Source organism: Paenibacillus sp. IHBB 3054, from assembly GCF_051594305.1.
Lineage (GTDB): Bacteria > Bacillota > Bacilli > Paenibacillales > Paenibacillaceae > Paenibacillus_AQ.
The window spans coordinates 57,672-105,873 of record NZ_JBOFBG010000023.1 but is presented as its reverse complement, the minus strand read 5'-3'; the positions used below and the strand labels follow the sequence as shown (position 1 = coordinate 105,873).

Genomic DNA, 48,202 nt, shown 5'->3' with positions numbered 1-48,202 from the left:
TTTTGAGTGTATGACTCATCATAGCTTTCTTCAAAAAAATAGACGGAAGGATTGTCTCCATCATCAAGATTGAACAACCAATACATATATCCTTGGTGCCCCATAAAAACAAATTGATTATCACCGATTCTTTTATTAAAATTACATTCTTCTAATAGCTCCAATGCTCCTTCTTTAAATCCTTTAAATCTCTCCATATTCCTAATACTATAATCCGAACCACTGAACATCACATAACCTCTGCCAGCGCATTCCATAAACTTCAAATATGCTTCAGGCAATTTTTTGTTATCTGCTAATTGTGTTATTAGCATCATGTCATTTTCATCACAAGGTTTAAGTTCGTTACTATAATGACCCTTTAGGAACATTAAAAATGAATCAATATTGTCTTCTCCCAAGTATTTCTTTTTAATATTATTCATCAAATACAACTCCTCTTATCTGTTAATTCTTCATTTAAACTCTAACAATTTTAATATTTTTGAATTCTTCTTGAAATTAATTTTATAAACACCATTGTCTCTAAATACACGATCGGTATTATTTACAACATTGCCTGTCCTCTTATTAATAATCTTAAACTCTACTAAGGAAGGATGGTAATTTATTTCTGTACAATATCCATCGAGATATCTATTCGTTAAGTTGCGATCGATTTCAAAAACTGTGAGAAAACAAAGATAATAAAAACAGGTCAACCATGGTGGTATCTGACCATAGTCCCCTGTTCTAAGTACGCTCTTACGTTATTAACCTTATACTTTCCAAACATGTGGTATTGTTTGATAATGAGTTCCTTCTATACCTACCCACTACAATCACTACTTAAAAAATAAAATAATAGGATTAAAAATGATTTCAATATTATTCCTCATCATCTTCTAGGTCTTCACCACTCATAATATACTCTATATCTTCATCAGTGAACTCGTTACCTTCTGATACTGGATGTCCATTAGGATCTAACATCCCCATTACCGCTTTATCTCGGTCTGATACAATTATAGTATAATCTTCAAACAAAAATGGATTTGGTGGTAAATCTACAGTAACTCTCCAAGCAGGTCGAATATCATCATTCTCTCTATTTTCTAAATCTACTTTAAACGTATAGGCTTCGTCAAAAAATAAACTTTCTATTTGCTCATTAACCGTCCCATCCAATTCATGTTCTTGATGGTACTTTTTTGCGATTTCAATTGCTTCTTCTGGGGTCGAAACGACATCAATCGCGATTTCTTCTATTTTACGATGATGTCTAGGAAGATCTTCTTTCTTCAATTTTATATATTCGTTAAATTCTTCATCTGTTAAACTCTTAAACTCTTCATCTGTCATTTTTTTATATTTATCTAACAACATACTATCATCACTTCCATTCCTCGAAGCTCGTTATTTTTAATTTTTTCGATAGGCATATTCATTTTACGTCGATATGCCTCTCCAATAACTACAAGTGGTTCCGCAAACCAATACTCGAACTCTAAAAAATCTTCGTTTTCCAATATATCACCTATTGCAGTTTCAAGGAATAAAATGGAAGGACCTCTATAGTTCCTTCTTTCTTGGAGTACGCGTTACTTTGTTCCCCCAAACTCTTCTAGTAATTCCTTTACACATTGAAATACACAGAAGCCTCTTGTCTCCAAGAAATTTTATCTGACCACATATAAAAAAAGCTACCCTCCCAATAAGTCAATTAAGAATTCCTCAAAAGTTTTGGGAGTTGTTGCACAAGTCCTTTAATGTACCATCATGACCATGGACTTTGCGTATTAAGATATTCTCTATCTTTGCCCCTGCATCTCTATGGTTAAGTTCGTCAGTAGTGATTAAGTAATTCATTCGATAACTATATGACCTAATGCTATCTGATTTTATACATGCTAAAAGGCTCATTCCTTCTCGCCAGTCAAGTTGGAATAAGCCTTCTAAGTAACTATGTTTGTTCGTCTAATTTACGTAAAACTCCAAGCAGATCACTAGATCATCTTTATTACTTGTTCCTTAACACTTTTGTCAAACTTAGCCCCTTCCACATTCGCTCCCTTCCAAACTACGTTATCAAGTTTGGTACCCGTAAAATCAACTCCTGTAAAAATCCCATTACAAAGGGTAGCTCCTGTTAAGTCTGCACTTGCAAAGTTAGCATTTCTAGCATCTACTTCAGATAAATTTGCACTAATAAAATTAGTTCCTTCAAAATTACCCTCTGTGAGATTAGCGCTGCTTAAATTTGCACTAGAGAAACTTGCTTGTTTAGCATTGATCCCAGATAAATTTGCATTACGAACGATAGCATTGATTAAAGTTGATCCAATTAGTTCACCATGGGAAAAATCGACTTCGTCAAGACAAGTTTCTAAGCACATACTTATATTCATTTTTGCATATTTCATATTTGCTCTTTGGAAGTTTGCTCCACTAAGCACACAATCAGCCATGTCAATCCCCTCTAAATTGCAGCTTCTAAAATCAGCCGTTTCAAAATCACAATCTAAAAACGACGCTCTAATTAAAGAGGATGCTCTTAACATGACCCTTTTTGCAATGATACCATCTGCCATAACTTCTGACAGGTCTAAAAATGTGAGGTCCATGTCACTCATGTTCAATCCATCAATAACCTCACCACTGCATTTGTATTTATTTAACATTTCTATAACTTTTGTTCTATCATCTTTATTCTCGTCCATTTTTCCCACCACCTCCTAGCAAAATTTTATCTTTTAAGGTAATCCTCCCAAGCAGCATTAGGTCGGAACGACACACCCATGCGATCCTCATCAAAACTTGGAATAGCCATCACTTGGGCTGATTCCAAATATTTCATTACATTCAACCAGCTATCAAGTAATGTGCTATTATCAGTTTCTAATTTCCCATTCAAAATATCGATACAAATACCACCCCAGTTAAGTTTTGATACAACTCCCGGGCTATTTAGCAATAATTCTCCATCAAACATTTCCAAAATATGACCACTAAAGTATGTTCTAGCCCCTATCCCTAAGGGGCCATTTGGAAGATATCTAACCGGCACAGGATAAGAACATATATCCATCCACATATTTAGACGTTCACGCTCGGTATTCCAAGGATATGATGACGGCCAAAAAATATGTGTTACTCCGTAACATGGTTTTACAATTTCTGCGATCCGATCAGATAACTCAAAAAAAGCTGGCCACATTTTTGGAGGCATAGATTTATGAAAATCAAACTTCAAAAATGAGCGTGTGCTCCAGTTAACTTCAAAGCTCCCCGTATATTTTACTGTATTATCACGATGAAGATGAATTTCAGATACCCTACGCTCTAAAGTTACTTTTTCAAGAATCTCATTACGATTATATTCAACCCTTACCATCTCACTATTGCCCCAATGAGTAGGAGCAAATTTTTCATTTGACTCAAACACATCCAAAATATCACTTAATATCTCTTCTTTGTTTAAAGATACCATGGGATACATTGTAATTGAAAATAAATCAGGCTTCATTGCATATCCTCCTGCTGCAAGAATAAGATTATATGATAATGTTTTTATAGCTTTTTCCATCTACCACCGCCAGGTAATAACGGATTAGGTTCCCATTTATGAGTCACTTTCCCTATCTTTGGATCAGTATAGTAGACATCACTTTTGTTTCCTAAAGGTCCACTTGGTCTTGGCTTAGGAGGAATAGCATTTAAGTCAGGTTTGTCACTTGATATAGTTACATAATGGCTACCGTTTTTGTCTTGAAGCATTTCTCTTTCAGCTCTAATTTGGCTGTCATTATGAACAATTTGATCTTCTCCACCTGCTTTGTGTTTGTGGTCATGAACTAAATCAATTTCGCCCCTATCATTACGCCCTATACTGTCTGGGCGTGTAACATGACCTTCACTAGATGTATACGTAACAACTTCGTCGGCATTATTATCAGCTAATTTACGATCAAGTTGCTCTTCCAAAGCCTTTCTACCTTTTATTTCTTCTTCTCTTCCACGCACCCTGTTCTTTCTTAGACTTTCATTGAGAGTATCCCAATCTTTTCGATCTAAAGGTTTTTCACCTTTATTTTTCACTTTCTCAAGGTAACGTTCATATCTAGCTTTATCCGCAGCCTTCTGATCTCCACGTGCTTTTGCTTCATCTATTCTTTGTCTATGATACTTCTCTTGTTCTGGAGTCAAACCGTTTTTGTTTAATTTTACATTATCACCTTTCCCCGTCCCCCCAGGCATCTTCTTCGCTAATTCCTCTTTGCCTGCCTCCATCTCACTCCAGAAATTCTTCTGCTGGCTATTTTGTGGAAGAGATTTATTTGATTTGCTGAATGAAAAATCAGAGGGGCCATCCAGTGCTTTTTGTGGACCGGACAGACCGTTCCTCATCCGGGTCATTGTATCGGATACCTGATCCATTACTTGATCTGCTGTTTTCTTCACTTCTTGTTTGACCTGCTGCTTCCATCCCGTCCACATTTCATCCAGCGCGGACACGTTCTTTTGCAACACTTTTTTCAAATTGGACGAATTCGTCAGGATGGTATTCATGCCGCTCTTCAGCTTCCCGGCTAGATCAAACGTACTTACATTGCTTGCCAGCTTCTTCGCTTGCGTCAGCACTTTCCCTAGACCGGCATTCAGCGCCTCCCCCGCATTATCCGCTATTTTTCCGATTGCCCTTGCGACATCCGCTCCTTTGTCCGCTATTTTGCCTACAGCTTTCGTCGCCTTCCCCACCACATTTGCCGCTTTCATGAATTTCTTACTATTCACAAACAGTTTAGTTCCTGTTACTGCCCAACCTGCACCAGGCACTGTCGCTGCTAATGAAAGGCTTGCATTCACATAATCCCCGCGCAGCGCATAGATCCCCGCATTCGCCAAATCCGCGATCTCCCCAACGCCCGGGATCAGGCCCGCCACATCCAGCACCGTCTGGCTTACATCCAGCACCTTACTCCAGAAGCCTTTTTTCTTCTTCGGTTGCTCTTCAGGAGCGGGCTCTTCCGGCACGGCCACTTCGCTCACGAACGGGGCTTCGTATTGCGGCTCCAGGTCTTCGACCTGCACGGGCAGCTTTATGATGCCATTCATCGTTAGGCTGCTTCCCCGCAGGTCCGACATCCCGTCCAGCACCAGACTGCTGTCTCCGCATTGCAGGAACAGAATTTCCTTCGCTTCGATCTCTATACTCTTCTCGCTGTCTAGTACCAAATCCTGCACGGTGTTCATCTGGATACCGCTGTTACTCGTGATCGAGATGCCTCCGTCGTCCAGCGTGATGAACAGGCTACCTTCTGTCGCGATCAGCGACATCTCCGCATCAGTCATCCGCATCTCTTTCCCGAAGTTCGTTCCCCAGCTCTTGGTCGCCGGATCCGCGGTCTTCGGTGACGGACTGCTGCCCCGCCTCACCGATCCCATCGCGAACGCGTCTTGTTCACGCCCGCTTCCGAAATACACCTGCACCGAATCTCCCGCTTGCGGCATGCAGTAGAAACCTCCACCGTCACTCGCATAGACCGCGGAGTACGGCATCCAGCTCGCTTCATTCTCCGCTTGGGTCGCATCCACGTTCAGATGTACTTTTACGGTATCCTTCGTGACCGCCAAGATCTTGCCTTCCAGCGAAGCTCCTGCCAGTTCATCGTTGCGGATTTCATTCTCCCGGATCCCGCTGTGGGGACTGAGGGTATACGTATGTATGAGCATTCCCTGTATAAGCCTGCTCTCTGCTGCTGCTACCCGCAGCTCCTGTCCTTGAAATTGTACGGTATCTCCGAGTCCGAACCAGCGCCGCGTCTCTACCCGGTAAGAGGTGAAGTCTGCTTCTTTTACGTCTGCGGCTCCCACCGACCAGGACATCTTCAGCGCGTGCAAATCTCTTGTTACTGTATAATTCTGATCCTTGAGTTCATGATATCCGCCATCCGGGACACCAAAATACAGCTTCGGCGCATCCGCCGTCACCTCCGGGATCACCACCGCTCCGAACCGGGAAGCGATTCGCCGCAGGAACTGCCAATCCGTCTCGCGGTACTGTACCGTCAGCCCTCCCAGCTTCGTGCCGCTGCTCACGTAGTCGATAAGGTCGGACTTCGGATAGGCCGATAAGACCTGGCGGATCACGTCCTCACATTCCATCTCGCTATGCTGAAACGAACGAATTCGCGGTTCGATGTCCAGCAGATACGAATAGGAGACGGCCTCCAGTTCCAGGATGTATACCCCCTGAACATCCCGGACGCCAACCTCCTGGATGATCCCCTGAAACAGCTTGCGTATTTCTTGGCCCCGTTCACCGGTCTCGATCAGGGAGATATTCTCCCCGTTTGCGGTCATATCGATTTCCCGGTCCTGTTGTTCTTCGGGAAGAACAGCGGTCAGGAACAAGCGTGCATGTCCGCCTGCCTTCCGCTCCATATGTATGCTCTGGATGCTGTGCACGGGATAGGGCGAATGGCACTTGAGGTTCCATGTGCCTGTTGCGGCTTCCACAATGCCCATTGTCTCACTCCTCTCCTTTACATTACCGGATGGCCCCGCCGAACCCGCTCGTCGTCCCCTCCAGGCTCGATCCCCCAAGCTCCTGACCGTCATCCTCGATCACAATTCGTCCCCCATAAACACACTGGTTCACACATGTGCTGAGCAGCGCGGGATGTCCATCCACAAGCACATCTGTTTTTCCGTCCATCCACGAAGTCGAAATCCCCGGAACACACGGCGCCTTCTTCCGCCCTTCAATATCGAGTTTCCCGATCTGGACAGCCGGGTTCAATAAGCTGGTACAATTCCCGAATGGCATAATGTGGATCATCGGGTTCTTGTCCTCCACATTCAGCTGTGCTTTTTCTTTCAGGTGTACGCCGTGGCTATAAGGGATTTTCAAGCGATTCAGCTGAGTTCCGCATGTACAGCTTAAGATTGCCCCGGCAACCACGTAGCTCGGCTCTGCCCCTCCTCCGTCCTGTTCCACAACATCCGGTCTCGTTATTCCTTTGATTTCTGCCATAGAGATTCCCCTCCTAAATTCAACTGCCTATGTCAGTTGAAGTGCTATAATTAACGACTTCCATTTATCTCATAACATCGACTCCGCTGTTGTCACCTCTACCCGCTGCATACATAACCCGGTAAAGTCTCTGCGCAAAATGGCTTCCGCAAGTGCGAGGTTGATCAGGAACACATTCTCGTGCAGCCGATTATCCACGGCCTGGACAATCGGCCAGCCGCAGGTCTGCAAGCAGTCCGCATCCACCTTCAGCCGGGTGAGGCGGCCGCTGCTGTCGAACTGGCTGTCTTCGTGCAGACAGGCAAGCTGCGGTGGAACCAGGAACCAATAGGGGTACAGCTGCTCTCGTTCGGCATCCATTAGTCCGGCCAGACGGAAGATCAGACGCGGGGCAAAGGTCTGAAGGAGCTGCTTCAGAGGATCAGACCACAGCGGATAAGGCCGCTCAATGAGGTCCACCGCCACCGGCTGGTGACTGGGCTTCAGCTCAAAATGCAGATTGGACCGCTCCAGTTCCCGTAAATCCTCCCCCTTCAGCCATTCCGGACGGATGGCTTCTTTTACACCACGCGGTTCAAGTGCCCCCCGCACACGCATATCCTGTGAGAGCTGGAACCAGTCGTTTCTCATTGTTGATGTTCCTCCTTCAGCCAATCCATAATGGCTTCTTCCGTGAACGGAAGTTCCGGCATTTCCGGACGTTCGCTGAGCAAGCTGCACGCGCCCGTATCCATCTGCGCTCCCATTAAGCAGGAGCCTGAGAAGTTCGTTCCACGTAGATCAGCTCCCCGGAAATCCGCATCGGTCAGATCGCACCATCCAAGGATCGCTCCGGTCAGCTTCGCCCCCGTGAATCTGGCCCCCTGCAGCTTGGCCAGAACAAATTCAGCCTCGCTTAAGTCTGCTCCGGCAAAGGATACTTCATGGAAGCCCGGAATCTCCCAGTTCTCTGGATCAGGAAGCCCGCAGTCCGCCTCCACCCGATGAAATAATGCCCCCACCAGACGACAATTCTTGAAGCTTGCACCGTGCAGCCATCCCTGATTCCATTCCGTATCCGTCAAATCACAGCCTTCCCAGACCGTACCCACCAGATTGCTCTCTGCGAAGCTGCTACCGCCAAAAGTGCTCTCGCGAAAGGCAGAATAACGAAAATCCATTTCACTGTAATCTCCGCCTGCCAGATCCAGCCGCTCCAGCGCGCCGTATCCGTAAGCACCTTCGATCCGCTCAGCCAGCCATTTCCGAATCTCGGTCTCATCCGTAGGGTCGTTGTCCTTGCGGTAGACAGACTCGCTGATATCGAGATACTCGCCCACACGCACTTCAACTATTCCGCATTGCTCCAGCTTACGAAATCCCTCGGTAAGCATCGCCTCCGGCATCGCCCAGCGGAGCAGTGCAATAACATATTGATGCCCATGCTGCGATTCACGCAGCAGCAGCTTCTCCAGTTCGGGACGGCTGATACCTCCGGCATACGGGGAACCCGGGCGTTGTCTTTCCTCCTCCAGCAGCAGCTGGAGCTCATCCAGGTAGCCGAATGCCCAAGAAGCATCATACTCACCCGCCACAGAAGCGGGATCAAACAGCCACGTCTCATCCGAAACCTCCACCAGATAGACTCCGTGTCCTTCCTGCAGCCGGGTCCGAAGCATCGAATAGGTGAAATGTCCGATAGCACCCTTCTCTCCTATGCTCTGCAGCTCCGCCACCTCCCGGCACAGCTTGTCAAAGTGGCGGATGAACGCCTCCTGTAGCGGCTTGCGGTTGGCCTGATACAGCTGCTCCCAATGCAGCAGTACCCGGTTACGGACCGGCCCCACAATTTCTTCCATAAACATCTCCATCACGGCAGTCTGAGCCAACAGTTTCCCCTCCTGTTATCGCTTGCTCCAGTTTTAGTTTTTCTTCCCAAAGGAACTAAACCGTTGTTCATAGGATGTTATCTGCATATCTTTGCTTAGTTCGTACGTACTTCAGTTCCGCTTAAAGCGGTCGTGCCGTCCATCTTCAGACTGCTGCCCTTGCAGGTCAGGCTGAGCTGATCTTTGGCGGAAATGACAATGCTTTTATCCGCGTTAATCATAATATCTTCCTTAGCATTGAGCTTAATCAGCTGGCTGCTGATAATCTCGATCCCGCCGCCCTCACTAAGCCGGATGAAGATCTTTCCGTCCTTTCCGGTCACAATCACCTCATCCGGGGTCATCTTCAGCTCCTTGCCGGCCGGTGTGCGGAAGAACTTATGGTCAGGGTTGCTCAGCTTGTTGCTCTCGCCTTCTTCGGCATTCTGCCGCACCGAGCTGGTTGCTACACCTTCCTCCTCCTTGTTCCCCGGAAAATACACCCGGACATGATCGCCCTTCTCCGGCATGACGTACCAGCCGCTGTTGCCTTCTGCCGTGTACACAGATGAATATGGAAAGTCATGCGCTTCTCCCGCCTGCTGCTCCGGATCGATATAGAGGTGAATTTTGAGCTTGTCCTTATTGATCCCGATCACTTGGCCTTGCAGCGAAACTCCGATGATTTTGTCATTATAAAAAGTGTTCTGGCGAAGTCCATGACGCGAGCTTAAAATATAGCGGTGACGAAGCAGGCCCTTCTTCATTTCAGTGTAAGCTTCGTATACATACAGCAGCTTGCCTTTGAATTCGATCGCATTGCCCAGATCCAGTACCCGGCCCGTCTCGACCTCATAATATATGAAATCATCCTCGCCTACTTTGGCTGACGTATTCTGCGTAGTGTAACGGAATTTGTCCATTCTTTTACGAACCCGGTAGTTAAAATCCTGCAGCTTGCCTTTCGAGGAGGTATCGAACACGCCAAAATAAAACTTAGGACTATCAAAGACCGATGCAGGCATTAGACCGGTACGCAGACGTGAAGCGATCCGCTTCAGAAACTGCCAGTCTGTCTCCTCATACTGGAGCGTGAACTTGCCGATAGCCGCCCCATCCGTTGCCGCGTCCATGATATCAATATTTGAATAACCCTCCGCGATCTGATCCAGAAGCTGCGGGTAAGTCATGCTGTGGTTCTGGAAGGAACGGCTTTTCTTGCGGATGTCCAGCTCATGGGTATGGGAGACCCCCTCCACTTCAAGAATGTGGACCCCGCGGTTCACCGACACACTCAAATTCAGAATGAGTCCGCTGAACAGCACCCAGCTGCCGCCTTCTTCATTCACCTGGGTGATCTCCACCACTGTATTTGATGAGCTCAACCGGACATAGCTGTCCTTCTTCTCTTCATCCACAATACCGGTGAATTTCACATAGGTGTGCTCATTCATTTGCTTCGTAATGGTTAACTCCTGCAGACTGACCAGTTCAAACGGGCTAACCCGCAGATTATCGTAAGACAAAGCTGGTTCACTCATGAGACTCGTCTCCTTCTTCCTGTGGAATGAACTGAATGGATTTCATCATGGCCAGTGCAATCGGCTTCCAGTCCTCAAGCTCCTCGTCCGTACAGTTAAAAGTACACATCAGCGCCCGATCCTCAAGTGAAGCGAACAGAATCAGATTATACAGATTGGCATTGACCGCCGGGGTCAAAAATTCACAAGTGGCAACCGGTTTGCCGTTGATGCTGAACTCATTGTCCCCATACCATTTCGTCAGCTTCTGCGTCCGGCGCAGCATCTGGATCATGGCCTTCTTGAAATCGGACAGCTCTTCCTCCGGCAGCGGGTTCATGGTGTGATTGACGGCAATGTTAATTCTGGCATTGGAAGTCGTATATATAACGCCGGGCCGATGCTCAGAAGGATATTTCCGCTTGGCCATCTCTTTACTCATGAGCTTAAAGGTCTGCGGGAGCAGCATGCGCATGGCACCGTCCAGCAGCTCAGTTTCCACAAAGGTATGCGGCTCATCTCCAATCTGCACCACCGGTGCGGTTAAATCCGGTCCAGCCTCTTCCGGAATCACTCCGTAATTATCCGCAGGCTGTCCGCCTGTCTTGCCATTAAGCATGGACACAATCTTCTCATCCCAATGCTCCATCTTCTCCCCATCCTTCCATTAATCGATTGATGCGCAGCCGCTTTAATCCACCAGCATCCGCTGCATCCCCCCGTGAGCTTGCCCCTTATGTCCCTGTCCCCCGCGTGCATTCGAGAGAATCCGGTCCAGATAGCGGTGAATCTGCAGGCTCGGATAATCCCGGTATTCCTGTCCCAGCCGGCTCGCAATATAATGCAGGATAACACTCCGGGTGATGACACCTTCATTCATACACAGCATGCCGAACATCACATCATGCGGATCCGGTGTACCGGTACGCATAAGCCGCTGAGCATAGTCCTGAAGCACAGCCGGAGGAAGGGTGCTGGCACCGGGAGCCGCATAGGGAACCTGCAGCACCTGGAGCGTATTGTATTCGGTGGCCAGATCCGCGAAGCTCTGATAATCCTTGCGCAATCTGGCCCCTTCCTTCAGCTTGAAGCGGGCGAGCTCCATCTCATGGGAACCGGTCCCGGACGCCGCATCTTCCAGTGCAAGCGAGCTCCGCCCCAGAGACAGGTCATGACCTGTCTCCAGCGCTGTGAACCGGAGCTTCAGAACAGTTTCTTGACCTGTGGCCTTATAAGCAATTTCCGCCGGCTCCGTCATCATATAGAGCCGTCCCTCATACAGTAATATGCCGGGGCTTACCGATAACCGTTCGGCGTGTACCTCCACCTCTGCCCCAGACACAATTCCATCTGCATAATCCCTGTAATACAGCTCCCAAAACTGCCGGGGGAAATCACGCAGATCCTCAAGCATACGGATCTTTAGAATCCGTCCCTTATGAAACTCAGGGTAAGTATAGGTGAACATTTGCGGCGCTCCTTTCCCAGACTTGCCTCTTTACTTCAGTCCATCAAAAAAGTCCAGTTCCGATGATTCATTCTCATAGGCGAACAGCCTTTTGTGACCCAGCAGCAATTGCTCATCACGGCGGGAGACAGGCAGTACATGGAAACCCCAATGCGAATGATCCGCGAACACGAAGAACTTCGTCTCCCCGTTCATAATGGAGTCCGTATCGTCCTGTGGAATCTTCGTACCAAAGCGGGACTGGATATCCTCATAAACTACCTGCTCGTAATTCTCCTTACGATTGACGTATACACATTTCTGCAGCAGGGTCCCGTCGCTGCCGCTCACATACAGCTCGACCTCGGCCGTCTCGAACGGCCGGGAAATACTGCCGGGCAGACCGTCACTCCGCTCCAGACTGTTAATCAATACCTTCTGCCGGAGGTTGTGGGTATACGCGCTGACCGTATAAGGAATGACCGCCGCCTCATGGGTGATTTCCGCCTGAATTGTCCCCGTCTTTCTGGCACTGAGATAGCGGATCGCTCCCCGCAGACAAGCCAGCTTCAGATCAGGAACACGGCCTTCCGCCGGTTTCTGGCGGAATTCTATACTGCGCCCCGGCACGAACTCCTTCAGCGCTTCCCGGAAAACATCAATCCGGCAGGACTGGCCCGTCAGCTTGATCATCGAATACTGGCCGAGCCTTCCCTCCCGGTAGAACTCCTCCAGGAACTTGCGGACTACGTCATAAATATCCGCCTTGATGAGCTGGGTGATCTCCTTGATGTTAAAGACCACATCCGGAAATTCAAATTCATCACGGAGTTCGCCGTTCCGCACCACGGACAGGAACCAGCGCTCCATCGTGGTAATCTGCAAATCGCTGTCCTGTCCGTCCTCAATGGCGGAGTGGAATCGGTTGCGGAGCATGCCGGTCTTGCGGAAGAATTGCTGCTTCATCTCTTCAGCAATCTCCCAGAGGAAATGAAAATTCCCGCGGACCCGCAAATATTCGTCCCGTGAACGATGTTCCCGGTGGGCGTAGGCTGTAGGAATAATCTGCTCCGCCTCCAAATACCGCCGATCGAGTTCCGCATATACACTCTGGACTCCCGCTTCATCGACCTGGCGGAACACATCCGCCCCCGGTGCTGCAATCAGGCTGTCAATATCGGTTGCGGCCCGCCGTCCGGAGTAATAATCCGCGAAGACGATCTTCATGAACTGCATAATTCTGTAAGTGATATTATTGCCGCCGAAATTGGTATCCCCATTCTCGTAGGTGGTGTGGATGTCCAGCTTGTAAGCAATCTGTCCGTCTTCCACAGTAAAGCGGCAGGAGGAAAGGTCGGTTGTGCCCCCGCCGCAATCAATTACCAGAGCTTGATACGGCACGCCCTCCATAAAGGCATTGCGTTCGATACCGTCGGCAATCGTGTTGTAGAGCACTGACATTCCTTCATCGAGGGCATGCTCGCTCTCAATTTCATATTCGGGCAGAATCTCGCTGAACATCTCAAGGAACTGGGCCTTCATCTTCACAGGAGCAGACAGATGCAGCCGTTTGAACCTGCATTTGAACTGGTGCTCCGCCGTCAGAATTACATGTTCAAGGTAGGCACGCACAATGTCCAGACGCGTCACTACAGCTGCATTGCCCTGGGCATCTACTACTTCCTCCTGTTTACTGTAATCGCTGATCCAACGCTTGATGCCGCGGAAGACACTGGCCCGGCTGCTGTAGCCCCCCCTGCGCATGCTCTTCAGCGCTTCATATCCGAATTCGTACAGGATATTGCCGGGTTCCGAGCAATCTGCGATGCTGACTGCTGTCGGGAGCACTTCAATCCAGTCCGTATTCTTAAAGGTTGTATCCGGAAAGGTCACATAATTAATCTCTTCCAGGCGGACACGTCCGTTCAGCAGGTCCTGGCTGCTGGGTTCCTGAATATAGCCTCTATGCAAATAAGCACCCGCCGTCGTATTGGAGGTGCCAAAATCGATGGCAAGCACGGCTTGCGTCTGTTCCAGCTCACGGATGTCCAGATGGGCTAGCGGAATTTTGGTATATTGAATGTTAACAGGCGGCAGCGGCTTGTCCGAATAATAAATCTTGTACAAATACTCCGAGTCACGCTTGCGGAAAAACAATAGACTGTACTGGCGGTTCCTGCTTCGCTCCCATCTCGCTCCACTGTCAGCGGTTAAGTAGAAGGTGCCCGGCACGGCTTCATCCTGCTCCAGATTGAAAATCCCGCACAGCTCCATACTTTCGTTCACCAGCAGTACATTGGAGTCCGTAAGCCCTCCCGCTGCAGTAACGATGTAGCGGTCCAGCCTGTCCACCTTAAGCCCTTCGTACAGAATCAGACGGGCGGGAACACTAATCCCGCCATCACTGCTTAGCGGCGAGGTCATATGGCGGTTGATCGCCTGCTGAATCCGTTCGAACCCGCCCTTATGCACACGGCCGATACATAGTACATCATCCGCTCCCAGAAATTTCAGGATAATCCGGATCAACTCTTCGCGGTCCGTCTGCGGACCCAGCCCTTCTACCATCCGTTCTTTGTAGCAAATGTTGCGAAGCTGAAAGGTCGTCATGTCCATAAGCTCTGCCCGCGTATATCGGGTGGTTCCCCGAATGCGTTCACGGCTCGCAGCGTCAGGATGCAACCTGTATGTATAACCGTTCATGTTCGTAACCTCCTAGGCGGCTGCTCCCGCAGCATCTGAATCTGCCCTCTCTTCTTGCTTCTTTAATACAAGGCAATGCAATCCTGAACCATCGTGTGATCCACGTCGATAATGCCGAAATGGCGTTTCCAGTAAATCTCCGTTTCGAAGCGTACCGGTAAAAAAAGCTCCAAAATCAGTTCCAGCTTCTCCCTTGTCTCCGGGCGCTCTTCCTCACCGATATAGAGCAGCAATTCGTCCTTATCCTCACAATTTGCATACAATGTGGAACGCGGGAACATCCGGACCAGCAGCTCCCGCAGAAGATGCACCGCTTCGCCGGTATCGAACAGCCGCAGAACATGCCCGGCGATGACTTCCTGCTCTTCCCGTCCAAACAGCTTCAGCCGCTGCCGGATCCGTTCTCCGAAGACTCCCTCCTGCATTTCCCGCAGTGTGAAGCGGATTTGATATTCCCGTTTGTTCATCCCCTGCATCAGGTCCAGTTCAGCCAGGAAATGAATGATCAGATCGAATAAAGTCTCACGCAGTTCGGAATCCTCAGTGTTATTAGGGTCGAACAAGTCTCTGAAAATATCGTAAAAACGATAGTACGGGTTCACCTCAACCTCCTGCTCCACAGCAGCCGCATTGAGATCGGCATGGCTCAGCTCCATATAAGGTGAATACACCTTCGCCGGAACAAAGTGAATGTCGCTCCTCTTCATTCCCGCCCGCCCCGACCGAACCAGCAGATCCCAAATATAGTTCATATCCAGGCTCCTTCACAGCGGTACTCCGGAAAGACCAGTTGAACTTCAGAGACGAGGAAGCTGAGCACATCGTCACTTAGATAGGATCCGGCAAGTGATCGATCCCTGGCCACAGCTCTGAACAGAAGGCGCATCCGGTACTTATCCGTCTGTACGCGGACCTGGTCGCTGACGAAGCTGTTCAGTTCATAAGTCAGCGGAATCTCCTGTCCCGGCGGCAGAATCTTGACATCCTCCAGTTCTACCTCCCGCGAAACTTCAAATGCCCCGGTCAAACGGGCAATGCCCCCCTTGGATCGAACCGGACTGCCGGCCTGCCGGACATATCTGCCGATATACCCTTCTTGTCTGCGGTTCGACAAAAGTGGATAATGCATCCGGCCAATTCCAGAATTCATCGGCCTCGTCACCTTCAGCATGGTCCAGGAATCCGATTTATCCAGCGGAGATACAACTGTAATCTCTTCCTCCGAGCGTTTAATATAACGGATATTTGCTTCCTCGCCATCTACAAGATATCCGTGTTCTGTGCCTGTTCTTCTTAGCGGCAGCACATGCTCGTAGTTCACCCGGTCAGCCGCCGGAACGGGAAAGCCGCCGATCTTCATCTCCATTCTCTGAATATTCCAGATCGGCACCAGATTCATATGTTTATACGGTTCCAATTCCTCCAACTGTATGGAAATCTGCTTCACCGTCTCCTGGTTGTCCCACTCCGAACCGCAGGATATCAGGATGCAGTCCATAAATTTGTAGGCATAAGGGATGTGGACTGTTTTCCACGGCAGGCTGTTTTTACGGAATATCCGGTACAGTTCTTCAATGCGTTCGGTGTACATTGAGCTCTGCTTCAGCCGGACTGTTATCTCATACCGCCCTCCGCTGGTGATCATCTCACCCTTGAACTGGCGCTTGCTCCGGGTAAGAGAGCGAATCTGTGAGGTATCGCACTGAAGGAACAGCGTACATAACTTCATTTCCTCCTGCTTCGATAGGGCAGCCGCTACTTCAGCCAGATTGATAAACTGCGGCTCTGAATCGCCTGGGACCATGGGGTACAGGAATTCATGCAGTGGATCAAGCTCTTCGCGGGGACAGAGTGACGCATACACATCATGCCGCACCTCCTCCGGCTCCAGTTCATTGAAGACGCGCTCCTCAATTTGCCGGTTCAGCGTCTCCTGATATTCCACCAAATTCAGAAATAAACCGGTCATTACATCCTTCAGCATCCGGCGCTGCTCCAGATCCTCCATCTTGTTCAGACGGTCACGAATGATATCTTTCATGGCTGCACCTCCTCTTCAGCAGATTTCTGGACCGTTTCCTCTTTCGGCAGCGCGGCATCTACGCCGCTGCCCGGTTCTGTGCTCGCTGCACCTTTTGCGGAACTTTCCTCTAAACCCTTACCAGCTTCATTATTAGTTGAATTTCCTGTGATACTTCCGTTGTTATCCGTACTTTCATCTGGAGTCACCAGAGGCAAATCCATACTTCCCGTAAGGTCTGCAGCTCCGGCAGCATTCGGGTCTACAGCAGGTACAGGCGGGTTCAATTTCTCTTCCAGCTTGGAGATCTTGCGCTCCATTGCCAGTACCCGTTCCAGCATATCAATACTCTGATAGACCTCTTGTGCTGCTGCGTAAGCATCGAGCGCCCCGCTGTAATCAGCGGCTTCATTGTAACGGTCGCCCTTGGCTTCCAGCTTATCGGCCTGGAGCTGACTTACTTGCCGCTCCACATCCGATTTTTTGGCTTCCGCCGTTTCCAGCTTGGTTGTAATTTCGGCAAGAGCCTCTTTATAAGCGTTCTCCGTGGCGGAGGATCGCGCCCGCAGGTACAGCGTAATGGCGCCGCTGGAGTCTCCGTTCTGGAATTTGAGATCTGCTTCCCGAAGCCAGTCCTGTACCTTCTGGAAGGCGGTCATCTGTCCCAGTCTGTCTTCAATCGCCTGCCGCTTGAAGATACTGTACGGCTCCGAAAGTTCCAGCGCTTTGGTATAGCTCGCTTTGGCTTTTACAATATCCCCCTCCTTGAGGTGGGCTTCGCCGTCAACCAGCTTTTGCGCAGCCGCCATTTTGTCTGTCAGCAGCTTTTTATGAAGCCGGTCCTTGAGCTTGATCGAGTTGTTGCGGCCCAGACTATAGTCGGATACTGCCTTGCCATACTCCTGCTCTGTAACATACACGTCAGCACTCTGTTCGTACTGGAGCATATCGGCAGCTAATTCGGCCTTCTTAGCCGCACTTTTGACCTTATAGAAGATCCCGGCGCCACCTACCAGAAGCACTGTTAATAGAATAATAAGAATGCGTTTGATCCACTTCTTGCGGTTCTTCGGCTCTTCCTGATAGGTCTTATTAGCGTAGATACATGCTGCCGTATAATTATCTATCCGCATCCGCTGTTTGCTGAGCATCACTTCCTCAAGCGTATCCGCCAGCATGACCGGGTCATTCGCCGCCTGAACAGAATCAATCATCTCCGCGTCCTCGACAGCCTGCCACAAACCGGAGGTGCACATCACCAGCACATCGCCATCTGCCAGCGGAATCTTCCCGGAGACATAAGGCTTCAGCTTGCCCGGCATCCCGGCATATTGCAGCAGATTGCCACGCTCATCATTCGTATCGATCTTGTCCTCGGCAATTTGTCCTTCGTCTGCCATCTGCTGGGCAAGGCTGTGGTCCCGGCTTTTCAAGATCAGGCGCTCCCCACGAAAATGATAAAGTCTCGCATTCCCGGCTGATGCCCATACCATCTTCGTATAATCCGTCACCACAATTAGTATACTGGCCTTCAGACGGACTCTTCGGCTCTCATAATGCAGCCACTCATGGGCAATCCGGATGTAATCAGTCAAACGCCGCCGGGAGAGGGTGGGTTTCTCCAAAAAGCTCTCCAGAATCGTCTGCACAATCATTTCGGCACTGTGAGCCTCTTCATCTGAATCCAATCCATCGGCAATGATATAACAGGCCTTATCCTCCAGCTCAACGCACCCGAAAAAATCCCGGTTAGTCATAAAAGAACCCGATTCGGAGACGAAACTCATTAAAAAATCGCTGTTCTCCTTCCTCATGCGTATCCCCATTTCCCGTATTGATGATTTATGCTATGTACCCGGCGGGACATCTCCTGTTCTACCAACGCCTCTCCACAATAATGACTGTAGCGTTATCCTGGTGTACAAGCCTTTTCTCCTCTATCAAATCAATCATGGCCTGAGCAGCATCATAGGGTGACAGCGGCCGGGACAGTATCGTCTCCATTTCCATTTCCGTGAGCGTGTTGTACACCCCGTCGCTGCACAGCATAATCTTGTCCCCCTTATACAGCTGAAAAGGTTCTTCTGCCAGCTCCATGCTCCTGAAATTCTCGGACCCCAAATAATTGACCAGAGTCTTGCGCTGCGGATTGCCTAGCGCCTCTGACTCGGTAATCTCACCGGACAGATACTGTTCCTGCAGCGTGTTCTCCAGCGTATGCTTATGGTTAACCGGAATCAGAATACCGCCGCGGTATACGAACAACAGGCTGTCCCCTACCGCCCCCCAGTAGAGCAGACTACTGCGGATCAGCGCCGCAACCAGCGTGGTCCCCCCCTGCACTCCGTGCAACTGGTTCATGATCTCTCCATTGGCGTTCATTGCCGCATCACCGAAGAATTCCGGCGGATCGGGGAAGCGCTCCAGTTCCCGAAATTCTTTAACAAAAGTATGGACGGCCGCCGTACTGGCCACCCTTCCCCCGCTTAAACCGCTGATTCCATCAGCAAGCACAGCTAGCAATCCGAAAGGCATATTGACCGTCGCAAAATAGTCATCCTGCTCCTCACGCGCACCGATCGTCTGGCCGTTCCCGATTCCGTCCCCGGAGCCGGTGCCAGCCTTCGGCATCTTTTGAATACGATGCCTGAACATAATCAGTGGCCAGATCAGCAATATCCAGACAACAATCATCCAGTATGGGGTCAATGCACTATCATCCAGCAGTTGCTTCAGCGTATTCATTGCTGCTGCTCCCATTCAAAGTGAACACCGCACAGGGGAACAAAAATAAACTTGCTGCGTCCCAGCTGAATGACATCATAAGCAGCCAACTCTACCGGGGAATATACCGCCTCGTTATTGTGATAGGCAAGTCCGGAAGCATCACCGGGCAGCAAGTAGAAATTGCGTTTCTTCGGATCATAGACAATCACCGCATGATTGCGTCTGGAGATCGTATTGTCACCCAGAATGCGCACATGCATCTCTTCCGAGCGGCCGATAAAATTCTTCTCCGCCATAATCCGGTAGTCCTGTCCCATTTGTGCCCCTTCAATACAAACCAGCCAACCCGTCACCGGTTCAATTCCGGTAGCCTCTCCCAAATACGGCATCGTTCTGTCATCTTCGGAAGGACGGGACGCCATAGCAATGGCTGCTCCCTTGCTGCCGGACGGAGCCGGACTCTCCACGGTAAGATTACAGTAAGGACACGTGTTGCCGTGTCTTCTTGTGCTGAACATATGTCCGTTAGCGCATCTTGTCAGACTCATTCGCTCTCATACCCCCGCATGTGTTGTTCATTTCACCAGAATCCTCGTGTTGGCAATATAAATTAAGTCCCCCGCCTCAAGCAGGCTGGGTTCCTCGATTTCCAATTTAACCGCTTTGCTCTGATTGCTTTTCCGTATACCGACACCGCTGGAGGATTCAATATCCTCTATGTACCATTTGCCGGATGCTTTGTTCAGCACTGCATGCTGGGCGCTGATCAGAGAAGCATAAGGTGTATCTGACAGATCTATATCCGCTTCGCCGTGCCTTGAGCTTTTGCCGATCAGAACACTTGTCTCGCCTTCTATGTACCATTCCTTAACACTTTCACCGTCTTCACTCAGCAGCACCAGCTTTACAACCTTGCTGCCGGGTTTGACCTTATTCTGCACCTTGATCTTCTTGGGTCTTGTTCTGACTGCAATTAGGACTACTGACAACAAAAGGATTGCTGCCGCAACCACCTGTGCCCCCCTAACCTTTGCAACCACAAATATGTAATAGAATATTACAGCCGAGATGGCTGTTATCAATAGATCCAGCACCAGGGTCCAGATCGACCTTCCTTGTTTCACTCCCATAACCTCCGCCTTACCGGGCTACGCCCCAGAATGACTGCCGGATCACTTCTTTCGGATTCCAAAATAACGCTCGAACAGCTCTGATGCTTCCATACTTTTTGCTGGCTCAGAGTGTTTGGGGATATTCCGGTCACTCTGCTTTTTCTGCTGGAAACCAAAAAAACGTTCGAACTGCTCTTCCATATTCCCCGGATCAAAACTGACCCGCTCCTTGCCTGCGGATGGCTTCTCCGATGGCTCTCCGGACGCTCGGGTTGTACGCGACTGCGACTGCGACTGGTAGGCCGTCCTTGACTCTTCATTACCTAATACCTTATAGGCCTCATGAACCTGCTTAAACCGCTCGGCGGCCTGCGGATCTCCTCCGTTCGTATCGGGATGATACTTTTTGGCCAGCTTCCGGTAAGCTTGCTTCACTTCGGCGGATGATGCATTTGGGGCAATACCAAGCACTTCATAATAATCTGTCAATCGCCTCACCGCTTCCCGTTACGATTTAGAGATAAATAAACATTAAGAGGCGCATAAAGGCCCCTTAATGTTCTGAACATCAGGCAGACACAGCCAGCCCGATGTCCCAGTCCGATTACCTAATATTAGGCCGAAAATCCGCCATCGATTTTGGTAAGTTCGGTTTTGTCTTTCTTTTGTTTGATGTACAGTGTGAACTCACCAACACCTTCGGTGTCCCCGTAACGTTCTGTGTAATCCACAACGAATGCGTTAGGGAAATGGATCTTGCGCACTACTTGGTCTGCTGCAATAACTTCAAGCGTTACTTTGCGGTAGCAGTCCGCTTTTTCAGCAGGAACAATAGACCAGAGCGCCAGCTTGATGGTGTCATCTGCATTATCGCCGTCAGTAGCCGTGATAATTTTACCAGTGATGCGCAGGGTTGCTCCAACATCGGTCGATCTTGCGTTTGAATCATCCGGAGTGTCCGTGTCGTACACAACAGAACGAATATTGTCCATTCCCAGTTCGATTGTTTCTGCACCTTCAACTTTTAAAATAAAACCCATAAATAAAAAACCTCCTCGAAAAATAGTGTTGAAATATGTATAAAGGCTAGCTCGGATGAACAAGCCTCTGATACCTTAATAAGTTCTGTAATATAATCTTTTATCGTTGTTATATGAATGATTAAGCCTTAACAGCGCTGGTTCCCTTGGTTATCATGACCTCAAGATTCTTCACATTGCCGTTGAAGATCAGATCTATATGGCACAGGTTGCTCTTCTCGTCGATAATATAGCTCATATCATCGCCTTCTTGAATGATCGAGTTAACCGATCCGCGTTTGCCCAACCAGCGGCTCTTCTGACTGCTCGGATTGTTGCTGAAGAACTTCACTATGTTCTCATGCTTGAAATCTCCGGTCTGGAAGCGCAGGAAACGTTCGATATAGGTACTCACCTGTGTTTTGTAAATGGAATCATATCCGTCCTCTGACATAGCCATACTTCTCGATTTATATACGGTAATCCGTTTGATATCCGTATCCTGAAGCTGTGCGTTCTCAGAGGAGAAAATAAATCCGAAGTTCTTGCGGTTAATGGAGTCCTTGATTGTATTCGTGAACCCCGAGATTTCTTTGGTCATCGTTGTTACGGAGCGCAGACTGTTGTCTCCCGCTTCGATATCGAAACGTACCCCCGGAAATTCCCTGTTTACATTCTTAAAGTTGCTTCTCAGATATTCAGGACATTGATAAGCAGCTACAATACCAGCGGCAACGTAAGCGGCTCCAATATATACGCCTTCGATCCATAACTTCAGAATGTCTTCTTTATCCTTGGACAGTTCCACACCGTTCTCGGTCTGCAGCATTCTGCTGTCAATGATAACACCGGATTTCTCCTTAGGAATCACCGTGAAATTCGGTGCACTCGGGATCGCAAATTCACTGTATTCCTTCCGTGTCAATCCTGCACATTTGTCAATGTACTTGTCGATTCCGGCAGTAGCCATACTGCTGAACGTAGTTTCCTCGCCGGACTCGAAACTGAAGAACAACTGCACCTTGTAGTCCTTGATCACTTGCAGCAGCATTGTAAGTGATTCCATGCTGTTGCCATCCTGCTTGATCACTTTGTCGTTTCCGCGAAAACGTTCTCGGCTAACTTTGACCTTGCCGGTTGTCTCTAACTCAACGGAAGGAACAATCCCGAACCAGATCGTATCGGAAAATTCATTTTTCGAGTTCACTGTATTCAAATATGTCTCCAGCCGCGGGATATTGCTGCTCTTCACGAGCATATCCAGCTTGCTGTTGGCAATCAGCATCGAAGGCTGCATGCCTTTGTTTTTAACCGCATACTGGTCGAAGAACATCTTAACACCCAGTATTTTTTCCACTAGCGGCTTAACCGTCTTGACGAAATCATCTTTGGCATTCTTGTAGAATTCCAGGTATGTATTGTAATTCTGTACTTCCAGTGCGGCATTGACTTCAGCCCGGACGGCCGGAAGCGGACAGAATGTGCGTACTACCAGGTCCTGCACATAAGTAGACGGAGATTCGGACAAAGAGCCGTAATCTTCAGCAAATACCTGTGTGAGGTCTGTATTTGTGCTTTCATCCAGAAGCATCAAGTCGGTACTGTCACTCTTGGGAGCCTCGATGATCTTCAGTTCACCGCTCTCGCCGATGGTAAGCTGGCCTACTTGAATCAATTCGGAAGATGTATCTTCCTGCGCCCGGCCGAGCAGCAGCCGAGTCTTGATATCCTCAATCGCCAGTGGCAGCATAGCCATGACATTGTTATAGTTGCGGCTGGCTTCCTCGAACATAATATTCAGTTTATCGCCGACATCCAGTTTTTTGGGATCTCCGTCATCCAGCTTGTCATACTGGCCGTACATGTAGTGAATCTCTTTGCGGACCTGGCGGATATCATCCATAACCTTCTTTGGAGAGATCATGTCCAGCAAATTTTCAAATTTGAAATCAACATTCGTAATCCCTTGGCTTCTTTTCGTATCGATCAGCGTGAACAACATTCGCAGGAAGTCATTGCTCTGATCAATCTTAATCTCCGAAATGGTATCATCCGGAATGCCTTCAGGCTTCTTCAGTGTGTACATTACTTTCTGGTTCGCCGCATTAAAAAAGGAGTAAATGCTTGGTGAAAACTTGTCGAGGAACTCATCAAAATTGTTCACAAGAAGATGCTCATTAATCTCTTTGATCTTATCGTCACTCAAGCTGTCGATACCTTTTACATCCCCGACGATGGTGATCAAATCGAGCTTTTCCGGGTTGATTTCCTCAAAAAGCAAGGTTCGGTTCGTTTGATTGATAATGTCCATTCAGGCAGCATCCCATGTTAAAAAAGGCTCATGAGGATGCCTTCCCCCCTCCATTATTTTCTGTTACCCGGCATGCATTCGTGAGTCTTTGGTTACACCATTCGACTAAATACTGCCATTTGATGCGATAATTTTTAGATTCATGGGACCCATCTTAACCAGTAAAGATAATTTTTGTCAATATAAAGGCATATAGTTCCATTTAATCATTTTTATTACTAACTAGACTAAAAGGACTATTTTATAATTTTTCCTTATTTTCCCTCAAAGAGCTACCGATGATAACCTTATCCCAGCATTTTATGGAGCTGCATCAATAACTTTAGGCCTAAACAGATACAAGGGGGGATTCCGCAGCTTATGTACTTTAGATCACTCAGGAAAATTGTAGTAGTGATGATACTGATTTCAGGTTGCTTGGCAGGGAACGGCGGGACTTCCAGCTACGCATCATCCGGCAAGAACTCTACCGCTTCCGCTTCGGCAGGAGGTCTGGATGCCATGTTTGTACTGGATGTCAGCTACTCCATGAATCAGACGGACAAGGACCGGATAGCCGATGAAGTTATCCGCATGTTCATGGATATGAGCGGGGGGCAAAAAACCAGGCTGGGCTTCGTGGCCTACAACGACCGGATTACTTCTTCTGTCCCGCTCACGGATATTACGTCTTCCGGCGCGCGACAGCAATTACGGAGCAAGATCGACAGCTTGAAGCGGACCGGCTACACGGATCTTGGCCTTGGACTACGGCGCGGCGCGGAACTGCTTGAGAAATCCCGGGCAAACGGCAGACAACCCTTCCTCATTCTTCTCTCCGACGGAGAGACGGACATTGGGAACAGCTCCGGTAAACGGACTTTTGCTGATTCTGCAAATGATGTGGATAAAGTCATTAACATGGCCCGAAAGTCAGGATACCCGATTTACACCGTCGGCCTTAATTATGGAGGCAAGGTTAATTCAAGTGAATTGGAGCGGATCTCAAGTGAAACGGGCGGTACCTCTTTTATTACCGGAAGTGCAGACGATTTGCCTGAAATATTTAACCAGATCTTTGCCAGTCAGATTCAATCCGTACTTACGTCCGTAGCAGCCGTTACAGCAAATGGCTCCCTTCAGGAAATCACCGTGGAGATTCCCAATTCCAGCATGGCTGACGCCAATATTATCATGCTGTCGGAGCATCCGGTAACGGAGGCCCAGCTCTATTACAAATCAAGCAATGTAAGCTTCATCCAATCGGATAAATACTCGCTGATGAAAATCGTCAAGCCGGTTAAAGGCAATTTCGTGCTGAAATTCCGCGGACATGCCGGTGATCTTGTCAAAGTCAATCTGCTTGGCAATTACAATATGCGTGCCGAAGCCGCCATATCCGGCGGACAAAAAGCCCTCAAAGGACAAGCCACTGTCTTCGAGGCTGCACTATACGGAATAAACGACGGTTCTAAAGTACAGGATACCGATATTTACAATCGGCTAAAAGCAGAACTGATCGTAACACCCAAAGAAGGCAAAGTTGAACGGATTCCACTAACCAATACGGGAAGCGGCTTTCAGGGCACCTACATATTTCCTAAATCAAATACATACCAATACCATATCCGTGTAGACGGTTCGGATTTCTACAGAGAAGGCAAGACTGCAGTCATCGAGATTAACAATCTGCCGCCGGTCGCTTTGAATAAATCCATTGATTTGTCCAAGGATGACGGAGCTGTTAAGCTTGAATTAACCAGCTACTTCGAAGATCCCAATAAGGATTCGCTTACTTATACCGTGGATACAGAACAAGGAGATCGGAGCCTGGCTCAAGCAGACATCAAAGATGGACAACTCTTATTGTCTTCGCTGCATACAGGAAAGTCCTATCTTTCAGTAACAGCCACTGATGATGAAGGCGCCAAAGTAACCGCCCGAATCCCTGTGCATATCACTTCCATGGTAGAAAAGATGCTGCGCATTGGCGTACTTTCCGTACTGTTGCTGATTGCTATCGGACTGCTTTACTGGTTCGTGCTGCGACCAAAGCCAGTATTTCGCGGCAGACTGGAGGGTTATTTCCTAAGTACTGCAAGCGGTACGGATATTCCTGTGACCCACTGGCCGATGACCTCGTTTCAACAGCGCAGGATGAATCTGGCTGAGTTGCTTAACATGATGGAGATCCGGGAACATGTTCCGGAAGCGGGGAATATCTGGTTCAAGGCCGGCAAGAATGAAACCTTGATCGTCCGGCATGATTCCCGATGCACCGTCGTACATGGGCGAACCCCTGTGGAGCGTGGCAAGCAGGAAGTGCTTGAATACAATGACCGGCTCTATATTACGTTCGAAGATGGTCTGACGGAGATTGAGATTCGTTATAAGGCCATTAAGCCAAAAACTAATATTTATGTAGGCCAGCAGAGGGATTCGGAAGCTATATAAGCTGTGGAGAATAACCGGGGGACTTGCGAATGCTGCTTCCAGGCAAAAGAAAAGTGACCCTCAAGTCAGGATCACTACCGGTTACCGCATGGGACAACCTTTAGAGGTTGTCCTATTTCTTTCCGGACGACAGATCCATCGCCGCCTTCCCAAGTACTGCTGTACCTTTCCACTTCCATAGAAAAGACTGAACTTGCAGTGCCCTCCTGAACTTGGCGAGTGACGGGCAACGTTGTTCCTGCCGCATGGCCAGGCCCCAATGAACTGTTCGCGACAGCCAGCGGCTGACTTCCGGATTCTTGGTCCTAACCGCAGGAATTTGTTCATCGAACAAGCGCAGCTTCACATCGGCAGGTGCTTCACCACAGAAGCAGTAATGTAATAGCGCAGCTAGACTGAATATATCAGACATCTCATTATGAGGTGACAATTCAGAGTAAAGCTCCAAGGGAGAGTAGCATGCTGATGTAAAGATTGTCTGCTTCTCCCCTTCCTTAAGCGGAAGACGGACAGCAGACCCAAAATCAATTAGCTTCGGAGTGCCATCCTCCATAATCATAATATTGGAGGGCTTGATATCCCGGTGAATAATGCCTTGAGTATGTATGTATTCCAGCGTCTCCACCAACGGCAGCAGGGTATGATTGATGAATAACGCGCGGTCAACCGCTCCACGTGCACTCAGCCACTTATCCAGAGATGTTCCCTGGCAGTATTCCATAATAATATATCCTGTCCCGTTAGCTTCCAGATGAGCAAGATACTTCAGAAGATGAGGATGCTTCAATTCAGAAAGAAGCTCCGCCTCCTGCATAAACGAATGCAGAAGCTCATCATATTTGTCCAGGCTATTCCCCAATCGAATTTCAACCGTACGCTTATCAGCTTTTCGCCGGGCCAGCACCGCCGGATAAAACTCCTTAATTGCGACAGGTTTCCCCGTCTCCTTTTCCCTTCCTAAATAGACGATTCCAAGCTCACTGCGAGATATTACTTTTTTGATCTGATAGACGCCATTCAGCAATGTGTTACGCGGCAAGGCAGAAGCATTTGATTTTCCGTCCACAGCCAGCCCTCTCTTTTGTTAGAATTCTATTAGACTGCATGCAAATCGAGTGAACATGAATATTGCATTATTCGTATATGATGTTTATCGACCGCTGTTGCTCAATTTTTTAATCAGTCATCAAAAAATCTAAAAATGTTGTCAAAAAGCTTTCGATCCAGCAATGAAACGGCATCTCTACCGGACAAGTCACATATATATTTATACCTTTTTATACGTCATTTTTGCAATCTTTTTCTTCTATGTAAATATCATCCTCTAACAAGATTCTTACACAACATATCACCCGGGTAAGTTTGGTTATATTCAAATTTGCCGTTGTAACATCCATACTCTGGAAATATACTTAAGTGGTATCGTGCTGAAAGCTATTACCATGCAGAGCGGCACGAACAGGCGAGTTCCTGTGAAAGCGCTTAGATAGATTAGGTACCCTTGCATGGTGCTAATAATTTCAAGGAGGCATATATGTATGCTGTTTACGCCAGGCATTACCGACTGTTCACCGGCAGAGGTAGGTTATGATACTTCGAGAATCGGGGTTTTGCACAACCACTTCCAGAACCTGATTGATCAAAATAAGATCCAGGCCGCAGCTTACTGCGTCTCAAGGTATGGAAAGACATTTATGCACGGTGCTATGGGACCGCTTTCGTTCCGGGAAGACAGGGCCGAGCCGCTTTTACCGACAACCGTTCATAATATCGCATCCATTACCAAAGCCGTTACCTCAGTAGCAATGGCCAAGCTTGTTGAGGACGGGATTCTCCGGTTTGACCTTCCTGTCAGCGCGTTTCTGGAGCAGTTTAACGTGGACCCTTTTAACAAAATCGATATCTACAGCCTTCTGACCCATACCTCGGGCCTGTTTCCCGACTGTGCGGGCAGCTTAATTCCCTATCATAAATCTTATTGGCAATTAATCGGTGAATATTTCGAAAAGTATAACCCTGAGAGTGGTGATCCGGACTGGATCACAGCCGCGCTGAGCTGCGGGGTCAATAAAAAAGTCGGCGAGGAATGGCAGTACTGCTCATTCGGCTTCTGCCTGCTCGGAGAAATCATCAAAAAAGTGACTGGCATAACTGCTGAGCAGTACATAGAAGGGCAAATCTTGAAGCCTCTTGGCATGAAGGATACCGTGTGGGAACTGACTCCGGAGCTAGCCGGACGCGCCATTATAAGAAACGAGAGACATGAGAAGCGGCTGAACGATCTAATTAACGGTAATCAGCCTGAAGTCTCTCCAGAGGAAAAGCTGTGGGATACAGTCTCCAGCACCGGCGGAGGCCTGGCCTCTACGCCAGCCGACCTCATCCGGTTCGCCAACATGCTCCTGGGCATGGGAACACTGGGCGATACCCGTATCGTCGGCCGCAAAGCGGTTGAGAAGATCACGACCCGCACCCTGTACGGGGTTCCCGATTATTGCTGGGATAACGATGTCAAAGACCGGAGCTATGGCATTGGACTAGATATGAGGAGAGGCCCCGCCTTCCTCTACTCTCCAACCAGCTATTTTCACGAAGGCGCTGGAGCCTGCTGCATGGCCATCGACCCTACAGAGCAGCTTACCGCTGTATGGTTTGTGCCTTTTACCGGTGATAATTGGTACGCAGAGGGCCTATTTAATGTAACTAATATCATTTGGTCTGGACTCACCTGATGAATAGCCTGCAACGCAAATGGCTTATTTGCCGAACGGTGGCGGAGGTAACCTACAAAGAGTGGAGTGCCTACCGCACTCATTCCATGGTGTCGATTATCGTCGGTCCTGTATATTTTATGGTGCAATATTTTATCTGGACGGCGGTATATGGAGATCATGCTTCGCTCGGCGGTATCGGACTCCCCCAAATGATCCGCTATTTCGGCGCTACTGCGCTTATCGGTTACCTGGTCATGGATTTTGCCGATTGGAACTTATCCATGCTTGTGCGCACCGGTAAATTCCTTACCTTTCATTTGCGCCCGATTCATCACCGTTCTTTCGCTTTGTTTCAAAAAATCGGGCATCGGTCTCTCGGATTGCTATTTGAATTTTTACCCTGCCTTTTGATCTTCATTTTTATTTTTGGAGTTGATATGCGGCCGGCAAGCTTTCCATGGATGTTTCTGTCCGTGCTACTTGCCTTTCTAATGATTTTTTATGTGAACTACATGATCGGCCTGACTTCATTTTGGCTTGTCCAGTCAGCTGGAATACGAAGCGCTTTTATGCTGGTGTCGGGTATTTTTTCGGGTGCGCTTATTCCGCTTGATTTTTTTCCGCACTGGCTTCAGGTGATCCAGTTCTTCCTGCCGTTCCAGTACATGGCCTACCTGCCTGCAATGGTTTTTACCGGCCATTACTCCCTTGGAGGCGTTGAGCTTTCCATTGAGCAAGCCGTGGGCATACAGGCGGCGGCCTTGTTAGTTACGTTCGGATTAAACGAGCTTGTTCGCCGTCTGGCCATGAAGCAGTTTACTGCTGTCGGCGCGTGAATGCCCCCATGAAAGGACAGTTTTTTACATGAAACGGTATCTGGATATTTACAGGCAGTGCATGTATTCTGCTTTGCAGTCGGCTGTGGCCTATCGTATGAATTTCATTATCAGCAGTCTGATCACCCTGGCCGGCAACATTCTGTTTCCGCTGGTGACCCTGCTTATTTACCGGGCGGGCACCAGCTTTCCCGGTTGGAGCTTGTTCGAGGTGTTGTTGATCCAGTCTGTATTCACCATGTCCAGCGGCCTTTCTAGCCTTATTTTCGGCGGCGTTCTCTGGACCACAATGTCGCATGTCCGTGAGGGAAGCTTCGAGGTTATTCTTATGAAACCGCTGAATCCGCTGTTTTTTATTGTTGCCACAACATTTTCTACCGAAAGTGTTGGCCTGTTTCTGGGCGGGGTTTCGCTATTCATATTCTCCGCTATGCATGTCGGCACCATTCCGGTCCTATTCTGGCTCCAATTTGCCGGGATGTTTATCGCAGGGACGGCGGTCCTGGCAGGATTATCTCTAATGATGGCCGCTATGTCCTTCAAATGGGTGGGCAACTCGAGAATTTCCGAACTTGCTGACAGTGTGCTGCACATTGGAAAATATCCGCTGCCCATATTTCCGAAGGCTGTCCAAGCTTTGGCCACGATGATAATTCCTGTGGGAATGGTAGGCTTCTTCCCTGCTTCCGCTCTTCTAGGACGGGTGCATGCCAGCGATTTCGCTGCTGTTCTGTCCTGCTTTTTATTTCTGGCGGCAGGAGTATGGATTTACCGGCATATGATCAGATTGTACGAGGGGGTAGGCGGATGATGCCGGTTATCGATGTGAAGCATTTGACTAAAACGTACAAAACCTATAAGCGGGGCACAGGTATGGGCCAGACCTTTAAGAGCTTCTTCCAGCGCGAAGAGGTCGTGGTCAACGCCGTCAACGATATCAGCTTTGCCATTGGGCAGGGAGAAATCTGCGGTATTCTGGGTCCCAATGGGGCGGGGAAATCAACGGCGATCAAAATGCTCTGCGGTGCGCTGTTTCCCACAAGCGGTGAAATTCAAGTTCTTGGTTATTCGCCTGCCCGGGACAGGAAGCGCTATGTCGGCAAAATCGGAGCCGTATTCGGTCAGAAATCCCAATTGATCTGGGATATTCCGCCAATCGACAGCTTCAACATGAACAAGGCAATCTACGGAATCGCCAATCAGGACTTTAAACGCCGTCTGGAAGAGCTGACGGGGATGCTGGATATTGCACATGTGATCGAAAAGCCCACACGAGTGCTGTCCCTTGGCGAACGAATGAAATGCGAATTCGTCATGGCTATGCTGCACCGGCCGGAGGTTTTGTTTCTGGATGAGCCGACCATCGGGCTTGATGTGATCGCCAAGGTCAAAATCCGCGAATTCATTCACCAGATGAACAAGAAGCATAATATGACGTGTATTCTGACCACCCATGATCTTGAGGATGTGGAGGAGCTTGCCCACCGGGTCATTGTCATTAACCACGGGGAAAAGGTTTTTGATGAATCGCTTCAGCAGCTGAAGCTTTTTCTGGGGGATAAGAAACGGGTCAGTTTTACTTTTGCAGAGTCTGTGCACAAAACCATCTTCGACAATGCCTACACCAAGGTGGTCGAGCGCCCGTCAGACTTTCAAATTACGCTTGAAGTGGATACGGCACTTATTTCAATCAGCGATTTTATTGAAGAAATCTCCAGGAAGCACCGGTTCTCCGACATTTCGGTCAAGGAACTGCCGATCCAGCAGGTGGTCATGAATATTTATGAGAATGCGGGTGGGGTGCCCGGCTAGCGGTTTGACTCCTGCTGGATCATATTACTGTAAGGCTAGAAAACATTTATATTCTTCCAATTCTATTTTTCTCAGCGCAATAAATACAGGCATTGTCAATACGATAATAAGTTCTGTGGGGTAGGCATTCAGCATATCGGTTAAACGTGGCGCAGGCACTTCGAACAGCAGTCATTGGATGTCGGACGCGGCCTGCAGCGCAATCGTACGTACATCTTAGGGTGTGAACATTGTTCAGATTTTTGGTTTATAAAGAGAGTATGGTTTGAACGCCTAAGAACTTTGTCCGTGGTACTGATGGAGGAGCCGGGCCAGTTGCAACGGACCGAGGTGCTCTTATTGTGAAAAAAAGCTATGTTTCGCCAAGCTATCGGACTCAGGTGCAGCTATTTAGTGTGATTCATGTTAAATACACGAGGTTGGGAAGCAATAAGTGCGGTACAGTCCGGTAGCTCGGCTAAATGCACCAAATATAGAAAATAGGAGCGATACAGTCCGAAGTGCCTTCTTCAAATTAGCCAAATCCTCTGAAAATTCTATTCGTTATCATCTTCCAAGCAAATGTCCACAGATACAAAACTTAAAATTGATAGCCCATACCCGTCCAATATACCCAATCTTCAATTGCCTCTGTAGTATCTTCATCCGGCTCAATCGGCTGCAGTTGAACCAAAGGTACTGCAAATTTACGATTCTGCCATTCTACTTGAACCCACATGCCGTCCAAACATTCGCTCTCAGGCGCCATTTGTATAACGGTAACTTGTTCACCACTTTTGAGTGGCGATTTATCCAAAGTCTGATTACATTTTGCCAAAAAGGGAAAGTGAATCTTGTCCTTTAGATAATAGTACCAACCCATTGCTTTTTCTTCCTCGTCATACGCATCTACAATAATTTCCATTACAATGCGTTCTTCCCGCTCAGGTTCTTCCGCTCTGTCATGTGCCTGAGTTTCATCCTCATCTTCAAAGCCGCCATATTGATCAGGTGCTTCACCTTTAGTCTCCATAATCAGGGGCAGTTTCTGGCCTGGCTTCAACTTTGTATCTCCAATATACTGGACGATAAAATGCCATTCATCGCCATAGTCGAATAAGAGCAGCAGCTTTTGTTTTGGAGTATGGAAAACTTTACTGATTTTTGCCCCCTTCAAACCGGGGAACTTCATCTTCTCCCCGATATCAGCAAACAACTCATAGCCCTTTTCAGAGCGCGTCCAGTTTTTGATATTGTCATAGAACCCAAAACCATGGTCCAGATCAAAATCAAAGGATTCGATAGTAACTACCGCAAGATCATATAAGGAAGACCCAGCAGCAATTGCAATTTTACGAAAAGGCCGTCCACGAACTGTCCCGTTCCAATCGCTTAAGGTCACTTTAAACAATTTAGCTTGATCATTTATTGTCATGTTTGCTCTCCTAAATGTATCAAAGTCGGCGCTCCACCAGCATACGCTGGCACATCACTTAATCTGGCCTTCTTTTAGCAAATACTGTACGGCACTTTGGAGTTCTGCCTGCACCTTCTTGTATTCTATGGCTTGCCAGGTTCTAAGCAGTGGTACAAAACGGGCATTGCCTGTCCCTTTGATCTTCTCAATCAGTAGAAGGATCATTCCGCGATTGCGATCCTTAAGCGTTTCTACATAAGAATAGTCATGCCCGTCCAGCAATGAGCCAAGCTTGAGCAGCAACTCCCAGCATATGTCTCACGTTCTATAGCCCACCCTTTTTCCGAAAAAACTATCAACGGCAATCTGTCGCTATATTCGATTTCCAGGTATCCCTTACGAATCATCCAGTCTATTCGGTACATAATATCTTCCAGATTCAAATCATGATAATAGCCATAGACGGGGGATAGCTGAAGCTCATGCTTTAGGACACTCTTGTCTTTAGAGCCTTTCAGAATTTTGGCGAGCAGGTTCCTCCCTCCAGTCATAATTAGTTCATCAGCAGCACGAAGGATGGCTTTGATCTCTTGGTCCGCCAGAGTGCGAATATCTCCAGAATCCAAATGAACTTTGACTTTCGGGCTTTTTTTGCCCATCACGTATCCTCCTCCCCATTGGGATGTACATGTACTTTTATACATTACCAAATTACTAAATCCGTTGTAAATAATAAAGGGGAAAATCCGCTCTCCCAAGATTCCCCATATTCTGCTATGCTAATATAATCACACAGAACGAAGAAGCAGGAGGCGCAAGTAGAATAATGGATGCATTTCAATATGAGCTTACTTCAGAGACTGCTATCAATCTGAAATATGAATATGGAGGTGAATACTTCACGTTCAGCCTGTATCGGGATGACAGGGGATGGGTTCTTCACCCTTTTGATGGTATGCTGCTGGGGAATCAGACGATGTGCGCTCTTGTCGTACAAGAGTTGTTCAAGCACAAGCCTTTTCAGGTAATGCTGGCGAAAGAAAGTATTCTCTTTTCCGATATACGTTCTACCGTTAACCTCGAGAATGTTAACACTCCGATTGCTGCACGCAATGAGCGGGAATCACACGATAGCCCGGCCGATGACATGATGGAATTTGTTGAGCAGCACACGGTTGAAGAGGTCATTGATTACGAGTGTGGGCTTATCGGAAGCCGCATTTCATTTTATAAGGAAATCCTGCAGCGTATGTTCATGGACAATCTGGGTCCTTCGGATCCGGAGTTCCAAAAGGTGCAGGATATTGTACGTATTTACGAACATTCCTTGGAGAAGCTATCCAGTCTGAACGGTCCGAATCTCGACGCCGGAAGACGTGGCAGATTCTAACCTACTTCAGGTATTGATCCAGCGCTACTAATTTTTTGAAAGGCTGATTCTAATGACATTTGATCTAATAAAGGGACAAAAATGTAATTTAACGAAAGACGAGCCTCTACTTACCCGTATTATAGTAGGAATGGGCTGGCACAATACCAGATCTGAGGTTGAGGTTGATTTTTCTGCTTTTTTGCTTACGCCGGCCCAGACAGTCTCTAAAGATGAGGATCTTATTTTTTATGGCAACCCTTCTACTTCGAACCAATCCGTAGCTGTATTGCTGTCCGATAAAAGAGCCTACGCGGGGTTAACCGACAACACCCAAATCGCTGTTGAGCTCCGGCAAATTCCTACGGACTACGAACGGATTGCATTTGCGCTAACGATTTATGAGGGTGAAAAGCGGCAGCAAAACTTCTCGCTACTGGACGATGCGTATTTACGGATTATCAACGCCGCTGATGGAACGGAACTTATCCGCTACAGGCTAGGTAAAGCTTTTTCTGTAGAGACCGCCATTGTCGCCGGAGAAATCTATAGATACAATAATGAATGGAAATTCAGCGCTGTGGGTTCCGGATATGCAGGAGGCTTAGCTGCCTTATGCGAAAGTTATGGAATAAAGGTTAATAACATAGTGCCGTCAGTTCTACCCTCTAGCCCAGTAATTCAATCGCAGCAGTCACCCTTTCCTCTCCCAGAGCTGCGGTCACGGCCTAAGGCGGGCAATTTGCCCCCCTCTTCACCAGCATCCCCTCCAGCCCCTCCTCTAGATCTCAATACCATCTTGCTTAAGAAACGCGGGGAGATGATCAATCTCCAGAAAGGGACTGAATCCCTGGGCGAGATACTGATCAATCTCAACTGGTATCAAAAAAAATCATCGGGCTGGTTCGGAAGTAAAGGTATCGACCTTGACCTTGGTTGTCTGTTTGAATTAAAAAATGGCATTAAAGGCTCTGTCCAAGCACTCGGTGAATCCTTCGGAAGCTTGAACAGACCACCTTATATCTCCCTAGACGGGGATGACCGCACCGGATCCATTGCCACGGGCGAGAATCTGCGGATTAATGGCCATTATCTTTCCGAAATCAGCAGAATTGTTATCTTTGCTTTCATCTATGAGGGAATCACGAACTGGTCGGAGGCTGACGCTGTTGTAACCATCAAGCAGCAGAGCGGACCGGAGATCGAGGTCCGGCTGGATGAGCATAACAACAATAAGGGTATGTGTGCCATCGCCATGATTCGTAATCAGAATGATGATACATTCAGCGTGGAGAGACTCGTAGAATATTTCGGCGGGCACCAGGAATTGGATCAGCATTATAACTGGAATCTAAGATGGGAAGCCGGTAGCAAATAGCGCTCTCTCCAGACGCAATGAGTTAGAGCTTCCTGTTTATAATTCTCCTATTACTCTTTTTCCAGCAACGCACCCATTTAGCTTAATGGATAATAGCCAGTTCTGTATTTTGTTCCTATGAGACAACTTGCTACTCTGTTCCTCTTGTGTAAATCATTCCTTCCGTTTATCGGAAGGAATGAACGTTAACGGAAGACTATGAATGGAGTCTAGCGCAACATACGAGTACTAATTGTTGATACTTCACTCGTCTATGCCCTTCAATGAAGATCAACTCCTTTTTCTCTTAAAAGCTATACAGCCCTTTATCTTCCGCTTTCCGTATCCAAACCTGCATGTATCCTGATTCCCTGTTGTCCCAGGCATAATAAGGGATGAATTGACAAGGTCTACCTTCCCCATTCTTGCCTTTCAGAACGGTAACGCCGCCGAGCAGTTCCGGTTGATGATCCACCAGCAACGTCTCATGGGCAGAAAATGAATACTCATCATAGGAAAGCGGGGAATTATCCAACTGCTCCAGGCAATACACGATAGGACCTCGCTGAATGGCAATCCGGCCTTGATTCTCCAGCACTTCCGGCCTCGCCTGAATAATTTCTACAGGCATATCCAGTTCAAGTTCAATCGTATCGTTCTGTGACCAAGCTCGATGAATAGCGATATAACCCCGCTTAGTCAACGCCTCGACTCCCGGCAAGAATTTACCTCCAACCTTAACCTTATAACCCCTGCACCAGCCAGGTATCCGCAAATAAATGCTGAAAAAATCACTTTTATCCGCTTCTACCGCAAGCTCAATTTTACCGTTCCAAGGATATTGAGTGGTTTGCTTGAGCTTAACGCCCAGCCCACTCTCCATTACGATCTCTGCTTCACCATTCATATATTGATTGACTGCAATGCCCTGATCGGTCTGAGCATATGAATATTGACCAATGGACGGGAGGAACCGTGCCAAATTAGTCGGGCAGCATGAGGTGTCAAACCAAGGCACCCGGTGGTGATCGCCCTTCGAAGCCAGTGGATTAACATAGAAAAACTTGTCTCCGGTCAACGATATTCCTGCCAAAGCGCCATTGTACATTTCCCGCTCCACCACATCCGCATATTTGGCATCTCCAAACAACAGATTCATGCGATGGTTCCAGAAAACCGTGGCGATAGCGGCACAAGTCTCACAATAAGCGGATTCATTCGGCAACTCATAATCATGTGTAAATCCTTCATTATGGCGAGATGGACCGATCCCCCCAGTCACATACATATTGCGCTCTACCGTATGTGACCATACCCTATGCAGGGCATCAACAAAATCAGGATCCCCCGACACGTGAACCACGTCCGCCATAGCGGTATATAAATACATCGCCCGAACAGCATGACCAGTCACCCGCTCTATGTCTCTGACCGGAACATCGTCTTGGCAATACGCAGGTCCCCACTCCTTAGTGTCCCATATTTCTCCAAATCCATGTCCATGTCCACGTTCCTCAAGCAACCATAAGGAGAGCTTCCAATATCGTTGTTCCCGGGTAACACGGTAGAGCTTCACAAGAGCAAGCTCAATTTCCTCATGGCCTTCCACCCAATGGCGTTTGCCTGGACCAAACAGATCGTCATAATGATCCGCCAGTTTGCAAGCGACATCAAGAAGCATACGCTTGCCGGTTGCCTCAAAATAAGCAACCGCTGCCTCGATTAAATGCCCTCCATTGTACATCTCATGCTTCTCCATATCCGTCCATTTGGACTCGGGTGCTTCAAGCGTATAATAAGTGCTCAAATAACCGTCCGATTCCTGGGCTGAGGCTATAAGGTCAATAATCCGGTCCGCTTGCGCTTCCAGCTCCGGGTCCGGCTCCGACATAAGCGAATAGGCAATACCTTCGATGACCTTATAGACATCGGAATCATTGAAATAAATGCCTTCAAAAGTCCCTTCTATTAATCCTCCCGCTTTGGCGAAATTCGATATACGCCCTGTCTCCTCACATTTCGTGAGGCAGGCAGGCAGCGTAACCTTTTTCAACACCTCCAGACGTGGACGCCAGAAAACATCCTCAATGATTACATTCGTGAACGGCACACCCTGCCAATTACTTAGATGTGTTTTAATTTTTGTCATTATGAGGTATCCTCACTTTCCTGTCATTACCCCTTCAGGCCTGATAATGTAATCCCCTCAAGGAAATATCGTTGTCCGATTAGAAATACGATTACACAAGGCAAGACAACTGCTGCTGAAGCCGCCATAAGCAAATCCCACTGCGCAGTGTACGAACCTTGAAACATTTGCAGCCCAAGCGCCAAGGTAAAGAGATGATCACTTTTTAAATAAATCAGGGGGCCCATGAAATCATTCCAGGAAGCCAGGAAGCTGAACAGTGCAACTACGATAACCGCCGAACGGCTTAGTGGAAGTATAATTCTCATGTATATTTGTAAATAGGTAGCTCCATCCACGAATGCCGCTTCATCAAAGTCCCGTGGAATCGTCAAGTAAAACTGGCGCAATAAAAAAATGTTGAAAATCCCCCCACCGAAATAAGCAGGCACGATTAATGGATAATACGTATCGTAGAAACCAAACATTTTCCAGCCAAGAAAGCTTGGAATGATTGTTACGGCAGCAGGCAGCATCATACTGGTCATTAGAATAGCGAATACTGTGTCCCTGCCCTTCCACACGATCCGTGAAAATCCGAATGCTGCTATGCTGCTCGTTAAGACTGTACCTACAAGAACACTAGCTACAATAATAATCGTGTTGGTGAAAAAAGTATCGAACGGCAGCACAGTAAGGGCTTTATGGAAATTATCCCAATGAAACGGCCTCGGAATCCATTCCGGCGGCATCGTAAATATTTGCGATAAATCCATGAGTGAGCTGCGGATTAACCAGACGAACGGTACAATAAACAAAAGGGAGATGAATATAAGCGCTGCATAACCAGATCCAAGGGAAACCTTTGATTGTCTCAAGTACGCTCCCCTCCTTCGTAATACACCCATGACTTCGAGGTTTTGAATACAATAAACGTAAAGAACATGATGACGATGAACAGGATCCAGGCCAGAGCGGAGGCATACCCCATTTCGGTATCTCTAAAGCCTGTACGCCAGAGGTAAAATACATAGAACAAGCTTTGGTTATTCGGTCCACCTTCAGTTAAAATATAAGCTTCGTTAAATACCTGGAAGGATCCGATAATGGTCATGATGGTATTAAAAAATATCGTCGGTGTAACCATTGGAATCGTAATATGGCGCAGCTTGCTGTACCAGCCTCCACCATCCACATCAATCGCTTCGTAATACTGTTTGGAAATACCTGATAGACCTGCCAGAAAAATAATCACCGTACTTCCAATCCCCCATAATGTTGTAAGTACAACAGACGGGATAACACTATTCTCCGCATATAACCAGTTACTGGTTGGTAAATGAAGCCAACTGAGTACGGAATTGATCAGTCCCAGGTCGGGATTCAGCAGCCACATCCAGATCATCGCCGATGCCACGGCTGGCACAATGCTGGGAAGATAGATAATCGTCCGAAATATGGCTCTGCCCCGAACGTTCATATTCAGCAGCAAGGCAATACAAAAAGAAAGAATAATAACGGCTGGCACCCGAAGAATAACGAAATAGAAAGTAACCCCTAACGATTTGAAGAACAGCTCATCTTCACCTGAGAACATTCTCGAATAATTCTGAAAGCCAATAAAGGAAGTTTGCTCCTTAAATACGTTATAGTCCGTCAAACTAAGCACCAGACTTGCAATCATGGGACCAAGGGTAAAAATAATAAACCCGAGTATAGCCGGAGACGTAAATAATAGTCCGTAAAACAGTCCCTTTCGCATAGTTGCCTCCAATCTTGAAGTTCTAGTAAGAAGACGACGATCTATAATCAGAACGCCGTCCCTTCGATTATTGTGCGATATCCCGGCGCCCTTGAACTTGTTCTTGGGCTTTCGGCGCTATGGAATCCATTGCTTCTTGCGCGGTCTGTTGACCAAGCCATACTTTATCCAAGGCCGGATTCACGATATCCATTATTTTATTGAAATTTTTCACATACCCCGTTGGTGTCTGATGACTTTTCGTCAATAGCACATCTATAATAGCTTCTTTATAAGCCGAAGGTCTTGCATCCAGGTTCTCCGTCCATTTAGCCAGCAATGCCGGGTCCGTATACCAATCCTTGTAGGATGGCATCCATGTGCCTGCAGTGATCATATCAATAGAAGACTCTGGATCAAGCAACGCCTTCAACAACTCCCAAGCCTCCTGCGGATGTTTGGTTGACTTAAAGATAGAGAACATTCCCGCAACAACGGTAGTTACTGGCTCTTTCAGGACTGGCAGTACCCCTACATTAAAGTTAAACTTCGATTGCGCCAAGGCTGCGCTTGCCCATTGCCCATCTATAGCCATCGCTACCTTTTTGGTTTGAAGCGCTACATTCGTCGCCGGTATATTTTTGGCTTGCACGGGTGATGGCGAAACATGGTGTATATTCATTAAATCAGACACCTTCTGCAACGCCTCGACGGCTTCCGGCTGGTTAAGCGCAAACGTCTTCCCATCCTCCGAGATAAAATCCCCGCCGTTGGAGTATATAAAGTTGCTGTAGACTCCCCACCAAGTGGAAGCATTAACACCATATTGCTTTATATTTTTAGAATCAAAATCAGCATCCTTTGCCGTTCTGCCTTTCGTATCCACAGTCAGTTGTTTAGCAACATCTACAAATTCATCCCATGTCCATGCTTCCGAGGCTTTAGCAGGCGGAGGTGAAATCCCCGCTTCCTTAAAGATATCTTCGTTATAAAAAAGACCAAAGGATTCCGGACCTGGGCCTATGCCGATCACATTACCAGGCTCAAGAGAATACATAATATTGGGTACCAGTTTGTCTATGCTGATATCCGGGTCTGAGTCCATAAATTCCTGAAGGTTATAGAATTTACCCTGTTCTGCTAATGGAAAAGCAATGGTACCAGACTCCATCATGGCAATATCAGGCACATCATTCCCTGCTACCATTGTTGTCAGCTTCGTATCATAATCTGTTGCAATATGCTGAAGATCAACTTTGACATTTGGAAATTTCGCTTCAAACTTCTTAATCGCTACCTTGTAAGCAGCAACTTCATCGGGTGAACCCCATTCCGAAATGCGCAGCGTAACGGGAGCTTTTGATGCGGCATCGCTGGATGCTCCATCGCCGGATGCTGAGGGTGACGTGTTATTTTTGCTGCCGGTACCGGATTTCGAGCAGGCAGATAAAATGGTAACCAGCATCAACAACAGAGCCATCAGCACAAATAGCGATTTCCTTTGTCGTGTCATATCTTGAACCCCTCTCAATTTCAATCCCACTTGGTTCATAGCTGCAGTCTATGATGCTTAAATTATAAGGTCTGTAATAGCGCTTACATAACCCGAACCTTTTTGGATTGGTGGATTATTATTAGGTATTCAGTGGTAAGGTGATCACTATTATGGTACCTCTCCCCGGCAAGGAGTTAATGGACACACCATAGCTGTCGCCATAAGTCATTTGAATACGTGCAATGGTATTCTTAATGCCTATCGAAGTGGATTCCTTGTATAAAATCTCATCGATAGTGTCATTACTCATGCCTCTGCCATTATCTTCAATGACATAATAGCGTTTTCCGCTGTCGATCCAGCCACGGATGCTGATCACCCCACCTGCTTCTATCTGATCGAAGCCATGCATGATAGCGTTTTCAACAAAGGGTTGAAATAGAAGTCTGGGCATTTTGTACTCGTAAAGCTTCGGTTCAATCTCATAATGTACAGTGAACTTGTCCTCGAAACGAACGGACATAATATAGAAGTAGTTGTTCATCCACTTGATTTCCTCCGACAAATGAACAGCTCTCCAGTCTTTCCGTGAAGTATAATGCAGCATATTGGATAAATTGACCAGCATTTTGCTTAATTCCTTCTGATTGTTTTCAATAGCCGTCCAGTTCATTACGTTGAGCGTATTATACAGAAAGTGAGGATTCATTTGCATACTCAGCGCTAGAATCTCGGCTTCCTGTTCTTTTAATTTAATTTCGTAATTTTCTATTACCAATAGCCGAATCCGGTCGTTCATCTTATTAAAGCGCTGAAGAAGTATGCCAAACTCATCATTTGTTCCAACATCAACTTGCTTTTGAAAATCCCCTCCACCTACGGATCTCATGGCAGCCAGCAGCTTCTTAATGGGCTTGGTAATCCTGCCTGCGATAAAAAAAGCACAAATGAGCGCCACAAGCCCCATAATCGCGGCGAGGAGGATAATAGATGTCTCGATGCTTTGCAACAAACTGCCAACCAGTGAGGACTCCGGCATCCATACAATGGATATCCATCCCGTCACTTCCGAACGATCGAAGCAGACGATTACGGCTTTGCCCTCCAGTGTCATACTTCGCGCACCGCTGCTTTCCTGCTGCAGTTCCTCTACCCATGAGTCCGAGAAGGTTTGTGTGATTTTCCCTGGTTCACTGCTTGCAACGACTTTTTGATCCTCATCCAGCACCAGGAAATCCGAGCCTTCGGGGATACTTTCGTCATATAGAGATTTCAAAGCTTCCGCTTTAAAGCTTATTGCTAAAATGGGTCGTTCCACCTGAGCATCCATCTTCTCGAGTGTCGTATTGTTCAGCAGAGAGAAATCAAGCAGTCTGGTCGCAGAAAATAAATGGCGGAAATCCAGATTGCCTGACTCTAAGTAGGGCTGATTAAACATATCAACAAAATCATATGTAGGGTACCATACCAACTTCCCGCCTGCCTGCTGTGCCTTGCGGTATATATCCGATTGTGTAGGATCTCCTTGCGGCAGCAACTGGCCGAAAGTAAAATAGGAAGTCCACAACTGGTAAGCATACACATCCTCATTGTTGGAAAAATATTTACTTAGTACGGCGGTTAACTGACGGTCTGCTTCAAACAGCTCTACTTCGTTATGGGGATCCATTTGGTTAAAAATTTTGAATAAATCCTTATCTATGAACATTGCTTGGCTATTCTGATCAATGATCTGCAGCTTAGTGTCCATAATCTCATTATTTTTTTTGACAATCTCATATACATTTTTCTGCGCTTGCTCCGTCACGACCTGCAGGCTGGTTCGATAGAAAAGAGACCCCAAAATGAGGAGTGGAATTCCGATCAGAAAGATATAGCTGACAAACAATCGGGATCGAAATGTCATCTTCATTCCTCATTTCTCCTCTGTAGAAGTGAAGTGTGTTTAAACGCTTCAGGTGAGATTCCATTGTATTTCTTAAACACCCTGCAGAAATATTTGGTATCCTGATAACCACACTCTGCGGAGATTTCATATATTCTGAGCTTATTCGCGGACAGCAGCAATTTAGCCCGCCTCATTCTGGCTTCCGCCACATGATCGGAGAATGTTTTTCCCGTACGGTTTTTAATCAATGTACTAAAATAGGAAGTATTAAAAGAAAAGTGTGCGGCTGCTCGTTCAAGAGACAAATCTTCCTTCAGATTTTCCTGAATCCAACTCAAGCAGCTCGTAACGATAATTTCGTTTTTATCCAGCCGTACCTGTTGTAATGCATAATGAACCTTCTGTAAAGTAACCTCTACAAGCGCAATCAATTCTGTATAAGATCCACAAGCCTGGATTTTTATAATCATCGTTTTTGTTAGAAAATCCCCAAGCTGGCGGTCAACGATTTTCCCCATCCTGCTCTTAACCTTCATAAGCAGTAGCGAAGCATTTTCTTTTAAAATAATCGGCTCTGTATGCCCATCATCTGATAGCGCTCTGAGCGCTCCAATGCACATTTCTATAGCTATGTCCACATCATTTCCCTGGAGAGCTTCAAAGAGTTTCTCCACGTCAATTGTCATTTGATACTGAGACAGTCGCAGCTCATCCTGAAACAGAATCCCTTTCCAGCAGTCATGAAAGTTAAACTTATTTACGGTTTGGGCTGCCCTGTAAGCTTGCGGCGCTTCTTCCAATAATGATTTACATTCCAGCCCTATTCCGTGGGTAAGCTGACCCGTATTCTCCCATTCTGAGGATAGAGCGGAAGCGATGGCACGAATCTCATTTCTTTTCTCCGGGGTAAGGGTGGCTTTACGGATAATTGTGACGGCTTGGAATCCATCCTCCAGAAGTACATTCAAAGGAATCGTAACAGCTTCCCCCATTGCCATCCATCCTTGCTCCAGGCTTCGCAGGAAGTTAGCGCTTTCAATATTGTTATGGCGGCCGGAGCGGATTCTGAGCTCTGAGAAAATAACCACACCGCCACCCTGCAGCCAATCATACGTATCCAGTTCATCCCGCTCGAGAGTCGTTAAGCTACCGTTTAGCCAGGTTAAATATAAGCGGTTTCTATAAGCTGAGGAGGTATGGTGAAGGCGTAACTTCAACGCCTCTGCTTCCAGGTTCAACATCGATTCTGTGAGCAGCTCCTGCTCTATACGCCGCAATACCTCTTCTACCTTCTCTGCCTCTACAGGTTTTAATAGATAGTCATATGCACCAAGGCGAACGGCATTCTGGGCATACTCAAACAGATTATAAGCTGACACCATCACAACCTTCGTTTGAAGTTCTTCTTCTTTGAGCTGCTGCAAAAATGTAAGCCCGTCCATATTGGGCATACGGATATCCGTCAGCACGACATCCGGGCGTTCCAATCTGACAAGTTCTAACGCGCTGGACCCGTCTTTTGCAACCAGGACTCGAACGTTAGGACGCAGATTGTTGATTAAATTCGCCATTCCTCGAAGGTGTCTGGGTTCATCATCAGCCACCACTATTTTCATCCCATTCAGCCCCCTGTTCAATTTGGTGAAAGTTTCATTTATTGTAACGGAAAAAAGCGCCTTCATGTACTAAGGCGCCAAAATTCCGTTCAGGCTTATTGCAAGCCATTCCCATATTTAAACTATCGTGAATATTGAACAGATCCGTCTCCTTTAATCGAAGTAAACGGCTTTCCCTGTGCGCGCAGATTCATAAAGTGCCTCCAAAATCAAGGAAACTACATATGCCTGCTCAGGTCTTACGACCGGTTCCTTATCCTGATCAACCGCTTCAATCCACTTTCTCATCTCCAGGTCAGGCGCACTTTCCTGTGTGCCATCATAGAATGCTACTCCACCTGCGTTCAGCTCAATCTCATTTTTATATAAGCGGCCATGCTGTTCTCCGTTAATCCGCAGGCCCTCTTTCATATCCGCGCCGGCTTCCGTTCCGCTCAAGCTGCATTTTGCCTCATCAACCTCCAGCGAGTTCAGAGCCCAGCTGGATTCCAGCATGACCGTTGCACCATTCTCCATAACAATCATTCCAAACGCCGAATCCTCCACTTTAAATTTGGCGGGATCCCAGGGTCCCCAGGCATTTGCGGCATTCTCCCGTTGGGACAGCTCATGATATTTGGTTCCCAAGACGACCTTGGGCTGGTAATTGTCCATCATCCATAAGGTCAGATCAAGTGCATGGGTTCCTATATCGATGAGCGGTCCTCCACCCTGCTTCTCCTCATCAAGAAAAACGCCCCAGGTAGGTACTGCTCTTCTTCTGATGGCATGCGCCTTGGCGTAATAAATATGGCCTAATTGTCCTGCTTCGCAGAGCTTTTTCAGAAATAGACTATCCTCTCTGAAGCGGTTGTTATAGCCTACTGTTAGTTTTTTTCCTGTTCGCTTGGCTGCATCAACCATTCTTTTGGCCTCTGCTGCCGTCTTGGCCATCGGCTTCTCACACATGACATGCTTGCCGGCTTCCAGCGCAGCGACAGAGATTTCCGCATGAGACTCATTGGGAGTAAGCACATGAATAATATCAAGTGTGCCATCTTTAAGTAATGTTTGATAATTAGTGTAGACTTTTGCGTCTTTGCTTCCATATTGTTGTGCTGCTGCTTCAGCCCGCTCCTGAACGATATCGCAAAACGCAACCATTTCAATATTGTTCAGCTTGCTTAAACTTGGCAGGTGCTTCCCGTTCGCGATTCCACCACACCCGATTATGCCTAACCGATACACTTTACTCATATCTATCATCCTCACTTTATCGTATGTTTCCCGTTTCTATAGGTCGCGGGAGTTATTCCTAACCGCTTGCGAAAAACATTATGCAAATAGTTGGCATTCGTAAAACCTTCAGACTGAGCAATCTGTTCAATCGGCTGGTTGCCCTCCGACAGCTTGCGGCAGACACCTTCCAAACGGATATCCTCAAGAATCTGGGAGAAGGATTGATCAGGATTGACCTTATTAAAAATCCGCTGCAGCTGTCTGGAGCTGATATTCAGCTTTTCTGCAACATTGTCCAGCGTGACAGCCCCGGAATAATTAGCCCTGATATACTGAATGGCGTATTCATATCTGTAGGTCAGCATATCCCGCACCGGCGCTTCCGCTCTAACCCCTTCCGGATCATACGCTCTTGCTGTTTTTAACAAAATACTGATTACAAACTGTTTGATGGCTGTATAATATCCGGTGAACTTATCCTCACAAGCTTCATAGGCTTCCAGAAAGCAATTCATGGCATGGTGACGGTCATGGATCGGAATGAGGGGGAGTTTCCGCAGTTTGTCGATACATTCCTCCGCTTCTGCTACCTCCCACGGATCCACTTCAACTCTGCTTTTCTGTCTAATATCAATATGGAGGCAAAGTTCGTCCATGGCTTCTTCCGGGTCAGCCTCCTGGTAATGCATCACACCCGGCCCCGTTAAATAAAGCATACCCTGCGATAATGGGTACTCCTGCTCAGCGAGAATCACTTTTCCTTTACCTTTAGGAATAAAGTGAAACTCAAACTCTGCATGATTATGGAAATCAATGATTTTTCCGGCTGGGAATGATGTTAAATGGAACCTGAGCACAACAATCTCATAATGTCCCCATTGAACTGTAATATCGAGTCTCTCCAGCAAATCTGACTTTTGAGACATCGTTTGGTAGATCATGCACTTACATCTGCTAACGGGATGACCCGTCCTTCTTTTGCCGAGCGATTTGCAGCTTCCATTAATCTGGTCAGTTCTATGGCAGTCTGAACATTATTATCAGCAAAAGTATCACTCTGTATATGATTGATCCATTGATGAAAGGCACTGTCGTGATTATCTTTTATTGGAATCTCCGTCCAGCTATTCGAGGTACCCTCAGGTTTATTCGTCTTTAGAAGTAATTTATCCTCCGGCGTTCCGAAAAGCAGGGTTCCTTCTGTTCCGTGAACCTCGATGGTAAACGGCGAATGGCTGTTCACAAATCCGGCCTCTACCACACCGATCGCCCCCGAAGTTGTAAACAGGGTTGCTACTGCATTGTCCTCCACGTCTTTCCCTGTGATATGTCCAAAATTGGCACTTACACCAGTCACATCCTGACCTAAAAATAGGCGGGTTAAATACATAGGATGGCATCCCAAGTCGATCAAAGCACCCCCTGAGCATTGTTCCTTATTATAAAAGTGCTCAGGCAGCCAACCGGCAATGGCCCCATTGTGGGATAAGCGAACTCTGACATACGTTATCTCCCCCAGCAGACCCCTGCTAATCAACTCCATAATGGACAAAGTGTATCCGTCGTTCAATCGCGGCAAGGATACGGTAATTTTCACTTGATTCCGATTTACCTCGGTAATAATATCATCGACTTCCTGCACTGTTGGAGCGATAACCTTCTCGGTAAAGATATGTTTGCCTGCTTTGGCGGCGGCCACTATTACATCCTTATGAATGTTTGTCGGCGCATCCACGATGACAGCGTTAACATCTTCCTGAGCCAGCATATCATCGAGCGACTCGAAGTAAGGAACCTTCAACGATTCAGCAGCCTCTTGTCCTCTTATCGCGTCTTCGTCCCATACTGCAGCGATAAACGTATCTTCATGCTCCTGCGCCTGCTTAACATAGTCCCAAGCATGTACATGCCAAAAGCTGACTAAACCAATGCCAATGCTCATTTGCCACAACCTCCAACATATAGTATTCTGACATCCCACTATAAGGTAACATATCTGAGTCGCTTTTTTTAATAGGAAAATACGACAAATTATATATAATATTACGACATACGTTCACTAACTTAATGATGCTTACGCTATAGTATTTAGTATATTCCATCTAGTAATTGGTTATTTTGTACATAATACTGAAGATATCTCAGTGCATATGAGTAGGAATATAAGCGTCACGTTCCGCCAAGAGATGAATGCAAATGAGGATGACACCATAACCAACCGGCAGGGCCATCCAGTTAGATATAAGGGGTTCGCTCTTGCCTTAGGAAAAACAAAAGATCCGTTGCCAAATCTTGGACGGATCTTTTGTTACTATTTGGACATCGTTTTATTTGAACCGCTGGGCTTGCCTTGAAGGCATAATGGTTAGTTCCGGAATGCTGACATGCTCAGGCTGCTCCAATGCATAAAGTGCCGCCTCTGCAACATCATCGGGATGTAACGGCAGAACTTTCGAAGCAAACGCCCGTATTTCATCC

General features: G+C 47.3%; 42 protein-coding genes (1 of these 42 running past the window's edge). 7 read left to right on the top strand and 35 right to left on the bottom strand.

Annotated features, from left to right (window positions below; translation table 11 throughout):
• From ACQ76X_RS22670 to ACQ76X_RS22570, 21 genes are all read right to left on the bottom strand, one after another.
• A partial coding sequence (locus tag ACQ76X_RS22670; protein WP_438496022.1) for an SMI1/KNR4 family protein occupies window positions 1-425 on the bottom strand: 425 nt, incomplete at its 3' end.
• Between the two features lie 442 nt (window positions 426-867).
• Entirely contained in the window at window positions 868-1,365 is a 498-nt protein-coding gene (locus tag ACQ76X_RS22665) for a hypothetical protein (protein WP_438496021.1), read from the bottom strand.
• 620 nt (window positions 1,366-1,985) lie between these two features.
• Window positions 1,986-2,699, bottom strand: coding sequence for a pentapeptide repeat-containing protein (locus ACQ76X_RS22660; RefSeq protein WP_438496020.1), 714 nt, complete (start codon window positions 2,697-2,699; stop codon window positions 1,986-1,988).
• Window positions 2,700-2,725: 26 nt separating this feature from the next.
• The gene (locus ACQ76X_RS22655; protein WP_438496025.1) at window positions 2,726-3,505 is read right to left on the bottom strand and encodes a hypothetical protein; all 780 of its coding nucleotides are present in this window, start codon (window positions 3,503-3,505) and stop codon (window positions 2,726-2,728) included.
• 44 nt (window positions 3,506-3,549) lie between these two features.
• Window positions 3,550-6,507 (bottom strand): phage baseplate assembly protein V, encoded by a 2,958-nt coding sequence (locus ACQ76X_RS22650; protein WP_438496019.1) that lies wholly within the window; start codon window positions 6,505-6,507, stop codon window positions 3,550-3,552.
• 22 nt (window positions 6,508-6,529) lie between these two features.
• A complete protein-coding gene (locus ACQ76X_RS22645) occupies window positions 6,530-7,015 on the bottom strand; it encodes a DUF4280 domain-containing protein (RefSeq protein WP_341378056.1) in 486 nt (161 codons plus the stop codon).
• Window positions 7,016-7,084: 69 nt separating this feature from the next.
• Window positions 7,085-7,645, bottom strand: a complete 561-nt coding sequence (locus ACQ76X_RS22640; RefSeq protein ID WP_438496018.1) for a hypothetical protein — start codon at window positions 7,643-7,645, stop codon at window positions 7,085-7,087.
• On the bottom strand, window positions 7,642-8,883 hold the full coding sequence (locus tag ACQ76X_RS22635) for a pentapeptide repeat-containing protein (RefSeq protein WP_438496017.1): 1,242 nt from the start codon (window positions 8,881-8,883) through the stop codon (window positions 7,642-7,644). Before ACQ76X_RS22635 ends, ACQ76X_RS22640 begins: the two co-directional genes overlap by 4 nt.
• A gap of 95 nt (window positions 8,884-8,978) precedes the next feature.
• Window positions 8,979-10,403 carry a hypothetical protein gene (locus ACQ76X_RS22630; protein WP_438496016.1) on the bottom strand — a complete coding sequence of 475 codons (1,425 nt, stop codon included), beginning with the start codon at window positions 10,401-10,403 and terminating at the stop codon, window positions 8,979-8,981.
• A complete protein-coding gene (locus ACQ76X_RS22625) occupies window positions 10,396-11,031 on the bottom strand; it encodes a hypothetical protein (protein WP_438496015.1) in 636 nt (211 codons plus the stop codon). The genes ACQ76X_RS22630 and ACQ76X_RS22625 overlap by 8 nt, the downstream gene beginning before the upstream one ends.
• Before the next feature lie 42 nt (window positions 11,032-11,073).
• Complete coding sequence (locus ACQ76X_RS22620; protein ID WP_438496014.1) at window positions 11,074-11,850, bottom strand: DNA and RNA helicase; 777 nt, start codon at window positions 11,848-11,850, stop codon at window positions 11,074-11,076.
• Between the two features lie 30 nt (window positions 11,851-11,880).
• Window positions 11,881-14,532, bottom strand: a complete 2,652-nt coding sequence (locus ACQ76X_RS22615; RefSeq protein WP_438496013.1) for a molecular chaperone — start codon at window positions 14,530-14,532, stop codon at window positions 11,881-11,883.
• A 62-nt stretch (window positions 14,533-14,594) separates the two neighbouring features.
• Window positions 14,595-15,284 carry an iron-dependent peroxidase gene (locus tag ACQ76X_RS22610; RefSeq protein WP_438496012.1) on the bottom strand — a complete coding sequence of 230 codons (690 nt, stop codon included), beginning with the start codon at window positions 15,282-15,284 and terminating at the stop codon, window positions 14,595-14,597.
• Entirely contained in the window at window positions 15,281-16,573 is a 1,293-nt protein-coding gene (locus ACQ76X_RS22605; RefSeq protein ID WP_438496011.1) for a normocyte-binding protein, read from the bottom strand. The genes ACQ76X_RS22610 and ACQ76X_RS22605 overlap by 4 nt, the downstream gene beginning before the upstream one ends.
• A complete protein-coding gene (locus ACQ76X_RS22600) occupies window positions 16,570-18,366 on the bottom strand; it encodes a PP2C family protein-serine/threonine phosphatase (RefSeq protein ID WP_438496010.1) in 1,797 nt (598 codons plus the stop codon). The genes ACQ76X_RS22605 and ACQ76X_RS22600 overlap by 4 nt, the downstream gene beginning before the upstream one ends.
• 61 nt (window positions 18,367-18,427) lie before the next feature.
• Window positions 18,428-19,297, bottom strand: a complete 870-nt coding sequence (locus ACQ76X_RS22595) for a PP2C family protein-serine/threonine phosphatase (RefSeq protein ID WP_438496009.1) — start codon at window positions 19,295-19,297, stop codon at window positions 18,428-18,430.
• Window positions 19,294-19,827: an FHA domain-containing protein gene (locus ACQ76X_RS22590; protein ID WP_038589064.1), complete on the bottom strand. Its 534-nt coding sequence runs from the start codon at window positions 19,825-19,827 to the stop codon at window positions 19,294-19,296. Before ACQ76X_RS22590 ends, ACQ76X_RS22595 begins: the two co-directional genes overlap by 4 nt.
• 27 nt (window positions 19,828-19,854) lie before the next feature.
• Window positions 19,855-20,403, bottom strand: a complete 549-nt coding sequence (locus ACQ76X_RS22585; protein WP_438496008.1) for an FHA domain-containing protein — start codon at window positions 20,401-20,403, stop codon at window positions 19,855-19,857.
• Between the two features lie 48 nt (window positions 20,404-20,451).
• Window positions 20,452-20,880 carry a DnaJ domain-containing protein gene (locus ACQ76X_RS22580; RefSeq protein WP_438496007.1) on the bottom strand — a complete coding sequence of 143 codons (429 nt, stop codon included), beginning with the start codon at window positions 20,878-20,880 and terminating at the stop codon, window positions 20,452-20,454.
• Between the two features lie 125 nt (window positions 20,881-21,005).
• On the bottom strand, window positions 21,006-21,431 hold the full coding sequence (locus tag ACQ76X_RS22575) for a hypothetical protein (RefSeq protein ID WP_038589056.1): 426 nt from the start codon (window positions 21,429-21,431) through the stop codon (window positions 21,006-21,008).
• 121 nt (window positions 21,432-21,552) lie between these two features.
• Window positions 21,553-23,721: a transcriptional regulator gene (locus ACQ76X_RS22570; RefSeq protein WP_438496006.1), complete on the bottom strand. Its 2,169-nt coding sequence runs from the start codon at window positions 23,719-23,721 to the stop codon at window positions 21,553-21,555.
• A 396-nt stretch (window positions 23,722-24,117) separates the two neighbouring features.
• Here ACQ76X_RS22570 and ACQ76X_RS22565 point away from each other — a divergent pair, with 396 nt between their 5' ends.
• On the top strand, window positions 24,118-26,154 hold the full coding sequence (locus tag ACQ76X_RS22565) for a vWA domain-containing protein (RefSeq protein ID WP_438496024.1): 2,037 nt from the start codon (window positions 24,118-24,120) through the stop codon (window positions 26,152-26,154).
• 112 nt (window positions 26,155-26,266) lie between these two features.
• Here the strand turns inward: ACQ76X_RS22565 and ACQ76X_RS22560 are convergent, their stop codons facing one another.
• Window positions 26,267-27,220, bottom strand: coding sequence for a serine/threonine protein kinase (locus ACQ76X_RS22560; RefSeq protein ID WP_341378047.1), 954 nt, complete (start codon window positions 27,218-27,220; stop codon window positions 26,267-26,269).
• A 472-nt stretch (window positions 27,221-27,692) separates the two neighbouring features.
• On the opposite strand from ACQ76X_RS22560, the gene ACQ76X_RS22555 reads away from it, so the two are divergent.
• From ACQ76X_RS22555 to ACQ76X_RS22540, 4 genes are read left to right on the top strand one after another with little or no spacing between them, the layout of a single operon-like run.
• On the top strand, window positions 27,693-28,886 hold the full coding sequence (locus ACQ76X_RS22555; protein WP_438496005.1) for a serine hydrolase domain-containing protein: 1,194 nt from the start codon (window positions 27,693-27,695) through the stop codon (window positions 28,884-28,886).
• Complete coding sequence (locus ACQ76X_RS22550; RefSeq protein ID WP_438496004.1) at window positions 28,886-29,704, top strand: ABC transporter permease; 819 nt, start codon at window positions 28,886-28,888, stop codon at window positions 29,702-29,704. The genes ACQ76X_RS22555 and ACQ76X_RS22550 overlap by 1 nt, the downstream gene beginning before the upstream one ends.
• A gap of 28 nt (window positions 29,705-29,732) precedes the next feature.
• Window positions 29,733-30,515, top strand: coding sequence for an ABC transporter permease (locus ACQ76X_RS22545; protein WP_438496003.1), 783 nt, complete (start codon window positions 29,733-29,735; stop codon window positions 30,513-30,515).
• Entirely contained in the window at window positions 30,512-31,516 is a 1,005-nt protein-coding gene (locus ACQ76X_RS22540; RefSeq protein WP_438496002.1) for an ABC transporter ATP-binding protein, read from the top strand. Before ACQ76X_RS22545 ends, ACQ76X_RS22540 begins: the two co-directional genes overlap by 4 nt.
• Before the next feature lie 580 nt (window positions 31,517-32,096).
• On the opposite strand, the gene ACQ76X_RS22535 is transcribed toward ACQ76X_RS22540, so the two are convergent.
• From ACQ76X_RS22535 to ACQ76X_RS22525, 3 genes are read right to left on the bottom strand one after another with little or no spacing between them, the layout of a single operon-like run.
• Window positions 32,097-32,930 carry a calcium-binding protein gene (locus ACQ76X_RS22535; protein WP_438496001.1) on the bottom strand — a complete coding sequence of 278 codons (834 nt, stop codon included), beginning with the start codon at window positions 32,928-32,930 and terminating at the stop codon, window positions 32,097-32,099.
• Between the two features lie 54 nt (window positions 32,931-32,984).
• A complete protein-coding gene (locus ACQ76X_RS22530; protein ID WP_438496000.1) occupies window positions 32,985-33,137 on the bottom strand; it encodes a hypothetical protein in 153 nt (50 codons plus the stop codon).
• Between the two features lie 26 nt (window positions 33,138-33,163).
• A complete protein-coding gene (locus tag ACQ76X_RS22525) occupies window positions 33,164-33,571 on the bottom strand; it encodes an RQC-minor-1 family DNA-binding protein (RefSeq protein WP_438495999.1) in 408 nt (135 codons plus the stop codon).
• A 167-nt stretch (window positions 33,572-33,738) separates the two neighbouring features.
• Here ACQ76X_RS22525 and ACQ76X_RS22520 point away from each other — a divergent pair, with 167 nt between their 5' ends.
• Together ACQ76X_RS22520 and ACQ76X_RS22515 are read left to right on the top strand one after the other, a co-directional pair.
• A complete protein-coding gene (locus tag ACQ76X_RS22520) occupies window positions 33,739-34,302 on the top strand; it encodes a hypothetical protein (RefSeq protein ID WP_342439362.1) in 564 nt (187 codons plus the stop codon).
• 52 nt (window positions 34,303-34,354) lie between these two features.
• Window positions 34,355-35,659 carry a TerD family protein gene (locus ACQ76X_RS22515; RefSeq protein ID WP_438495998.1) on the top strand — a complete coding sequence of 435 codons (1,305 nt, stop codon included), beginning with the start codon at window positions 34,355-34,357 and terminating at the stop codon, window positions 35,657-35,659.
• A 286-nt stretch (window positions 35,660-35,945) separates the two neighbouring features.
• On the opposite strand, the gene ACQ76X_RS22510 is transcribed toward ACQ76X_RS22515, so the two are convergent.
• The 10 genes from ACQ76X_RS22510 to ACQ76X_RS22465 all read right to left on the bottom strand — a co-directional run.
• Window positions 35,946-37,787, bottom strand: coding sequence for a glycoside hydrolase family 127 protein (locus ACQ76X_RS22510; RefSeq protein ID WP_438495997.1), 1,842 nt, complete (start codon window positions 37,785-37,787; stop codon window positions 35,946-35,948).
• Between the two features lie 26 nt (window positions 37,788-37,813).
• Window positions 37,814-38,644, bottom strand: coding sequence for a carbohydrate ABC transporter permease (locus tag ACQ76X_RS22505; RefSeq protein WP_438495996.1), 831 nt, complete (start codon window positions 38,642-38,644; stop codon window positions 37,814-37,816).
• Window positions 38,641-39,528, bottom strand: a complete 888-nt coding sequence (locus ACQ76X_RS22500) for a carbohydrate ABC transporter permease (RefSeq protein WP_438495995.1) — start codon at window positions 39,526-39,528, stop codon at window positions 38,641-38,643. Before ACQ76X_RS22500 ends, ACQ76X_RS22505 begins: the two co-directional genes overlap by 4 nt.
• A 67-nt stretch (window positions 39,529-39,595) precedes the next feature.
• A complete protein-coding gene (locus tag ACQ76X_RS22495) occupies window positions 39,596-41,020 on the bottom strand; it encodes an ABC transporter substrate-binding protein (RefSeq protein WP_438495994.1) in 1,425 nt (474 codons plus the stop codon).
• A gap of 121 nt (window positions 41,021-41,141) precedes the next feature.
• Window positions 41,142-42,914: a cache domain-containing sensor histidine kinase gene (locus ACQ76X_RS22490; protein ID WP_438495993.1), complete on the bottom strand. Its 1,773-nt coding sequence runs from the start codon at window positions 42,912-42,914 to the stop codon at window positions 41,142-41,144.
• Window positions 42,911-44,506, bottom strand: a complete 1,596-nt coding sequence (locus ACQ76X_RS22485; RefSeq protein WP_438495992.1) for a response regulator transcription factor — start codon at window positions 44,504-44,506, stop codon at window positions 42,911-42,913. Before ACQ76X_RS22485 ends, ACQ76X_RS22490 begins: the two co-directional genes overlap by 4 nt.
• 153 nt (window positions 44,507-44,659) lie before the next feature.
• A complete protein-coding gene (locus ACQ76X_RS22480; RefSeq protein WP_438495991.1) occupies window positions 44,660-45,742 on the bottom strand; it encodes a Gfo/Idh/MocA family protein in 1,083 nt (360 codons plus the stop codon).
• An 11-nt stretch (window positions 45,743-45,753) separates the two neighbouring features.
• Window positions 45,754-46,665, bottom strand: coding sequence for an AraC family transcriptional regulator (locus ACQ76X_RS22475; protein WP_438495990.1), 912 nt, complete (start codon window positions 46,663-46,665; stop codon window positions 45,754-45,756).
• Entirely contained in the window at window positions 46,662-47,666 is a 1,005-nt protein-coding gene (locus tag ACQ76X_RS22470; RefSeq protein ID WP_438495989.1) for a Gfo/Idh/MocA family protein, read from the bottom strand. The genes ACQ76X_RS22475 and ACQ76X_RS22470 overlap by 4 nt, the downstream gene beginning before the upstream one ends.
• 385 nt (window positions 47,667-48,051) lie before the next feature.
• Window positions 48,052-48,202, bottom strand: partial view of an SDR family oxidoreductase gene (locus tag ACQ76X_RS22465; protein ID WP_341091487.1) — the end only. Its footprint extends 638 nt past the window's final position; 151 of the gene's 789 nt are visible here — the last part of the coding sequence; its start codon lies beyond the right edge, outside the window; the stop codon is at window positions 48,052-48,054.

Excerpts from the sequence above, each read along its gene's own strand:
- ACQ76X_RS22625 (WP_438496015.1), bottom strand. The coding sequence starts at position 11,031 with ATGGAGCATTGGGATGAGAAGATTGTGTCCATGCTTAATGGCAAGACA.
- ACQ76X_RS22540 (WP_438496002.1), top strand. The coding sequence starts at position 30,512 with ATGATGCCGGTTATCGATGTGAAGCATTTGACTAAAACGTACAAAACC.
- ACQ76X_RS22570 (WP_438496006.1), bottom strand. The coding sequence starts at position 23,721 with ATGGACATTATCAATCAAACGAACCGAACCTTGCTTTTTGAGGAAATC.
- ACQ76X_RS22530 (WP_438496000.1), bottom strand. The coding sequence starts at position 33,137 with ATGATCCTTCTACTGATTGAGAAGATCAAAGGGACAGGCAATGCCCGT.
- ACQ76X_RS22630 (WP_438496016.1), bottom strand. The coding sequence starts at position 10,403 with ATGAGTGAACCAGCTTTGTCTTACGATAATCTGCGGGTTAGCCCGTTT.
- ACQ76X_RS22510 (WP_438495997.1), bottom strand. The coding sequence starts at position 37,787 with ATGACAAAAATTAAAACACATCTAAGTAATTGGCAGGGTGTGCCGTTC.
- ACQ76X_RS22515 (WP_438495998.1), top strand. The coding sequence starts at position 34,355 with ATGACATTTGATCTAATAAAGGGACAAAAATGTAATTTAACGAAAGAC.
- ACQ76X_RS22665 (WP_438496021.1), bottom strand. The coding sequence starts at position 1,365 with ATGTTGTTAGATAAATATAAAAAAATGACAGATGAAGAGTTTAAGAGT.
- ACQ76X_RS22555 (WP_438496005.1), top strand. The coding sequence starts at position 27,693 with ATGCTGTTTACGCCAGGCATTACCGACTGTTCACCGGCAGAGGTAGGT.
- ACQ76X_RS22550 (WP_438496004.1), top strand. The coding sequence starts at position 28,886 with ATGAATAGCCTGCAACGCAAATGGCTTATTTGCCGAACGGTGGCGGAG.
- ACQ76X_RS22535 (WP_438496001.1), bottom strand. The coding sequence starts at position 32,930 with ATGACAATAAATGATCAAGCTAAATTGTTTAAAGTGACCTTAAGCGAT.
- ACQ76X_RS22650 (WP_438496019.1), bottom strand. The coding sequence starts at position 6,507 with ATGGGCATTGTGGAAGCCGCAACAGGCACATGGAACCTCAAGTGCCAT.
- ACQ76X_RS22615 (WP_438496013.1), bottom strand. The coding sequence starts at position 14,532 with ATGAACGGTTATACATACAGGTTGCATCCTGACGCTGCGAGCCGTGAA.
- ACQ76X_RS22640 (WP_438496018.1), bottom strand. The coding sequence starts at position 7,645 with ATGAGAAACGACTGGTTCCAGCTCTCACAGGATATGCGTGTGCGGGGG.
- ACQ76X_RS22605 (WP_438496011.1), bottom strand. The coding sequence starts at position 16,573 with ATGAAAGATATCATTCGTGACCGTCTGAACAAGATGGAGGATCTGGAG.
- ACQ76X_RS22610 (WP_438496012.1), bottom strand. The coding sequence starts at position 15,284 with ATGAACTATATTTGGGATCTGCTGGTTCGGTCGGGGCGGGCGGGAATG.
- ACQ76X_RS22470 (WP_438495989.1), bottom strand. The coding sequence starts at position 47,666 with ATGAGCATTGGCATTGGTTTAGTCAGCTTTTGGCATGTACATGCTTGG.
- ACQ76X_RS22485 (WP_438495992.1), bottom strand. The coding sequence starts at position 44,506 with ATGAAAATAGTGGTGGCTGATGATGAACCCAGACACCTTCGAGGAATG.
- ACQ76X_RS22490 (WP_438495993.1), bottom strand. The coding sequence starts at position 42,914 with ATGAAGATGACATTTCGATCCCGATTGTTTGTCAGCTATATCTTTCTG.
- ACQ76X_RS22495 (WP_438495994.1), bottom strand. The coding sequence starts at position 41,020 with ATGACACGACAAAGGAAATCGCTATTTGTGCTGATGGCTCTGTTGTTG.
- ACQ76X_RS22645 (WP_341378056.1), bottom strand. The coding sequence starts at position 7,015 with ATGGCAGAAATCAAAGGAATAACGAGACCGGATGTTGTGGAACAGGAC.
- ACQ76X_RS22500 (WP_438495995.1), bottom strand. The coding sequence starts at position 39,528 with ATGCGAAAGGGACTGTTTTACGGACTATTATTTACGTCTCCGGCTATA.
- ACQ76X_RS22575 (WP_038589056.1), bottom strand. The coding sequence starts at position 21,431 with ATGGGTTTTATTTTAAAAGTTGAAGGTGCAGAAACAATCGAACTGGGA.
- ACQ76X_RS22480 (WP_438495991.1), bottom strand. The coding sequence starts at position 45,742 with ATGAGTAAAGTGTATCGGTTAGGCATAATCGGGTGTGGTGGAATCGCG.
- ACQ76X_RS22590 (WP_038589064.1), bottom strand. The coding sequence starts at position 19,827 with ATGAGTCTGACAAGATGCGCTAACGGACATATGTTCAGCACAAGAAGA.
- ACQ76X_RS22520 (WP_342439362.1), top strand. The coding sequence starts at position 33,739 with ATGGATGCATTTCAATATGAGCTTACTTCAGAGACTGCTATCAATCTG.
- ACQ76X_RS22620 (WP_438496014.1), bottom strand. The coding sequence starts at position 11,850 with ATGTTCACCTATACTTACCCTGAGTTTCATAAGGGACGGATTCTAAAG.
- ACQ76X_RS22655 (WP_438496025.1), bottom strand. The coding sequence starts at position 3,505 with ATGAAGCCTGATTTATTTTCAATTACAATGTATCCCATGGTATCTTTA.
- ACQ76X_RS22545 (WP_438496003.1), top strand. The coding sequence starts at position 29,733 with ATGAAACGGTATCTGGATATTTACAGGCAGTGCATGTATTCTGCTTTG.
- ACQ76X_RS22525 (WP_438495999.1), bottom strand. The coding sequence starts at position 33,571 with ATGGGCAAAAAAAGCCCGAAAGTCAAAGTTCATTTGGATTCTGGAGAT.
- ACQ76X_RS22595 (WP_438496009.1), bottom strand. The coding sequence starts at position 19,297 with ATGAATACGCTGAAGCAACTGCTGGATGATAGTGCATTGACCCCATAC.
- ACQ76X_RS22600 (WP_438496010.1), bottom strand. The coding sequence starts at position 18,366 with ATGAGGAAGGAGAACAGCGATTTTTTAATGAGTTTCGTCTCCGAATCG.
- ACQ76X_RS22565 (WP_438496024.1), top strand. The coding sequence starts at position 24,118 with ATGATACTGATTTCAGGTTGCTTGGCAGGGAACGGCGGGACTTCCAGC.
- ACQ76X_RS22660 (WP_438496020.1), bottom strand. The coding sequence starts at position 2,699 with ATGGACGAGAATAAAGATGATAGAACAAAAGTTATAGAAATGTTAAAT.
- ACQ76X_RS22475 (WP_438495990.1), bottom strand. The coding sequence starts at position 46,665 with ATGATCTACCAAACGATGTCTCAAAAGTCAGATTTGCTGGAGAGACTC.